47 protein-coding genes and 2 riboswitches (2 of these 49 cut by a window edge) are annotated in these 56,534 nt (G+C 71.4%); of the genes, 22 read left to right on the top strand and 25 right to left on the bottom strand.

Going from position 1 to position 56,534, the window contains the following annotated elements:
• A protein-coding gene (locus FOF48_RS15830; RefSeq protein WP_143902466.1) for a Hint domain-containing protein crosses the window boundary here: on the bottom strand, positions 1-484 show its 5' portion. Its footprint begins 353 nt before the window's first position; the window shows 484 of its 837 coding nt (coding positions 1-484); the start codon lies at positions 482-484; its stop codon lies off the left edge, out of view.
• 611 nt (positions 485-1,095) lie between these two features.
• Between FOF48_RS15830 and FOF48_RS15825 the strand changes: the two genes are divergently transcribed.
• The 4 genes from FOF48_RS15825 to FOF48_RS15810 all read left to right on the top strand — a co-directional run bounded on the left by FOF48_RS15825 (position 1,096) and on the right by FOF48_RS15810 (position 3,717).
• Positions 1,096-1,680, top strand: a complete 585-nt coding sequence (locus FOF48_RS15825) for a DNA-3-methyladenine glycosylase (protein ID WP_143902464.1) — start codon at positions 1,096-1,098, stop codon at positions 1,678-1,680.
• Between the two features lie 35 nt (positions 1,681-1,715).
• On the top strand, positions 1,716-2,345 hold the full coding sequence (locus FOF48_RS15820) for an RNA polymerase sigma factor (protein ID WP_143902462.1): 630 nt from the start codon (positions 1,716-1,718) through the stop codon (positions 2,343-2,345).
• A gap of 65 nt (positions 2,346-2,410) precedes the next feature.
• Positions 2,411-2,650: an anti-sigma factor gene (locus FOF48_RS15815; protein WP_014399836.1), complete on the top strand. Its 240-nt coding sequence runs from the start codon at positions 2,411-2,413 to the stop codon at positions 2,648-2,650.
• Positions 2,647-3,717, top strand: coding sequence for a radical SAM protein (locus FOF48_RS15810; protein WP_143902460.1), 1,071 nt, complete (start codon positions 2,647-2,649; stop codon positions 3,715-3,717). Before FOF48_RS15815 ends, FOF48_RS15810 begins: the two co-directional genes overlap by 4 nt.
• Positions 3,718-4,023: 306 nt before the next feature.
• On the opposite strand, the gene FOF48_RS15805 is transcribed toward FOF48_RS15810, so the two are convergent.
• Positions 4,024-4,614 (bottom strand): hypothetical protein, encoded by a 591-nt coding sequence (locus FOF48_RS15805; RefSeq protein ID WP_143902458.1) that lies wholly within the window; start codon positions 4,612-4,614, stop codon positions 4,024-4,026.
• A gap of 264 nt (positions 4,615-4,878) precedes the next feature.
• Between FOF48_RS15805 and FOF48_RS15800 the strand changes: the two genes are divergently transcribed.
• The 3 genes from FOF48_RS15800 (at position 4,879) to FOF48_RS15790 (ending at position 8,764) form a co-directional block, all read left to right on the top strand.
• A complete protein-coding gene (locus FOF48_RS15800; protein ID WP_143902456.1) occupies positions 4,879-5,640 on the top strand; it encodes an SDR family oxidoreductase in 762 nt (253 codons plus the stop codon).
• Between the two features lie 194 nt (positions 5,641-5,834).
• On the top strand, positions 5,835-6,458 hold the full coding sequence (locus FOF48_RS15795) for a DedA family protein (RefSeq protein WP_143902885.1): 624 nt from the start codon (positions 5,835-5,837) through the stop codon (positions 6,456-6,458).
• Positions 6,459-6,622: 164 nt separating this feature from the next.
• Positions 6,623-8,764, top strand: a complete 2,142-nt coding sequence (locus tag FOF48_RS15790) for a hypothetical protein (RefSeq protein ID WP_143902454.1) — start codon at positions 6,623-6,625, stop codon at positions 8,762-8,764.
• A 57-nt stretch (positions 8,765-8,821) separates the two neighbouring features.
• Here the strand turns inward: FOF48_RS15790 and FOF48_RS15785 are convergent, their stop codons facing one another.
• Complete coding sequence (locus FOF48_RS15785) at positions 8,822-11,971, bottom strand: ABC transporter substrate-binding protein (RefSeq protein WP_143902452.1); 3,150 nt, start codon at positions 11,969-11,971, stop codon at positions 8,822-8,824.
• 65 nt (positions 11,972-12,036) lie between these two features.
• On the opposite strand from FOF48_RS15785, the gene FOF48_RS37085 reads away from it, so the two are divergent.
• Positions 12,037-13,224 (top strand): lasso peptide biosynthesis protein, encoded by a 1,188-nt coding sequence (locus FOF48_RS37085; RefSeq protein WP_255442237.1) that lies wholly within the window; start codon positions 12,037-12,039, stop codon positions 13,222-13,224.
• On the opposite strand, the gene FOF48_RS15770 is transcribed toward FOF48_RS37085, so the two are convergent.
• Positions 13,208-14,233, bottom strand: a complete 1,026-nt coding sequence (locus FOF48_RS15770) for an arginine N-succinyltransferase (protein WP_143902450.1) — start codon at positions 14,231-14,233, stop codon at positions 13,208-13,210. The genes FOF48_RS37085 and FOF48_RS15770 overlap by 17 nt on opposite strands.
• 338 nt (positions 14,234-14,571) lie before the next feature.
• Here FOF48_RS15770 and FOF48_RS15765 point away from each other — a divergent pair, with 338 nt between their 5' ends.
• Entirely contained in the window at positions 14,572-15,639 is a 1,068-nt protein-coding gene (locus tag FOF48_RS15765; RefSeq protein WP_370456586.1) for a heparin lyase I family protein, read from the top strand.
• Positions 15,640-15,688: 49 nt separating this feature from the next.
• Here the strand turns inward: FOF48_RS15765 and FOF48_RS15760 are convergent, their stop codons facing one another.
• From FOF48_RS15760 to FOF48_RS15725, 8 genes are all read right to left on the bottom strand, one after another.
• A complete protein-coding gene (locus FOF48_RS15760; protein WP_143902448.1) occupies positions 15,689-15,979 on the bottom strand; it encodes a hypothetical protein in 291 nt (96 codons plus the stop codon).
• A 37-nt stretch (positions 15,980-16,016) separates the two neighbouring features.
• On the bottom strand, positions 16,017-17,216 hold the full coding sequence (locus tag FOF48_RS15755) for a thiolase family protein (protein WP_143902446.1): 1,200 nt from the start codon (positions 17,214-17,216) through the stop codon (positions 16,017-16,019).
• Between the two features lie 30 nt (positions 17,217-17,246).
• Positions 17,247-18,020, bottom strand: a complete 774-nt coding sequence (locus tag FOF48_RS15750) for a CoA-transferase subunit beta (protein ID WP_235686107.1) — start codon at positions 18,018-18,020, stop codon at positions 17,247-17,249.
• Positions 18,010-18,918, bottom strand: coding sequence for a CoA transferase subunit A (locus tag FOF48_RS15745; protein WP_143902444.1), 909 nt, complete (start codon positions 18,916-18,918; stop codon positions 18,010-18,012). Before FOF48_RS15745 ends, FOF48_RS15750 begins: the two co-directional genes overlap by 11 nt.
• A gap of 13 nt (positions 18,919-18,931) precedes the next feature.
• Positions 18,932-20,284 carry an acetyl ornithine aminotransferase family protein gene (locus FOF48_RS15740; RefSeq protein WP_143902442.1) on the bottom strand — a complete coding sequence of 451 codons (1,353 nt, stop codon included), beginning with the start codon at positions 20,282-20,284 and terminating at the stop codon, positions 18,932-18,934.
• Between the two features lie 13 nt (positions 20,285-20,297).
• Positions 20,298-21,857: an aldehyde dehydrogenase family protein gene (locus FOF48_RS15735; protein WP_143902440.1), complete on the bottom strand. Its 1,560-nt coding sequence runs from the start codon at positions 21,855-21,857 to the stop codon at positions 20,298-20,300.
• Complete coding sequence (locus FOF48_RS15730) at positions 21,854-23,200, bottom strand: aspartate aminotransferase family protein (RefSeq protein WP_235686106.1); 1,347 nt, start codon at positions 23,198-23,200, stop codon at positions 21,854-21,856. The genes FOF48_RS15735 and FOF48_RS15730 overlap by 4 nt, the downstream gene beginning before the upstream one ends.
• 429 nt (positions 23,201-23,629) lie before the next feature.
• Positions 23,630-23,847, bottom strand: a riboswitch (cobalamin riboswitch).
• A 35-nt stretch (positions 23,848-23,882) separates the two neighbouring features.
• Positions 23,883-24,299, bottom strand: a complete 417-nt coding sequence (locus FOF48_RS15725) for an acyl-CoA thioesterase (protein WP_143902438.1) — start codon at positions 24,297-24,299, stop codon at positions 23,883-23,885.
• Between the two features lie 161 nt (positions 24,300-24,460).
• A riboswitch (cobalamin riboswitch) is annotated at positions 24,461-24,699 on the bottom strand.
• Between the two features lie 81 nt (positions 24,700-24,780).
• Here FOF48_RS15725 and FOF48_RS15720 point away from each other — a divergent pair.
• The 5 genes from FOF48_RS15720 (at position 24,781) to FOF48_RS15700 (ending at position 28,542) form a co-directional block, all read left to right on the top strand.
• Entirely contained in the window at positions 24,781-25,590 is an 810-nt protein-coding gene (locus tag FOF48_RS15720) for a hypothetical protein (RefSeq protein ID WP_143902436.1), read from the top strand.
• Complete coding sequence (locus FOF48_RS15715) at positions 25,587-26,504, top strand: type VI immunity family protein (protein WP_143902434.1); 918 nt, start codon at positions 25,587-25,589, stop codon at positions 26,502-26,504. Before FOF48_RS15720 ends, FOF48_RS15715 begins: the two co-directional genes overlap by 4 nt.
• Positions 26,505-26,565: 61 nt before the next feature.
• Positions 26,566-27,852: a TIGR04013 family B12-binding domain/radical SAM domain-containing protein gene (locus FOF48_RS15710; RefSeq protein WP_370456585.1), complete on the top strand. Its 1,287-nt coding sequence runs from the start codon at positions 26,566-26,568 to the stop codon at positions 27,850-27,852.
• A gap of 24 nt (positions 27,853-27,876) precedes the next feature.
• Positions 27,877-28,215, top strand: a complete 339-nt coding sequence (locus FOF48_RS15705; protein ID WP_143902432.1) for a hypothetical protein — start codon at positions 27,877-27,879, stop codon at positions 28,213-28,215.
• Positions 28,216-28,296: 81 nt separating this feature from the next.
• Positions 28,297-28,542 (top strand): hypothetical protein, encoded by a 246-nt coding sequence (locus tag FOF48_RS15700; RefSeq protein WP_143902430.1) that lies wholly within the window; start codon positions 28,297-28,299, stop codon positions 28,540-28,542.
• A 48-nt stretch (positions 28,543-28,590) separates the two neighbouring features.
• On the opposite strand, the gene FOF48_RS15695 is transcribed toward FOF48_RS15700, so the two are convergent.
• The 3 genes from FOF48_RS15695 to aceB form a co-directional block, all read right to left on the bottom strand.
• On the bottom strand, positions 28,591-28,983 hold the full coding sequence (locus tag FOF48_RS15695; protein ID WP_143902428.1) for a hypothetical protein: 393 nt from the start codon (positions 28,981-28,983) through the stop codon (positions 28,591-28,593).
• A 223-nt stretch (positions 28,984-29,206) separates the two neighbouring features.
• Positions 29,207-30,493: an isocitrate lyase gene (gene aceA / locus FOF48_RS15690; protein WP_143902426.1), complete on the bottom strand. Its 1,287-nt coding sequence runs from the start codon at positions 30,491-30,493 to the stop codon at positions 29,207-29,209.
• A 59-nt stretch (positions 30,494-30,552) separates the two neighbouring features.
• Entirely contained in the window at positions 30,553-32,175 is a 1,623-nt protein-coding gene (gene aceB / locus FOF48_RS15685) for a malate synthase A (RefSeq protein ID WP_143902424.1), read from the bottom strand.
• A gap of 272 nt (positions 32,176-32,447) precedes the next feature.
• On the opposite strand from aceB, the gene FOF48_RS15680 reads away from it, so the two are divergent.
• From FOF48_RS15680 to FOF48_RS15665, 4 genes are all read left to right on the top strand, one after another.
• The gene (locus FOF48_RS15680) at positions 32,448-32,807 is read left to right on the top strand and encodes a PspC domain-containing protein (RefSeq protein WP_143902422.1); all 360 of its coding nucleotides are present in this window, start codon (positions 32,448-32,450) and stop codon (positions 32,805-32,807) included.
• A gap of 97 nt (positions 32,808-32,904) precedes the next feature.
• A complete protein-coding gene (fumC, locus tag FOF48_RS15675; protein ID WP_143902420.1) occupies positions 32,905-34,302 on the top strand; it encodes a class II fumarate hydratase in 1,398 nt (465 codons plus the stop codon).
• Positions 34,303-34,414: 112 nt separating this feature from the next.
• Positions 34,415-35,014, top strand: coding sequence for an ATP-dependent Clp endopeptidase proteolytic subunit ClpP (gene clpP, locus FOF48_RS15670; protein ID WP_143902418.1), 600 nt, complete (start codon positions 34,415-34,417; stop codon positions 35,012-35,014).
• Positions 35,015-35,142: 128 nt separating this feature from the next.
• Entirely contained in the window at positions 35,143-35,547 is a 405-nt protein-coding gene (locus tag FOF48_RS15665) for a hypothetical protein (protein ID WP_143902416.1), read from the top strand.
• Between the two features lie 12 nt (positions 35,548-35,559).
• Here the strand turns inward: FOF48_RS15665 and FOF48_RS15660 are convergent, their stop codons facing one another.
• The 6 genes from FOF48_RS15660 to FOF48_RS15635 all read right to left on the bottom strand — a co-directional run bounded on the left by FOF48_RS15660 (position 35,560) and on the right by FOF48_RS15635 (position 44,256).
• A complete protein-coding gene (locus FOF48_RS15660) occupies positions 35,560-37,464 on the bottom strand; it encodes a bifunctional UDP-sugar hydrolase/5'-nucleotidase (protein WP_143902414.1) in 1,905 nt (634 codons plus the stop codon).
• A 155-nt stretch (positions 37,465-37,619) separates the two neighbouring features.
• On the bottom strand, positions 37,620-38,069 hold the full coding sequence (locus FOF48_RS15655) for a DUF3293 domain-containing protein (protein ID WP_143902412.1): 450 nt from the start codon (positions 38,067-38,069) through the stop codon (positions 37,620-37,622).
• Between the two features lie 107 nt (positions 38,070-38,176).
• Positions 38,177-39,796: an MBL fold metallo-hydrolase gene (locus tag FOF48_RS15650; protein ID WP_304503217.1), complete on the bottom strand. Its 1,620-nt coding sequence runs from the start codon at positions 39,794-39,796 to the stop codon at positions 38,177-38,179.
• 218 nt (positions 39,797-40,014) lie between these two features.
• Positions 40,015-41,214: an FAD-dependent monooxygenase gene (locus FOF48_RS15645; protein ID WP_143902410.1), complete on the bottom strand. Its 1,200-nt coding sequence runs from the start codon at positions 41,212-41,214 to the stop codon at positions 40,015-40,017.
• Between the two features lie 9 nt (positions 41,215-41,223).
• A complete protein-coding gene (locus tag FOF48_RS15640; protein WP_186001929.1) occupies positions 41,224-41,736 on the bottom strand; it encodes a MarR family winged helix-turn-helix transcriptional regulator in 513 nt (170 codons plus the stop codon).
• A gap of 126 nt (positions 41,737-41,862) precedes the next feature.
• Positions 41,863-44,256, bottom strand: a complete 2,394-nt coding sequence (locus FOF48_RS15635) for an acyl-CoA dehydrogenase (RefSeq protein ID WP_143902408.1) — start codon at positions 44,254-44,256, stop codon at positions 41,863-41,865.
• 151 nt (positions 44,257-44,407) lie between these two features.
• Here FOF48_RS15635 and FOF48_RS15630 point away from each other — a divergent pair, with 151 nt between their 5' ends.
• Positions 44,408-45,679, top strand: coding sequence for a phosphatidylserine/phosphatidylglycerophosphate/cardiolipin synthase family protein (locus FOF48_RS15630; RefSeq protein ID WP_143902406.1), 1,272 nt, complete (start codon positions 44,408-44,410; stop codon positions 45,677-45,679).
• 3 nt (positions 45,680-45,682) lie between these two features.
• Here FOF48_RS15630 and nth read toward each other — a convergent pair whose 3' ends face one another.
• Positions 45,683-46,441: an endonuclease III gene (nth, locus tag FOF48_RS15625; protein ID WP_255442234.1), complete on the bottom strand. Its 759-nt coding sequence runs from the start codon at positions 46,439-46,441 to the stop codon at positions 45,683-45,685.
• Between the two features lie 78 nt (positions 46,442-46,519).
• Positions 46,520-47,020: a GNAT family N-acetyltransferase gene (locus tag FOF48_RS15620; protein ID WP_143902404.1), complete on the bottom strand. Its 501-nt coding sequence runs from the start codon at positions 47,018-47,020 to the stop codon at positions 46,520-46,522.
• Positions 47,021-47,354: 334 nt separating this feature from the next.
• On the opposite strand from FOF48_RS15620, the gene FOF48_RS15615 reads away from it, so the two are divergent.
• From FOF48_RS15615 to FOF48_RS15605, 3 genes are all read left to right on the top strand, one after another.
• The gene (locus tag FOF48_RS15615; RefSeq protein ID WP_143902402.1) at positions 47,355-52,931 is read left to right on the top strand and encodes a hypothetical protein; all 5,577 of its coding nucleotides are present in this window, start codon (positions 47,355-47,357) and stop codon (positions 52,929-52,931) included.
• Positions 52,932-52,964: 33 nt separating this feature from the next.
• A complete protein-coding gene (locus FOF48_RS15610; RefSeq protein WP_255442233.1) occupies positions 52,965-53,891 on the top strand; it encodes a CHAP domain-containing protein in 927 nt (308 codons plus the stop codon).
• A gap of 71 nt (positions 53,892-53,962) precedes the next feature.
• Positions 53,963-54,370 carry a hypothetical protein gene (locus FOF48_RS15605; RefSeq protein ID WP_143902400.1) on the top strand — a complete coding sequence of 136 codons (408 nt, stop codon included), beginning with the start codon at positions 53,963-53,965 and terminating at the stop codon, positions 54,368-54,370.
• A 5-nt stretch (positions 54,371-54,375) separates the two neighbouring features.
• Here FOF48_RS15605 and bla read toward each other — a convergent pair whose 3' ends face one another.
• Entirely contained in the window at positions 54,376-55,119 is a 744-nt protein-coding gene (gene bla, locus FOF48_RS15600) for a subclass B1 metallo-beta-lactamase (protein WP_143902398.1), read from the bottom strand.
• Between the two features lie 137 nt (positions 55,120-55,256).
• Positions 55,257-56,534, bottom strand: partial view of a protein kinase gene (locus FOF48_RS15595; protein ID WP_143902396.1) — the 3' portion only. It continues 1,188 nt past the right edge of the window; 1,278 of the gene's 2,466 nt are visible here — the last part of the coding sequence; its start codon lies beyond the right edge, outside the window; it ends in the stop codon at positions 55,257-55,259.

The following is a 56,534-nucleotide window of genomic DNA, read 5'->3' as shown; positions in this document are numbered from 1 at the left end:
CGACGAAGGCGCGAATCGGCTGCTCACCCGTGGCGGGCGCGTCGAGCAGCGCGTCCTTGGTGAGCGCCGTGACGGTGCGGACACCGGAGGCGTAGGCGTCGGCGATGGGCCAGTACTCGCCGCCGAAGGACACGCGCTGCTTCGCCGTGTAGCAACCCGTCACGCACGTCCCCAGCTTGACGAGGTTCGGGATGCAGGCGGCGTTCACGTCGACCGGGACATAGAAGGTACAGGTCGTGGTGGGGCCCGTGGTGGCGAACGAATAGCAGCCGCCGGAGTACACCTGGTACTCGCCCTCGGCGTTGAGGAAGTCCCGCTTGGCCTGAGAGATGTAGCCACACTTGAAGGACCAGTTGTTACGGCCCTGTGACAGCGTGGTGGTGGTGAGTTGGTCATCGGTGAAGCATCGCGTGGCGAGCTGGGCCGATGCCGTCGAGGAGAGCACTGCACAGGCAAGAACAGCCAGGCAAGAAAGTCCCTTCATGGTCTTCTCCTAGAATATTCAGCTAATGCTGTTTTTTACGGCAATGTCGACTATGCTCGTCTTCACTCAAAGTAAAGTAGAATTGCCAGTGCTGGCAAGTCAAGGCCTGAGAATTTTGCGGGTTTGGATGGATTCCGCCTGGGATTGAAATGGATGAGCCCGATCCTGCCGGGCGAGCCCTGGGGTTGACGCGCGACCCAAGGAAAGCGACGTGAATCCAGTGGTTTGTGTGGACTCAATGGCAGACGAATCCATGTCGCTGGATTCTGGAATCGCAACGCGACTTGCCGCGGTGGCCGAATGCGGCGCGTCAGTGAAGACGCGGCGCGGTACAGGAAATGCCGTGTGATGGCGTTGGTGGATGGCAAATCAACACGGACGATGAGTCCGTATGGAAATGGCGCCGCGTCCCCCGCTTCCTTGGCCGGGTGAAGCTTGACGCGTGGGCTGCTGCGTGTCGCTCATGCATGGAGTTGCTTCGGTTTCGTTGGGTCCGTTCAGCGAGGGTGGGTGCAACCCGCGGCGCAGGCCCCCCGCCTTCGGCCACCCGTCCCCCGCCAACCATGGGAAGAGGTTGACGGACCCCCACCCGAGGCGGGAAGGACCGCGCCGTGCCAAGACTGCCCCTGACCTTCTACGCGCGCCCCGCCCTGGAGGTGGCGCGCGACCTCCTGGGGACGCTGCTGGTGGTGGACGGCGTGGCGGGCCGCCGCGTGGGCCGCATCGTGGAGGTGGAGGCCTACCTGGGCGAGCATGACCTGGCGAGTCACTCCGCCAAGGGGCGCACGCCGCGCACGGAGGTGATGTTCGGGCCGGCGGGGCGGTCGTACGTCTACCTCATCTATGGGATGCACCACTGCTTCAACGTGGTCACGGATGGGGAAGGGGTGGCGTCGGCGGTGCTGGTGCGGGGCGTGGAGCCGGTGGAGGGCATCCCACCCGGCGAGCGCACGGACGGTCCCGGGAGGCTGTGTCGGGTGCTGGGGGTGAACCTGAACCACAACGGGCTCTGGCTGGACTCGGACCGGCTGCACCTGTCTCCGGGGACGCCGGTGCCGGAGGCGCGGGTGGCGCGGGGGCCGCGCATCGGGGTGGAGTACGCCGGGGCGTGGGCCGCTGAACCCTTGCGGCTGTGGGACCGGGACAGTGGACACGTCAGCCGCTTCGTGTCCCGGGGGCCTCGCCGTCGGCCTTGACGCGGAACGTTCCGGCTGGTTGGGTGGAAAGCGCCATGTCCCACGAGGTTCCCCAGGAAGATGACCGGCAGGAAGAAGACCGGCGTCTCCTGGCGCGGGCTCAGGACGGGGACGTTTCCGCCTTCGAGACGCTCGTCGGCCTGCACCAGGACCGGGTGTACGGCCTGGCGCTGCGGATGACGCGCTCGGAGGCGGACGCGGCGGAAATCACCCAGGACACCTTCCTGTCCGCCTATCAACACCTCAAGGACTTCCGGGGCGAGGCGGCCTTCGGGTCCTGGGTCCACCGCATCGCGGCCAACCACGCGCTCATGCGCCTGCGTCACCGGCGGGTGGCCCAGGCGGCGGAGGCCGAATTGCAGGCCCCGGAGTTCACCGAGCGGGGGACCCTGGCGGACTACCCCGTCACGGACTGGAGCCGGGACGCGGAGGAGAAGGCGCTGGACGCGGAGCTGGGGCAGGCCATCCAGCAGGCGGCCGACCGGCTTCCCGAGGGGTACCGGGAAGTCTTCCTCTTGAAAGATGTGGACGGCCTCAGCTACGAACAGATCTCGGAAGCGACGGGGGATTCCATCCCCGCAATCAAGAGCCGCCTGCATCGGGCGCGGCTCGCGCTGCGAGAAGCCATCGACCTGTTCTACAACCGGGACAATCGCGGGGTGTGAAACCCCCAGGGCGCCTCGGCATCTTCGAACTGGAACGAGGGGAGCCGCAGCCAGCCGAGGTTCGGATGTATACGTGCAAAGATTCCATCAACCTCCTGCTGGAATTCCTCGAGGGTGAGATGCCCGAGGAGGAGGCGCGGCACCTCCAGGAGCACCTGTCGGGCTGCAAGCCCTGCGAGGAGTTCCTCAGCACCTACCGGGCCACGCCCGGGCTGTGCAAGCGCGCCATGGCGCTGAAGATGCCCCGCGAGGTGTCGGCGAAGCTGACCGAGTTCCTGCGCTCGAAGATCAAGTCCTGCTCGTGAACCTGAAACAACTGTCGCTGCCAGAGCTGGAAGCGGCGCTCGCGCCGGCCCAGCCTTCTCCCACCGCGGTGCGCAAGGTGTTCGCGGGGGTCTTCGCCCATGCGCGGCCCACGGTGGAGGCCGTCGCGCAGGCGCCCCAGGTGCCGCGCCGCGTGGCGGACCTGCTCCGGGCCCAGGCCCAGATGCCCTCCCTGAAGGTGGTGGAGCGGCGGCAGGCGGACGACGGGTTCGTGAAGTACCTCTTCGAGTCGCCGCTGGGCGGCCGCATCGAGGCGGTGCGCATCCCCATCTTCGAGGAGAAGTACGTCGTCTGTGTGTCCAGCCAGGTGGGCTGCGCGCTGGCGTGCGACTTCTGCATGACGGGCAAGCTGGGCTTCCAGCGCAACCTTCAGACCTGGGAGATCCTGGATCAGGTGATGCAGGTGCGGGCGGAGGCGGACCGGCGCGTGGGCGGCGTGGTGTTCATGGGGATGGGCGAGCCGTTGCTCAACTACAAGGAGACGGTGCGCGCGGCGCAGATCCTCTCGCACCCGGCGGGCTTCTCCATCTCCGGCACGGCCATCACGTTCTCCACGGCGGGGCACGTGCCGGCCATCCGGCGCTACACGCGCGAGGGGCATCCGTTCCGGCTGGCGTTCTCCGTGACGAGCGCCATCCCGGAGAAGCGCGCGAAGGTGCTCCCCATCGAGAAGACGCACCCGCTGCCGGAGCTGATCCAGGCCATCCGCGAGTATAGCGAGGCGCGGCGGGAGCGGGCGATGATCGCCTACGTGGCCATCCAGGGCTTCAACCTGGGGCGCGAGGACGCGGAGGCGCTGAAGGTGGCCTTCGAGGGCATCCCCATCAAGGTGGACCTCATCGACGTGACGGACCCGACGGGGAAGTACCTGCCGCCCACGGCGGAGGAGTTGAGCGCGTTTCGCGACCACCTCCAGATTCTCAAGGCGCCCATCGCGCGGCGCTATTCGGGCGGCAAGGAGATTGGCGCCGCGTGCGGCACGCTGGCGGCCAGTCAGTACGGCGGCACGGTGTTGCCGACGCCCGCGGCGTCGCGCCCCGCCGTGTAGTTTCCCCAGGGCTGCCACCGGAGCAGCCCGTCGCGCCACGACGGCGTTCGCACCTCCCGGGCTCTTGCTCAGCGCCGCAGGCGCTTGCCCATGGCAGCCGCTGCTTGTTCAGCGCAGCCGCTGCTTGTTCAGCGCAGCCGCCGCTTGTTCAGCGCAGCCGATGCTTGCTCAGCGCAGCCGATGCTTGCTCAGCGCAGCCGATGCTTGCTCAGCGCAGCCGCTGCTTGCTCAGCGCAGCCGATGCTTGCTCAGCGCTGCGTGCGTGCTCTGCACCGGTGATGCCTGATCAGCGCTGTGGGTGCTTGCTCAGCGCCGCTGGTCCTTGCGGGCCTGGGTGCGGCGGTTGCGTGCCACTGCGTGCGCGTTGCGGCGGACCGCGGTGAAGCCCTGCTGCTTGCGCGCGCCGCCCTTGCTCCGCTGGGTGCGTGTCTCGCGGACCGAGGCCGTCGCGGTGCGTCCCGCGGCACGCACGCGGCGGACAGGCTTGCGTCCACCCGAAGCTCGCGGCGTCTTCCGGGCGGGCGTCGCCGTGCGCGTCCTCCGCGCGCCCACCACCTTGCGCGGGGGCCGGGTGAGAGTCCTCGCCGCCATGCGCTCCAACTGCGCCAGTCGCTTCTCGAAGCGCGTCAGCGCCTGCTGGAAGTAGCGCGCCTTGCGCACCGTGTTCGCGTTGCCCTCGGCGCGCCGGGAGCGGGTGGGCACGCGCTTGCGCAGGGCCTCTCGCCGCTGAATTCGCGCCAGGTCCTCGTACTTCTTCATGAGGCGCCGCGCGCGCTGGATGCGCCCGCGCAGTTCCCGGGACGACAGCTCCGTCACCTTGCCGGGAGTGCTGGACAGCACGAGCCGGACTTCGGGTTCCGACAGCAGGGACATCTTGGTCGTGAGACTCGTAGGCAAGGGCTCCTCCCAGTCAGGGTGCGCTTCGTCGCGAAACGTCCTCATGTGCTCCCTGGCGAGCAACCTGCACCCTGGGACGATGGGAGGTGACGCCTGATCAAGCAGGCCCTCTTCGCCGCATGGGGCCCGGTGCGCCCCCCTGGATTCGACCGCAACAAGCGGAGCGCGGGCTCCTCCAGCAACCGCTACTCAGGCTGTGCGCCGCTGCTTCGGCTCCGCGGGCGCGACTCTCAAGGGGGCCACGGTGTCATGGAGGAAACGCGAATGACGCAGCGCTTGAGCGGGAAGGTGGCCATCGTGACGGGGGCGGGTTCGGGAATCGGCCGGGCCACGGCCCTCGCGTTCGCGCGGGAGGGCGCGCGGGTGGTGGCGGCCGGCAGGCGTGTCCCGGAGCTGGAGGCCACCGCGCGGCTGGCTCGCGAGACGGGCGGGCAGGTGGTGGCCCACGCCGCGGACGTGACGAAGGAGGGCGAGGTCGAAGCCCTGACCCGGTTCACGCAAGCGACGTTCGGGCGCCTCGATGTGGGCGTCAACGCCGCGGGAGGCAGCTTCGGCGGCGCGCCGACCCACGCGATGGAGACGGCCTGCTTCCGGGAGTGGCTGGACGGCTACCTGGTGAGCGCGTTCATGTCGACGAAGCATGAGGTGGGCGCGATGCTGAAATCAGGCGGAGGCAGCGTCATCAACATCGGGACCTTCGTCGGATACACGAAGGCGATGCCCGGGACGTCCGGGTACGCCGCCGCCAAGACGGGGCTCATCGGGCTCACGCGCACCGTCGCCGCCGAGTACGCCCTGCAAGGAGTCCGCGCGAACGTCCTCGTCTCCGGAGGCGCGGATACGCCCATGTTCCGGCAATGGAACGAGACGGAGGCGCAGCGCACCGCCGCCGCGCGGCTCCATGCGCTCCAGCGGATCGCGAGCCCCGAGGAGATCGCCAACGCGGCCGTCTTCCTCGCGAGCGACGAGTCCTCCTTCGTCACCGGCAGCGTCTTCACCGTCGACGGTGGGCTCTCGCTCGTCTGAGTCCGGCCCGGCCCGGGCGGTCCTCGCGACCGCGCGGGCCGCCCGGGGCTGGGGGGCCTCCGAGGCGCCGCGAGGACCTGGCGCCCTGGGCGTGTTCACCGGCGGGCGGGCGGGGGCTCGCATGGGTTCCGCCTGGAGCGAACAAGGCTTATGTCTGCTCACGGAACCCTTGGGCGGGAGCAGCCGCGCGGATGATGTGGATCGAGCACGTCGACAAGCTGATTGGGGCGCTAGGGCCGTTCGGGTTCCTGGTGCTCGGCGTGGCGGCGATGCTGGAGTACGTGGTGCCGCCGTTCCCCGGGGACACCATCGTCCTCATGGGCGGCATCTACGCCGTGCGGGGTGAGAAGCCCTGGTGGCTGGTGCTGGCGGTGGTGACCGCGGGCAGCGTGGTGGGCGCGTTCATCAACTACGAAGTGGGCCAGTGGCTGGCGAAGCGCTTCGAGGCGAATCCGGGGCGCTCCTTCTTCGGGCTCACGCACGCGCGGCTGGAGTCGGTGCAGGCGCGGATGCGGCACACGGGGCCGTGGCTGCTCCTGGTGAACCGGTTCCTGCCGGGCATCCGGGGCATCATCTTCATCGCGGCGGGCGCGGCGCGGGTGCCCCGCATCAACGCGCTGCTGCTGGGCGCGGTGTCCGCGCTGGCGCACAGCGGCCTGATTCTGGCGTTGGGCATGGCGGTGGGGGGCAACCTGGAGCGCCTGACGCTGCTCGTGTCGCGCTACCAGTACGCGGTCATCGGGTTGATTGGAGTGGCGGCGCTGGGCTTCGGCGTGAGGGCGCTGACACGCCGGCGCGCGTCGCCCGTGGGGCCATAGCGACGCCAGCGCCCACTCGCCGTGCGCGGCGGAGGGCATGGACCGGGCGCGGTGGTGCCCGCGAACGCGGGATGGCCCGCCGGGGCGTGGAGACTGTGCGCGGGGCGACCCGCACGCGGAGGGCGCACGTTGCGCGGAGCCGGGTGGCGCGGTTGAGTCAGGGCATGGTCCGTGCTCGTGCTCGCTGGTGGCTCCTGATGTTGCTGCTCCTGGGTGGGTGCCAATGTGGTGATGGCCCCAACGTGGGCGGCGCGAGCGCCAGCTTCCGGCCGCAGGACACGGTGGTGGACTTCGGCCGGGTGCTGGAGGGCACCCAGGTGCGCCGCTCGCTGACGTTGGTGGCCACCGGCCGCGCGGGCGTCCAGGTGGAGGCGGTGACGGACGCGCCCTTCTTCGTCGTCGTGTCCCAGATTGTCGTGACGGGCAGCGGCACGGGCACGGTGGACATCCTGTTCTCGGCGGGCAGCGAGCCCGTGGAGGGCGAGCTGGTGCTCACCGCGGGGCGCACCACGGCGAAGGTGAAGCTCGTGGGCGTGGGCGTGCGTCCGCTGCCGTGCGTGCCACAGGGCGAGTGCCGCGAGTCGCGCTTCGACCTGGAGTCCGGCCTGTGCATCGAGTCCCCGCAGGCGGACGGCGCATCATGCATCCCCAGCAGCCGCTGCCAGGAGAATGGCACATGCCAGGCGGGCGTCTGCGTGGGGAGGCCACGCACGTGCAATGACGACAACCCGTGCACGGTGGACAGCTGCTCTCCGACGCAGGGCTGCGTGACGGAGAAGGTCGTGTGCCCGCCGCCGCGCGACCCGTGCAAGGCGGGGGTGTGCGACCGCAACGTGGGCTGCAAGGAGGTGGACGTGGCGGACTTCAGCCCGTGCGGCGCGGTGAGCTGCCAGCGGGCCGAGGTCTGCATCAGTGGCACGTGCCGGTCGGTGACGCCGCCGGACGGCTTCGTCTGCGCTCCCGCCACCCCCTGTCAGGACGAGGGCACGTGCCAGGAGGGCGCGTGCGTGCGTCCGGACGCGGGGGACCTGGAGGCCGTCTTCAGCGCGGCGCTGGGAGGCGAGCCGGTCGCGGAGGACGGTGGACCGGTGCTGCTGGCGGATGACGACACGGTCTACGCGTCGGTGTGCGGCGAGGACGCGGGCTGCTGGCTCGCCGCGTACACGGATCGCGGGCTGCTTCGCTACGAATCGCCCTACGCGGATGGAGGAGCGCGGACGTTGCTGGCGGCGTCGGGCGCGGGCGTGGTGGTGCTCGCGCCGGAGGCACTGGAGGCCTATGCGCCCCGGGGGGCGGGGGAGCTTCGCTGGCGCGCGCCGCTGGGGGCCTCCGTTGGGGCGCTGGACGCAGGGGTGCCCGCGGGTGTGCCCGGCACGGGCGCGGGCCGCGTGGCGCTCACGGCGGAAGGCGAGGTGCTGACGTATGTCACGTGGAGCGAGACACCGTTCGCGGGCGCGGAGGCGCGGCGCTCGCGGCTGGTGATGCTGAGCGCGGATGCGGGAGTGCCGCTCGCGGTGGGGCCTGACGAGCCGGGGGGCGGCGCGGCTCGGCTCGCCGTCGACGCCGCGCGCGGGGCATATCTCTATACGCCGTGGGACGGACGGCTGGCCTTCACATCCTGGGCGCCGCCTGACGCGGACGCAGGGGTCGCGCCGCTGAGCCTCGATGCGCTCGGCGCCGGTGTCCCGGGGGGCGCGGCGTCGCTGGCGCTCGCGTCCGGACGGTTGTTGGTGGGCACGCAGGCGTTCGTGGACACGGATGGGGGCGTGCTCGGGGCGCTGGACTGGGACGGCGGTGTTCGCACGCTGTCCCCCCTGGCCGAGCCCGTGCTGGTGTCCCCTGGGGGCGCGGTCGGACATGCGTTCGCGCTCGCGTGCGACCGCACGGATGGCCTCCCGTGTCCGCCCGAGGCGCTGCGCACCGTGCTGCGCGCCTTCCGCTCCGACGACGGCGGGGGCCTCTCCGAAGTGGACGTGCTGCCTTCGCCGGTGCTCCCCGGGGTCTTCCACGAAGCCGCGTTGCTCCAGCGGGACATCGTGGGCGTCCTCGCGGACGTGGAGCTGCCGGATGGTCAGCGGCAGGCGTGGTTGGAGTGGATCTCTTCTGGCAGGAAGGCCAGCCAGTGCTCACTGCCGGGCCGCGTCCATGTCGCGGGGGCTGTGTTCGCGGGCGACATGCTGCACGTGGCCTTGCGCCGCGACGGGGTCTGGCTGCTGGAGTCCTATCCGCTGGGAGGGCGCACCGAGTCCCGTGGCTGGCCCCTGCGGCACGCCAGTCCCGGAGGCTCCCGCCGGGCGGCGCCTTAGGCCGGCCGAGGTCCGCGGCGTCCGACGCAGCCGCGGGTTTCGCCCTCACCGGGCAGCTCAGGCGCCCGCGCTGGGGTCCACCCAGAGGTCCTCGAAGCGCACCTGCGGAGGTGTCTGGTGCAGCCGCAGGTTCTGCACCGACGCCACCGCCGCCGCGTGGGTGCGGTCGTGGTACAGCGGGATGAGCGGGCAGTCCTCGCGCGCCAGCAACTCCGCGCGCCGGTAGAGCTGCGAGCGCAGCTCGGGATCAATGGACACCCGCGCCTCCGCGGTGAGCCGATCCAGCTCCGGATTGCGGTAGCCCAGCGGGTAGACCGTCTGCGCGCTGGAGTTGAGCAGGAAGTGCAGGAAGGCATCCGCGTCCGGGAAGTCCGCCAGCCACAGCGTGCGGAAGGCCGGGACCTTCCCCTCGCGCAGCCGCGGCAGGTACTCCTCCGGGCTCATCTGCACGTGCCGCAGCTCCAGCAGCCCCGCTTGAATCAACGGGCGGAAGAGCACCGCGTCCTCGGCGGACGTGTCGCGCCCCACCGGATGGTGCAGGTTCAGCTGCAACCGCCGCACGCCCGCCTCGCGCAACAGCCGCTCCGCCAGCGCCAGGTCCGGCCCCGGAGCGGGACCCAGCTCGGCGGCCCCTTCCAGCAGCTCCGGGGGCGTGAAGGTGCGGGCCACCCGCGCGCCCGGATGGAACTGCTGCACCACGCCCGGGATGTCCATGCCCGCGCGCAGCGCCCGGCGCACGCGCACGTCGTTGTAGGGCGCCTCGTGCAGGTTGAGGCCCACGAACGCCGTGGAGGGCGTGGTGCTGGCCACGACCTGATGCGCCTCCAGGCCCTTGGCCTCCGTGTGCTCGACGTGCAGGTAGGACACGAGGTCCACCTGCCCGTCCAAGAGCTGCCGCACCGCCTGATCCCGTGAGTCCGACAGGAGGAACTCCAGCCGGTCCAGCAGCGGAGTCCCGCTGCGCCAGTAGCCCGGGTTGCGCTCCAGCACGATGCGGTCCGACTCCAGACCGACGACGCGGAGCGGCCCGGAGCCCACCAGCTTGCCGGAGGGGTCCATCTTCGCCACCGCCGTGGGCGTCAGCGCCATGAGCTGGAGGAAGAACGCCTTGGGCTCGCGCAGGCGGATCTCCAGCGTGCCCTCGTCCAGCACCTCGATGCCCGTCACCTCGCGCGCGAGGCCGCTGGCGTACTCCCGAGCGCCCTCCACGTCCTCCAGCAGGCTGCGGTCCGGCGAACGCAACGCCGGGTCCATCAACCGCTCCAGGTGTCGCTTCACGTCCTGGGCGGTGAGCATCGTGCCGTCGTGGAAGGTGACGCCCCGGCGCAGATAGAAGCGGTAGCGGCGCGCGGAGGGGTCCGCGTCCCAGCGCTCGGCGAGGTCGGGCACCAGCATGCCGTCCTCCAGCCGCACGAGGCAGGAGAAGAGGCACGCCGTCAGCTCCGCCATCTGGTTCTCGACGCTGTACAGCGGATCCACCGTCTGCCGGCTGCGCAAGGACCCCGACTGGTGCACCCCCACCCGCAGCGTGCCGCCCGCGCGCGCCCGAGGCAGCTGGAAGCGGAACACCTCCGCCTCCAGGCTCGCGGTCTCATGGCCCAGCTGGTCCACCGTGCGATCCAACCCGTCGCCAATGCGGATGACCCGGTGCGCGTCCTCGCGCACCTGCGCGACCTCCTCGCGGATGGACGCGTCACCCCGGGTGAGCACCTGATGGGCCTGCCGCAGCTCCTCAATGGCGGCGCTCAGGCGCATCACCGCTTCCGACAGGTCGCGGCCCGTGCGCGCCTGGGCCTCCGCCTTCTGGCCGGCGCTCTGCCCCACGCGCGACATCTCTTGAATCTGTCGCACCAGGTCCCGCGCGTTGCCGGACTGCTCGATGGCCATGCGCGTGATGTCCTCCACGCGCCGGGCCACGCGCTTGCTGGCCTCCACGACCGTGGCGCCCTGCGCCTCCAGCCGCTGCGTCTCCATCACCGTGGCTTCCACGGCCGCGAAGGTGCGCTGGGTGATGCTGCGGATCTCCCCCAGGGCCTCGGCGGCGCGGTCGCCCAGGGCCACGCCCGCGGTGGCCTGCTCGCGGCCCTCCTGCACCAGGGCCACGGCGGTCTCCACCGCGTCGCGGATGCCGGTGACCATGGTGCCAATCTCGCGCGTGGAGCGCGTGGTGCGCTCCGCGAGGCTGCGGATCTCATTGGCCACCACGCCGAAGGGGCGGCCGTGCTCGCCGGCCTGCGCGGCGATGATGGCGGCGTTGAGGGCCAGCAGGTTCGTCTGGTCGGCGATCTCCTGGATGACGTCCACGATGCGGCCAATCTCCATGGACCGCGTGCCGAGCATCTCCATCAGCTCGGCCGCCTTGCGCACCGTCTCCTCCACCCGGTACATGCCCTGCACGCTGTCGCCCACCAGGGTCTCGCCGCGCTGGGCGGTGGCGGTGACGGCCATGGCCATGCTGTTGGTGTCGGTGGCCCGCCGGCGCACGGCGTCGATGCCGCCCTCCACCAGCGCGACGAAGTCCTCCGCCTCGGACGCGAAGCGGCCCAGCTCGTCACCCGACGCCGCGATGTGCGTCAGCCGCTCCGTCATCGCCTGGGTGAGGCCGCTGGTGCGCTGGCTGAAGTCGTTGACCGTCTCCAGGCCATCCACCACCTGGTGCAGCCGCTCCGTCATCTCCAGCAGGGCGCCCGTGGTCTCATGCGCGAAGGTCTCGATGTGCAGCACGCGCTTGATGGCCACCTGGAGGCTGGTGCCGTTGCCCGCCACCGCGGTGAGCGTGCGCTCCACGGCGCCGCCCTGACGGCGCGCGGCCTCCAGCAACATGCGGGCCTGGTCGCTCACGCCGTTGCCGGTGCGGTGCAGGTTGCTCGTCACGCGCTGCACCTGGGACATGGCGCGGCGCAGGGAGAGGATGAGGCGGCGCAGGTCCTCCTGGCCCTCGAAGCCCTGGTGGATGGGCGTGGTGAGGTCGCCTTCGGCGAGGCGTGACATCAGGTCGCGCCGCTCGCGCCGCCGCATCGCCGCGAAGCGGAACCACGCGAGGTAGCTGCCCGCCAGCCAGAGGAACGGAACCCCGAGCAGCAGCACCGCCCACCCGGCCGTGTCGTCCGGCTTGCCCGTCACCCACCACAACAGCAGGCCCAGGATGAAGGCGGAGACCAGGGCCGCCGCCAGCCCGAACGAGAAGAGGTACCGTTTGGCGCCCATGGACGGGATGAACGCTATCCCGCCTTCTCGCGCCGGTCCTCAATTCGACGCATGCTCCGCGATACATGAAGGCCCTCTTCGCCATCGCGATGCTGGTGCTCCCGGGAATCCCCGCCAGCACGGGCGCCGAAGCCGGGAGGGCGGCCCGGTTCGTCTTCGCGTGGCGGGGCGTGCCGGTGGGGACGGTCTCCCTGGCGCTGGACGCGGGGCGGTTCACGTACACCAGCCGGCACCTGCACGTGCGCGAAGGCCGGGCGGGCGAGCGCGTGCGCGAGGTGACGCTCGCGGTGGATGCCACGGGGCGCGTGAAGGACGCGGACGCGGTGCCGCAGGCGTTGTGGCTGTGGAGAGGGCCGCCGCCCGAGGGCTGCGTGAAGGGCCGGGAGGAGCTGTCCGGCCAGGAGGGCCTTCACTGTGTCACGACGCGGAGCGCGACGAGCGTGGAGGGCACGATGCTCGGCGCGCGCTTCCGTGCCCGCTACGACGCGCGGGGATGGCTCCAGGCGGTGGAGGTGGGCGAATCGAGCTTCACGGCGGCGCCGCCAGGGGAGCGGCTGCGAGCGCCCCCGGAGCTCTTCGCGGACGGCGTTCCCGTGGAGGGAGGGAGCGAAGGGCCCCTGAGGCTCGTGCCGGGCAGGCAGGCAGGGCACGCGCCAGCGCCTGGCGCTGCCCCGGCCTCGGCTGGAGCGACCGTCGCATCGGGGGCCGTGGAGGGGAGGGCGCCGCGGGCCGGAGTGGGCGCTGACACGAGCGGCGGCGCCGAGCGGCGAGCCGCCGCTGACGGCGTGAACAGCGCCAGCGGCCTCGCGGTCCCCAGCCGCCTGCCGGACATGACGGAGTGGTCGCCGGACGCGGCGCGGGCCCTGTCCGCGAGGGTGCACGCGGCCTTCCCGGACAAGGGGCCCACGGCGGCGGACTGGCGGGCGGGAGGGGAGGGCGAGGCCGGCGGCTGTCTGGCCCACGCGCTGCGCTTCGCGTCCCTGGCGCGCGCCCAGGGGCGGAGGGTGGGGCTGGTGCACGGGCTGCTGGTGGTGGACGGCGGCCCCGCGCGGCCGCACGCCTGGGTTCGGGTGGCGCTGCGCGGGGGCGGGACGCTGGACCTGGACCCCACGTCGTTGGATCCCGTGCGTCCCGACACGCACCTGCCGCTGGCGCTGGTGCCCCCCGAGGGCCCCGGCCTGGAGGCCGGGGAGCGCTGGTTGTCGCTCCTGCGCGGGGACTGGCGCGTGGTGCGCGCTACTCGAACGGAATGATGGACAGCTTCGCGCCGGCCTTCACTTCCAGGATCTCCTTGGCGCGGGCCGGCAGGTAGATGACCGTGTTGTCCAGCCGCGCCTGGCACCGCACGGAGCGGAAGCGGTTGCGGCCGGAGTCGCGCTCGGCGGCGACGAGCACGTCATCGCCCTCCAGCTCGAAGTCCTCGTCCGCCAGCTTCATCGTGCGGTAGCGGCGCACCAGGCTGACGTCGGCCGTGTTCGCCTCGAAGTGCGGGCCGCCGTCGAACGGGTCGATGCGCTCCACGTACCGGAAGCCCACCCGCTCCAGCATCCGCTGCACGCCGCGCGTGGCCGGCCCCACTTCGCCCAGCACCCGCTGCACGCGATCCGGGAACAGCGACGCGTAGATGTCCGACGCGGGGAACAGCTCCTTGATGAACTCCTTGTTCTGGCGGCTGAGCCGGTCGGCCTCCAGGTAGGTGAGGCCGGTGAACTTCTTCCCGCACGCCTCCCACAGGAGGCTGCGCCCGTCCGGGAGCAGCGGCGGCAACAGCTCCGCCAGGACGCGCGGCCGGAACAGCCGCCGGTGCATGGCGATGAAGAGGAAGCGCACGAAGGACAGCTGCTTGCCGGGCTTGTCCGGCGTCGCCCGGTAGGGCGGGTCCACCACCAGGCCGCCAATCTCCGTGGGGCCTTCGTAGTTGTACGCGATGGACAGCACCTTGTGCCGCAGGTGCCGCTCCAGCGACGCGGAGTAGTGCTCCCGCTCGCTCACCTCGTAGTAGATGTGCGGCGCGTCGTAGGTGCCGTGCTGGGCGATGATCATCGACGTGCCGATGATGAGGCTGTTGCGCACGTCCTCCAGCACGAAGAGGTACTCGCGCTCGAACGGGTCCTTCACCTTGCCGGCGAAGCTCTTCACCGACTTGTCGATGATGGCCTCGAGCGTCTCCTCGTTGTTCGGCAGGTTGACCGTGTTCAGCACCGCGGCAAGACGCTTCAGGCCGGGCAAATCGGTTTTCTGGACGTCTCGCAGCACGAGCATGGGGCACACGAAGAGCGCCCCGGGAAGGGAGCGCCGGAAGGGCCTGCGACCTTACACCACGCCCCCGGGCCGTCAGCCTCCTGCATGCCTCCTTGTCAATGACGCGTTGCGTTCAGGACATCGCCCCCCTGTCCGCTCGGTGGGTGTGGGTGGCCCGGCCCCGAGGTGAAACATGTCTCAAACAGGAGGGCCCCTGGCTGGCCGCATGCCCTGTTGACAAGCATGTTGGAATGTCTTTGGGAGGGAATGAAGTGAGGCGATGAGCTGGGGTAGTGTTTGTTGAAGCTTTGCCGTCAAAGTTTCGCTCCCTCCCCTCCCCCCTCCTCAAGGATTCAGCATTGAAAGCACTGCACCTGTGGCTTGCGATGTGTCTGCTCCCGAGCCTCGCAGCGGCGGAAATCGTCTGGCGTGGGGACTTCGAGACAGGGAATCGCTCGCAATACAGCTCGGAGCAGATGGTGAGTTCGGACCGGCTCCAGGTGGTGACGAGCCCGGTGGCGGAGGGCAAGTACGCGCTGAAGGCGACGGTGAAGCAGGGGGATGACCCCATCAACTCCAGCGGCAACCGCAACGAGCTGGTCTACCTGAGCCGCGACAAGGTGGGGTCGGAGTACTGGTATCGCTGGAAGGTGATGTTCGCGAACGACTTCCCCAGCGTGGACTCGTGGCAGCTCTTCACGCAGTGGCACCACGACGGGTGCTGTGGCTCGCCGCCGGTGGAGTTCTTCGTCAAGGGCGAGCTCATCCGGCTGAACGTGAACGAGAGCGGCACGGTGTGGAGCGCGGCGCTCAAGCGCGGCGTGTGGCAGGAGTTCATCTTCCACGTGAAGTGGTCGCCGGACGCGGCGGTGGGCTTCGTGGAGCTGTGGCACAACGGCGTGCAGGTGCTGACGAAGCGCAAGGCGATGACGATGTTCGCCGGTCAGAACAACTACCTGAAGCTGGGCCTGTACCGGGACGACACCATCAAGCCGGTCGGCGTCGTCTACCACGACGGGTTCATCCAGGCGACGAGCCGCGAGGACGTGTTTCCGGTGGTGAAGCCGGATCCGGTGGTGGACGCGGGCACGCCCGCGGTGGACGCGGGCACGCCCGCGGTGGACGCGGGCACGCCTCCGGTGGATCCGGTCGTGGACGCGGGTACGCCCGTGGACCCGGTGGTGGACGCGGGTACGCCCGTGGAGCCGGTGGCGGACGCGGGTACGCCCGTGGAGCCGGTGGCGGATGCGGGCGTGGCGGATGCAGGCATGGACCTGGGGACGGGCACGGGCGTGAAGCCGTCGCCGCTGGACGAGGGCGACGTGGACTTCCGCGGCGGGTGCTCCGCGAGCGGCGGGTCGCTGGCCGCGTTCTCGCTGCTGGGGCTCCTGGGGCTGATGCAGGCCCGCCGCCGCCGCCGGAGCTGAGCGGGCGAAGGCGCTCCCCGCTCCGGCAGGTTCGGAGCGGGAGGCGGGCTCAGCCCTTCGTGCGGCGCACGAGCGTCACCGCGTCCGCGCGCTCACCGACGAGCAGCCGCGTCGGGTCCCAGCTCCACACGCCCTCCGTGCTGGAGGGCGCGGCGCCCCCGAACGTGGGCAGCTCCGTCCACGGCAGGTCGGTCAGGCCCTGTCCCCAGCGCTGGAGGACGGCCGCCAGATCCTCCAGCCCCTGGAGGGGACCGGACTCGTGGGCGCCATCGGGGAACGCCACCGTGTAGCGCCAGCCAGACCCTCTGTCGTGGAAGGTGATGCGCAGGGTCGGTGTCATGGACGGCTCCTCGGGGCTCCCCGTCGTTCGCTCGGACTCACCGCTCCACCGTCATCGCCAGTCCCTGGCCCACGCCGACGCACAGCGCGGCCAGTCCCCGTCGTGCCCCGCGGCGCTCCAGCTCGTGGACGAGCGTGGTCACGATGCGCGCGCCGCTCGCGCCCAGCGGGTGGCCCAGGGCAATGGCGCCGCCGTTCACGTTCACGCGCTCGGGCGCCAGCTCCAGGTCGCGCATGCACGCGAGCGCCTGCGCGGCGAAGGCCTCGTTCAGCTCCACCAGGTCCAGCGAGTCCGTCGTCCAGCCCGCGCGCTCCAGCGCCTTCCGCGTCGCCGGCACCGGGCCTGCGCCCATGAAGCGCGGATCCACGCCCACGCTCGCGCTGCTCACGAACCGGGCCAGGGGCGTCCTGCCGGAGGCCTTCAGCGCGCGCTCGCTCATCAGCACCACCGCGGCCGCGCCGTCGTTGAGCGTCGACGCGTTGCCCGCCGTCACGCTCCCTCCCTCGCGGAACGCGGCGCGCAGCGAGGACAGCTTCGGAAGCGACGTGTCGGCGCGCGGCCCCTCGTCCTCCGTCACGCGCAGGGGAGGCCCCTTGCGTTGGGGCACCTCCACCGGCAGCAGCTCTCGCGCGAAGTGCCCGGCTCCCCGCGCGGCCACCGCCTTCTGATGCGAGGCCAGGGCGAAGGCGTCCTGCGCCTCGCGCGAGATGCCCCACTTCTCCGCCACGTTCTCCGCGGTCTCGCCCATCTGCTCCAGCGGGAAGCGCTCCGCGAGCCGAGGGTTCGGGTAGCGCCAGCCGAGCGCGGTGTCCCACGCCTCCATCCGCCCGGAGGGGAAGCCCTCCTCGGGCTTGGGCATGGACCAGGGGGCGCGCGTCATGGACTCCACGCCGCCCGCGAGCACCATGTCCGCCTCCCCCAGGCGGATCATCCGGCACCCCTGGATGATGGCCTCCAGGCCGCTCGCGCAGAGCCGGTTGACGGTGACGCCGGGCACGCCCTGGGGCAGCCCCGCGAGCAGCAGCGCCATCCGCGCCACGTTGCGGTTGTCCTCGCCCGCCTGGTTCGCGCAGCCGAGGAACACCTCGTCCACCCGCGACGCGTCCAGCCCCTGCCGCGTCACCAGCGCACGGAGCACGTGCGCGGCCAGGTCATCCGGCCGCACGGACTGGAGCGCGCCCCGGTAACGCCCGATGGGTGTTCGCACCGCATCGACGATGAAGGCTTCGGACGACATGGGACTTGGGCTCCGGGGGACAGCGGGGACTCAGAGATACAGGCGCTTCGGATCCAGCTTCTCGCGCAGCAGGTGCAGCACCGCCGCGTCCGGTGACGCGCCCGTCTTCACCTCGGGCGCCACCTTGAGCGGCCAGCCGCAGGCGGCCTTCACCTGCTCCGGGGTGACGCCCGCGTACACCTCGGTGAGCACCGCCTCGCCCGTCTCGTCGAAGCTCAGCACGCCCAGGTCCGTGATGATGCGGGTGGGGCCGCCGCCGGGCATGCCCAGCTCCTTCCGGGAGCGCCCGTTCATGCGGTGGCCCGGGCTGGTGACGAAGTCGCAGCGCTCCACGAAGGTGCGCGGGCTCATCCGCATGATGATGAGCAGCCGCCGCGCATGGACCGCGATCTCACAGGCCCCGCCGCTGCCCGGCAGCCGGACCTTCGGGTTCGCGTAGTCGCCGATGACGGTGGTGTTGAGGTTTCCCCACCGGTCCACCTGCGCGCCGCCCAGGAAGCCCACTTCGATGTGTCCCCGCTGCAGCAGGCACTGGAAGATGTCCGCCTGCCCCACCACCGCGAGCGAGTCCGTCACCAGCGACGGGTCGCCAATGGACACCGGCAGCCGCTCCGGGATGGCGCCCACCGCGCCGGACTCGTAGATCATGAACAGGCCCGGCGCATGCGTGGCCCGCGCCAGGTTGCACGCGAGGTTCGGCAGGCCGATGCCCACGAACACCACGTCCCCGTCGTGCAGCTCGCGGGCGGCGCGGAACGCCATGCGCTCGCTGGCGCTGGCCGTCGTGGCCGCGTCAGTACCCATAGTCCACCCCCGCGCAAGGCCGGGGCTTCGCCCGCAGCTTGTCGAGCAACCCCGCCTCCAGCCGCTCCAGGTAGCCGCGCCGGTCCTTCACTCCGTGGACGAAGGCCTCCAGGTAGTCCTGGTACGTCTTCGGCTGGCGCGAGATGTCCTCCCACTTCACATAGAAGTCGTTGTCCCGGTCGTGGAAGCCCTGCACGAAGCTGGGGTGGCAGCCCCAGGGCTCATGCACCACGTGGCTGACGATGATGCCGGGCACCACGGTGCGGTTCGGATCCGCGCGGATGACCTCCGTGGGGACGATCTCCTCCGCCACGACCACGACCCGCTTCGCCGCGAAGGCCGCTTCCTTCTGGGAGCCCAGCAGCCCCCACACCTGCGCGTTGCCCTCCCGGTCCGCGCGCTGGCAGTGGAGGACGGTCACGTCCGGGTTCAGCGCGGGCACCGTGGCCAGCTCCCGCCCGGTGTACGGACAGCGCACGGTGCGGATGTTCGTGTTCACCCGCGCGATGTCGCCGCCGAAGTAGTTGTCGAGCGGCCAGAACGGCAGCCCCGCCGCCGCCGCTTGCAGGCGCGACAGCAGCCCGAAGTGCGAGTACTCCTCCAGCTCCAGCCGCTCGGCGCAGCCCGCCTCGCTGCGGCGCCGGAGCGCGTGCAGGCTGCCCACGCCCGGGTTGCCGGCCCAGCTGAACACCAGCCGCTTCACGCAGCCGGCTTCGATGAGCTGGTCGTAGACGAGGTCCGGCGTGAGCCGGATGGCGGTGAGGTTGCGCCGGCCCTGGCGGATGATTTCGTGTCCCGCCGCGAAGCAGATGAGGTGGGTGAAGCCATCGATGACGATTGAGTCGCCATCGTGCACGGAGGCCGCGATGGCCTCCTTCATCGAACAGAGCTTGTCCATGGCCGCGCTCCCCTCAGCTCCCCTTCATGCCGTGCCGGACATCCAGCTCCTGGAGGCACGCGCCCAGCACTCCCAGCATCACGTCCACCTCGTGCCGGCCCACCACCAGCGGGGGCGCGAAGCGGATGGTGGACTTGCCGCACGACAGCAGCAGCAGGCCCTTCTGGAACGCCAGCTGCTCCAGGTCCGCCACGTACGCGCTCGCGGGCTCCCGGGTGTTCGGGTGCACGAACTCGGCGCCCACCATCAGGCCCACGCCGCGTACGTCGCCGATGACGGGGTGTCCGCGCTGGAGCGCCTTGAGGCCCGATTGGAGGTGCTCGCCCGTGTCCCGCACGCTGTCCAGCAGGCCCTCCACGACGTCCAGCGTGGCGAGCGCGGCGGCGCAGCACACCGGGTTGCCGCCGTAGGTGCTGCCGTGGGAGCCGCGCGGCCAGGTCATCACCGCTTCGCGCGCGATGATGGCCCCCAGCGGCATCCCGGACGCGATGCCCTTGGCGGACAGCAGGATGTCCGGCATCACCCCGAAGTGCTCCGCCGCGAACATCCGTCCGGTGCGGCCGATGCCGGACTGCACCTCGTCGAACACCAGCAGGATGCCGTGCGCGTCGCACAGCCGGCGCAGGTCCTGGAGGAAGCCCGCGGACGGCACCACGTAGCCGCCCTCGCCCAGGATGGGCTCCACGAAGATGGCGGCCACCTCGCGCGGGTCCACGTGGTTGACGAACCAGTCCGTCTCCAGCAGGCGCACCGGGTTGCAGGCGTCGCCGCACGCGCCGGGCGCGCAGCCGTTCGCGCAGCGGTACGGGTTGGCGTAGGGGATGTGCAGCACGCCCGGCAGCAGCGGGCCGAAGAACGCGCGCTGGGCCACCTTGGAGGAGTTGAGGGAGATGGCGCCGTAGGTGCGGCCGTGGAAGCCGCCCTTGAAGGCGATGATGGTCTGCCGGCGCGTGTGGTGGCGCGCGAGCTTGAGCGCGCCCTCCACGGCCTCGGTGCCGGAGTTGGTGAGGAAGACCTTCTTGGGGCCCATCTCCGGCAGGTAGTTCGCCAGCCGCTCACAGAGGCGCGAGAAGCCGTCGTAGTAGAAGTCCGTGCCGCAGATGTGGAGGAAGCGGCCCGCGGCCTCCTGGATGGCCTTCACCACGTGCGGGTGCGCGTGCCCCGTGGCGGCCACGGCGATGCCCGCCATGAAGTCCAGGAAGCGGTTGCCGTCCACGTCGTGGACCCACGGCCCCTCGCCGCGCTCCACCACCAGGGGGTACTCCTTGATGTACGACGGCGAGGTGTAGCGCTTGTCCAGGTCGATGATGGCCCGGGCGTTGGGCCCCGGGGGCGCGACCTTCACTTCGGGATAGAGCGGGTGCATGGGGTCTTCCAGGTCAACCCATCCGGGTCTGGGACTGCTCGCGCATGAACTGCGAGACGTAATAGGGACCGCAGCCGCCCTTGCCGCTGGAGCCGCTGGCCTTCCAGCCGCAGAAGGGCTGCACGCCGGGCCACGCGCCCGTCGTCGCGCCCGTGCGGCGGTTGGCGTAGAGCACCCCGGCGTCCGCGCGGGCCATGAACGCCTCCACGGTGGCCGGGTCCTCGCTGAAGATGCCGGCGGTGAGGCCGTAGGCGCTGTCGTTGAGCCGCGCCAGCGCCTCGTCCAGCGTGCGGAAGGTCGCCACGCCGACGAAGGGCAGGAACAGCTCGTCGCGCATCAGCCGGTGGTCGTGCGGCAGCTCCACCACCGTGGGCGCGACGAAGTGGCCGTGCGAGAGCGACGCGTCCAGGGCCGGTGCGCCGCCGCCCGCGTGCACGGTGCCGTCGCGCCGCGCCTCCGCCACGGCCTCTTCGAAGCGGCGGACGGAGGCCGCGTTGATGACCGGCCCCATGAAGACGGACGCGAGCGCGGGGTCCCCCACCACCGTGTCGCGGGCCTTCCGGGCCAGCCGTTCGAGGAAGTCGCGGCGCACGTCCTCGTGCACGTAGATGCGCGACAGCGCGCTGCACTTCTGGCCGGACATCCCGAACGCCGAGCGGTGGCAGCCCTCCACCGCCGCCTCCAGGTCCGCGTCCTTGCAGACAACGGTCGCGTTCTTCCCGCCCAGCTCCAGCAGCGCGGGCCGCACGTGCTCCGCGGTGAGCTGGCGGTGGATCTCCATGCCCACCGTGCTGCTGCCGGTGAAGGCCACGCCGTCCACCGCGGGGTGGCGCACCAGCGCCGCGCCCAGGCGTTCGCCCTCGCCGTGCACCACCTGGAACACGCCGTCCGGCAGGCCCGCGTCCTTCAAGGCGTGGAAGAGGCCGTCCGCGCAACCCGGGGCCTCCTCGCTGGGCTTGAGGATGACGGCGTTGCCGCCCAGCAGCGCGCCCGCGCTCATCCCCGCCGCCAGCGCGAGCGGGAAGTTGAAGGGGGAGATGACGACGAAGACGCCGTAGGGGCGCAGCACGCTGCGCGTGTCCTCGCGGGGAGACAGGCGCGCCATGGGGAGGTGGAAGCCGCGCGCGGACTCCACCTGCCCGGCGTAGTAGCGCAGCAGGTCCGCGGCCTCCTCCACGTCGCCCAGGGCCTCCAGCCGGTTCTTGCCCACCTCCAGCGTCATCCCCGCCGCCAGCTCCCACCGGCGCTCGGAGATGAGGTCGGCGGCGCGGCGCAGGATTTGGACGCGCTCCTCCCACGCGGTGGCGCCCCACGCGCGCTGGGCGTCCTTCGCCGCGCGCACCACGCGGCCCACCTCGCCGGGCGCGGTGCGGTGGAAGCGCCCGATGATTTCGGAGGGCCGCGTGGGGTTGCGGCTGTCCAGCAGGTCCCCGCTGTGGTGCGCCTTGCCGGCGATCCACGACGGGTACTCCGCGCCCAGGCGCGCGCGCACCGTGGCGAGCGCGGCGTCGAAGCGCGCGTGCAGCTCCGTCAGGTCCGCGTCCAGCACCGAATAGGTGATGCGAAAGGTCATGGCCGCTCCAGGAAACGGGTCAGGCCCCGGGCGAGCAGGTCCACCAGCTCGTCCACCTGGGGCTCGGTGATGATCAACGGCGGGCCCACCATCACCAGGTCGCCGTTCGTCCCGTCGGCGTGGCCGGTGTTGGGCCAGAGGATGAGCCCCAGCGCGAACAGCTCCGCGAGCAGCCCCTCCACGGCCCTGCGCGCGCGAGGGAAGGGCCGCTTCGTGGCCTTGTCCTCCACCAGCTCCACGCCCGCCATCAGCCCCACGCCCTGCACGGAGCCCACGTGGGGCAGGGGCAGCAGGACCTCTCGCAGCCGGCGTTGCAGGTAGGCGCCCACGCGCTCCGCGTGCGCCACCAGGTCGTGCCGTTCGTAGTAGTCCAGCACCGCGAGCCCCGCGGCCGTCATGCACGGCGCCTGGAGGTACGTCTGCGCGTGCATGAAGCCGCCGGAGCCCCGGCGCAGCTCCTCCAGGTGGTCCTCGCGCACCAGCACCGCGCTCAGGGGCGCGTAGCCACCGCTCAGCCCCTTGCCCATCACGAGCACGTCCGGGGTGAAGTCCATGAGGTCGCTCGCGAAGAAGCGGCCGGTGCGCCCGCAGCCGCACATGACCTCGTCGGCGATCATCAGGATGCCGTGGCGCCGGCAGACGGCCGACACCGCCTCGAAGTAGCCGGGCGGCGGTACGGACGCTCCCGCCGATGAACCGATGACGGGCTCCGCCACGAACGCGGCGAGCGTGTCGGGGCCCGCGCGCTGGATGGCCTCCTCCAGGTGCCGCGCGTAGTGCGCCGCCCCGTCGCGCGCGTAGTCCTCCAGGCCGCAGCGGTAGGGGTAGGGCGCGGGCGTGGTGACGACCTGGGACAGCATGGGGCCGAAGAACGTCTGGTAGTGCGGCCGTCCGGACATGGACAGCGCGTAGAGCGTGTTGCCGTGGTAGCCGGGCACGCGCGTGATGACGCGCGAGCGCTGGGGCTGTCCGCGCTCCACCCAGAGCTGCCGGGCGAACTTCACCGCCGCCTCGATGGCCTCCGAACCGGAGCCCAGGAAGGCCGCGCGCTTGAGTCCCTGGGGCGCGTGTTCGCACAGCCGGGTGGCCAGGGCCTCCGTCACCTCGGTGGTGAAGTGGGTGCCGTTGACGTACGCGACCTGGAGGAGCTGTTCATGGACGCGGTCCGCGACCTCGCGGTTGCCATGGCCCACGCTGGCCACCAGCGCGCCCGCGGAGCCGTCCAGGTAGCGGCGGCCCTGCGCGCCGTACAGGTAGATGCCCTGGCCGTGGGTCACGACGGGGAACTCGCGCGACAGGTTGCGCAGGAGCACGTTCCCGTCCGGGTAGCGGATGGCGTTCAAAGACAGACGTCTCCCCAGGCGGCGCGCGTGGAGGGCGCGCTCGCGGTGGATGAAAGGAATTGAGAGGAGGAATGCGCGAAGAGGCGTCAGGCGCGCCGCGCCCGGGGCCTCCCGTGCCGTGTCTGGCTTCCGCGTCCTGTCACTGCTTCGCGCTGTCTTCGCCGCACTCCACGCATCGCTCGTCCTAACGGGCGACCCGCGTCGCCCGGCCAGTGACCCACGAAGGAGGAGGCGAGGTGTCCCGGTGCGACGCCGCGCACCCGGGCCATGGACGGGCCCGAAGACACCGACCCCCACCCCCGCGGGTGGCTGGAGACACGAAGGGAGAAGGGGAGTGTGCCGAGGCGAAAATCCCTGTGAAGACAGGGGCTTGCGCTCGGACCTTCCCGCCCTCCCTCGGGGCTCCAGGTCGAACCGTCCGTGGATGTCTCCCACGGGCCGGATGCGGGCAGGTCTTCGGGCTTGTGAGCGCGTCCGGCGTGAGGCGGGCCGGGGTTCCTACTGGCCGTCACTTCCCGGGGCCCACACGGGCTCCAGTGTCATGGACGGCGGTCGTTCTCACCTACCGCTGCGGGGCAGCCCCGGATTCGGACCGGGTTCCCTTTTCAGCCTGGGTAAACCCAGGCACCAGCATGGCGTCGTCTATACGCCCGGCTTGTTTCAGGTGTCAAGGCAATGTCTGTCATGTCTGGTTCTCCGGCGCGAGCGGCGGCACCGCGGTGGGACGCCGCTCCGCGTCGAGCGCGACCAGGATGAAGCGCCCGCGCGTGCACAGCAGGCGCGCGCCGGACAGCAGGTCCTCCGAGTAGAGCTCCACGTCCACGGTGAGGGAGGTGCGGCCGGTGGCGACGACGCGGCCCACCAGCTCCACCAGCTGGCCCTGGCGCACGGGGGTGTGGAAGTCCACGCGTTCGCTGGACGCGGTGACGACGGTGCGTCGCGCGTAGCGGCTGGCGGTGATGAACGCGGACATGTCCATCAGCCGCAGCGCCTGTCCGCCGAAGAGCGTGCCGTAGTGGTTGGTCTGGTCGGGGAAGACCATGTCCACCATGCGGGTCTCGGTGGCGGACGGAGGGAGGGGAGAAGAAGGGGACGTCATGGCAAGGACTCCTGGCGTGCGGTGCCGCCAGCGCCGAGCGCCGTCGGATCCGGGACACACGGCTCCCGGGCCCGGGACGCGGGCGGTGGCGGACGCACGGGACCGCGAGGGATGACCGGACCTTCCCGCGAGGGGCCGGGGTACCGCCCTGTCGGAGACGATCCTCCGCAGGGGCCGAAGGCAGGTTTTCGGACTCGTGGGCGTGCTTCCGGAGCGCTCCCCACCTGATGGGGATGCCTCCGTGGCGTCTACTGGCCGTCGCTTCCCAGTCCGACTCCGGACCAGTGCGTGTGACAGCGTTCGTTCCCACTCACCGCTGCGGGGCAGCTCCGGATTCGCACCGGATTCCCTTGCTAAACCTCGCGGACTCCCGCGAGGCACCGTCGGCGGGAGGCACGCTAGCCGCGCGGTTCACATCCGCCAAGTGTCCACGAGTGCGTTGGGTTGAAGGCGCTCGCGCTTTCGTGCGAGGAGGCACGACGTGACTCCTCTCCGAAGGATGTGGTGGCTGTGCTGCCTCCTGTGGACTGCGTGCGCGGGGCCGGAGGTGAGGGCGCCCCGGAGCTATTCACAGGCGTCGATGGACTCCGCGACGGCCGGATGTCTGCGAAGCCCGGCGTGCGCGTCGCAGGTGGGTGAGGACGCGGTGCTGCCGTGGCTGTCGCGGGCGGCCGCGCGGGCCGGCCAGGCCGCCGCGATGATGCGCCTGTGGGAAGCGGCGGAGGTGGCGCGCGTGGAGCGGGTGCTGGTGGAGTGCGCGAAGCAGGCGAACTTCGAAGTGAACGAGCGGATGCTGGGGCCGGGGAAGCGGACCTCGCCGGAGGTGTGCCGGGAGAAGGTGGTGGACGCGAATGGGCGACAGGTGACGCGGGCGATGCAACTGGGAGAGGCCAAGCACGCGGCGGCACTGGAGTGCGTGCAGCGGGCCCTGGGTGACACGGACGCGGGGCGGTTCAGCCTGGAGCCGCGCTACCTGCGGGACGCGAAGACAGGGCGGATACGGTGGTTGGACCCGGAGGAGGTGGCGCGGTGGCTCGCGGCCGGGCAGTTCCACCTGCTGGTGGGGAGCATCGCGCCCGATGTGGTGCTGCACGCGCTCGGGAACCCCCTGAAGGTCCAGGCCCTCTACGACTTCAAGTTCCCGTGCCCGGCGACCAACGATGCCAGATGGGACACCTATCCGCCGGCAAGCCCCTTCGCCGACAGGCCGCAGAATGCTGTGTACCAGGACCTCTTGGCGAGCGAACGGGCCCCTCTCCTGGTATCCCCCAACATGGGAATCACCCAATGAACGAGCAGGTGCCGACAGTTCGTGAATCGATGGAGATTGAAGGGACGACCGTGGTCCTCATGAGGGAGGGGATCAGCATCGCCTTCTATCTGCGCGCGCCTCACGAAGAGATCGCTCCTGCCCTCTGGCGTGCGCAGGAGCGCTACCGGCGGGCCGTCGAACCGCGACGGCTGCGCTGGTTCTGGGATTGCTACACCGGAGACTGGCCGGAGCTGGATGCGGAGGGAGAGGCGGAGCTCCAGAAGCGGATCCTGAGCCCCTCTTGCTTCGTTGAGGCAAACGAGCTGTCGCACTCCGCGACGGGAGTCGCATTCAGGTATCACGGGAGAGGAAGTGACTCGGCCAGCTTCCACGAGGCCTATCCGGAGAGCACTTGCACGCTGGAGTTCCGGCTGCCCACCGAGTTCCTGGCCGAGCGCGGGCCGGAGTGGATCCGTGCGCTGGCCATCGACCTGGGCCGTGCGCTGCCCTGGGACTCAGGGCATGCGGGCCTGTCGCTCGAAGTGCATGCCTGGACCCGGACCCTCACGCCGCTGCTGCGCGAAACCACCCGGCGCCATCCGGGCTTCGACCTGAACCAGTTGGACCAACTCGCGCTGCACCTGGGCACGAAGGTCCGCGCCCCCGCATGGCTCACCTTCCTGGGCCCGCCCGTGTTGCAGGAGCTGGGCGGCGCGGAGGGACTGCGCTCCCGGCTGCACGCTCCCGCGACCCAGGTCCAGTCACTCTCCCCGGACCGGGCCGTCGTCTCGTTGGGCCCCGCGCCCGAAGCAGGGGATCTGGACGCGGGTGACACACTGCCCGCGTACCGCGAGCTCGCCCGCGTGCTGGAGCCCTGGCTCTACGCACACCGGGGCTCCTGGGGGGACCTCACCGAAGCCGAGGTCCGCCAGTGGGAGCGCCGCTTCCTCTGACCGCGCACCGGCCGAGCGTGCCCCGTCGCACGCGGGCCCTGTGGCATCATCCCGGGCCGCCATGTCGCTGACGCCTCGCAAGGTCTCGCTCGTCCTGAGCTACCAGTACCCGGGCAAGTACGCCTTCACCGTGCTCGCCGGCGCCGTGGAGGCCGACCCCGCGCTCTCCGACGTGTCGCTGCACTTCCCGCGCAGCCGCGAGGCCCTGCTGGACACCGTGCGCGAGCGCGCGGACGCGGGCGACACCGTCGTCGCCGCGTGGTCCTTCTACTCCGCCAGCTTCGGCCCCTCCGTGGAGGAGCTGCACTGGGTGCGCGAACGGCTGGAGGGCCGCGACGTGCTCTGCATCGCGGGCGGCGTGCACGCCACCGCGGAGACGCTTCAGACGCTCCAGGCCGGCTTCGACCTCGTCGCCGTGGGCGAGGGCGAACACACCCTGCGCGCCCTGCTCGTCCGCGTCCTCCAGGGCGAGGACCCGCGCACGACGCACGGCACCGCGCACCTGAAGGACGGCAAGCTCGTGCAGCACGGTCACGGCGAGGGCGTGCGCCTGGACGACTTCCCCCCGTTCGCCGCGAAGCACGTGAAGTTCGGCGCCATCGAGATCACGCGCGGCTGCATCTACGCCTGCCGCTTCTGCCAGACGCCCTTCATGAGCAAGGCGCGCTTCCGGCACCGCTCCGTGCCCAACATCGCCCGGTGGGCGCGCGAGCTGCGCCTCGCGGGCCGCCGCGACCTGCGCTTCATCACCCCCACGTCCATGTCCTACGGCACCCCGGACGAGACCGTGAACCTGGCCGCGGTGGAGGACCTGCTCGCCGCCGTGACGGAGGCCATGGCCCCGGACGGGCGCATCTACTACGGCACCTTCCCGTCGGAGGTTCGCCCGGAGCACGTCACGCCAGAGGCCCTGGCGCTGCTCAAGCGCTACGTGGCCAACGACAACCTCATCATCGGCGGCCAGTCCGGCTCCGAGCGCATCCTCCAGGCCACCCGGCGCGGCCACGACGTGGAGACCGTGGTGCGCGCCGCGCGGCTCGCGGTGGAGGGCGGCTTCGTCCCCAACGTGGACTTCATCCTGGGCCTGCCCGGCGAGGAGCCCGCGGACGTGGACGCCACCCTGGACCTGATGCAGCGGCTGTCCGACCTGGGCGCGCGCGTGCACGGCCACACCTTCATGCCGCTGCCCGGCACGCCGTTCCGCGACGCGCCGCCCGGCCGGCTGGACGCGCGCACCCGGCAGCGCCTGGACTGGCTCGCGTCCCAGGGCCGCCTGTACGGCCACTGGAAGCAGCAGGGCGTGCTCGCGGAGGCCATCGCCGCCCGCAGACAGCCGCGCGCCCGGTAGCCACACCCGTTACACTGCCGCACGATGGCTGAACAGACGCCGCCCTACTGGCTCCTCATCTCCGTGCTCTTCAGCTCCCAGCCCCTCACGCCCGCGCTGGCGATGACGCTGCACGAGGCCGCCTTCGAGCTGTACTCGCGCGGGGAGGGCTCGCGGGAGGTCGCGGGTGATCTGCTCTCCGGCCGCGTCTCCAACCTGCGCAAGGACGTGTCCCTGGGCGGCATCGCCGGGCCCGCCTTCGAGGCCGAAATCGAGACCGAGCGCGGCTCCGGCGTCGTCCGCTTCGTCCTCACCCGCCAGGGCCTGGAGATGATGAAGGCCCAGGCGCCCACCGCGCAGGCGAAGCCGAAGTACCTCAACTGAGGCAGGGGCGGCCCGTCCGCCCGGCCGCTCCCGGAACGGGGCCCCGTCACCACCTTGAGGACTCAAGGGAGGAGTGACGGCATGGACCCCAAGGACGACTACCTCAAGAAGAGCGCCGGCATCCCGTTGGATCCCGCGAGGCAGAAGGACCCTGACGCGGACGGCGACGAGGTGCCCGCGGAGGGCCGCGCCGACGAGCTCAACGACGTCACCGGGCAGGACGGCGGCCAGCGCACCGACGTGGACAAGCCCTGGCGCGACCCGCGCAGCCGGCACGACGGCATCCGCGACCAGTACAGCGACGACAGCGACAAGAAGAAGCCCTGAGGTTTCCCCCAGGGCTTCGGAACCGCAGCGGCGGCCTGGGGCGCGGGACTACTCGCGCTCCAGGTCGATCTTCATCCCGCCCATGTGGAGGATGGACTGGGACATGGTCACCGCGGACATGGTGGCCAGGTCCTCCAGCGCCTGCATCTCCTCGCTCTTGGGCTCCGCGCCGGCCTGCCCCGTCGCCGAGGCCTGCTGGCCGTTGGCGGTCGTGGACGTGGCGCCCGCCGTGTACGTGCCCACCAGCGAGCCGTGCGGCGTGGTCCCCGCCTGCGCCAGCGCGGAGGACACCACCGTGCCGCCCGTCAGCTGCGCGCCCACCTTGGGCTGCGCGGCCGCGCCCGACATCAGCGAGCCGAAGCGGCTGCCCGACACGGAGGAGGCGGTGTTCGTCGTGGCCGGCTGCACCCGAGGACCGGAGAGGGACGTGATGCGGTTCATGGCGGCTCCCTTCAAAGGCCCCGGTCTGCTGGGAGGCACACCCGGGGGCGTGCCTCTGGGGCTTCAAGTTCCTCCCATTATCGCCATGGGTCCCCGGAAGTTGCTGATTCCGGCTCCGCGCCCGCTGGCCCCCCGGCCCTGGGAACGGCGAAGGCCGCGAAATCCCAGGGGAATTCCCCTAGGACCCGCGGCCTTCAGGAGAGGCTGGGATGATCCGCCGGGCCTAGAACTGGTGGGCCTCGGTGGACTCGTGCAGGGCCAGGGTGCTGGCGCTGCCGCCGGAGATGACCTCGGCGACCTGGTCGAAGTAGCCGGTGCCCACCTCGCGCTGGTGGCGCGTGGCGGTGTAGCCGTTCTTCTCCGCGCCGAACTCCGACTGCTGCATCTCGCTGTAGGCCGCCATGCCGCGGTCCTTGTACTGACGGGCCAGCTCGTACATGGAGAAGTTCAGCGCGTGGAAGCCCGCCAGGGTGACGAACTGGAACTTGTAGCCCATGGCGCCCAGCTCCCGCTGGAACTTCGCGATGGTGCTGTCGTCCAGGTTCTTCTTCCAGTTGAAGGACGGCGAGCAGTTGTACGCGAGCATCTTGTTGGGGAACTTCTTGTGGATGCCCTCGGCGAAGGCCTTCGCCTGCGCGAGGTCCGGGGTGCTGGTCTCGCACCACACCAGGTCCGCGTACGGGGCGTACGCCAGGCCGCGCGCGATGGCGCACTCCAGGCCGCCCTTGATGCGGTAGAAGCCCTCCGCCGTGCGGCCCGCCGCCTTGTCGATGAAGGCGTGGTCGTACTCGTCCGCGTCGCTCATCAGCAGCTTGGCGCTGTCCGCGTCCGTGCGAGCCACCACCAGCGTGGACACGCCCATCACGTCCGCCGCCAGGCGCGCCGCGGTCAGCGTGCGCACGAAGTGGCTGGTGGGCACCAGCACCTTGCCGCCCATGTGGCCGCACTTCTTCTCGCTGGCCAGCTGGTCCTCGAAGTGCACGCCCGCGGCGCCCGCTTCGATCATCCCCTTCATCAGCTCATAGGCGTTGAGCGGGCCGCCGAAGCCGGCCTCCGCGTCCGCGAGGATGGGCGCGAACCAGTTGCGGTCATGGCGCCCTTCGGCGTGGTCGATCTGATCCGCGCGGCGCAGGGCGTTGTTGATCTTCTTCACCACGCTGGGGACGGAGTCCACCGGGTAGAGGCTCTGGTCCGGGTACATCTGGCCGGCGGAGTTCGCGTCCGCGGCGACCTGCCAGCCGGACAGGTAGATGGCCTTGAGGCCCGCGCGCACCATCTGCACGGCCTGGTTGCCGGTGAGGGCGCCCAGCGCGTTGATGTACGCGTCCGTGTGGAGCAGCTCCCAGAGGCGGCGCGCGCCCATCTCCGCCAGCGTGTGGCTCACGCGGATGGAGCCGCGGAGCTTCTCCACGTCCTTCTCGGTGTAGTTGCGGGTGATTCCGTCGAAGCGCTGCGCGTGGAGCTTCGCATGGGGGGAGGCATCGGAAGTGGTCGGCGTCGCGTCGTACATGCCAGGACTCCTCGGGGCTGCGGTGAAGGGTTGAAGAAGAACGTCGGTGCTTCGAAACGTCAGGACTTCGCGTCCAGGGCCTCGTAGGCCGGCAGGGTGAGGAAGTCCTCGAAGGCGGGCGCGGTGGACAGCTGCTCGAAGAGCGCGCGGGACTTCTCCATGTGGGCGGGGCCGTAGCGCTCGGGGGCGCCCTCGCGCGCCATCCGCGCCATCTCCTCCGCGAGCAGCTCGCGGAACAGCTCCGGCGTCACCTTGCGGCCGTCCTCCAGCGTGGCCCCGTGGTGGATCCACTGCCACACCTGGGCGCGGGAGATCTCCGCCGTCGCCGCGTCCTCCATCAGGTTGTAGAGGGGCACGCAGCCCAGGCCGCCCAGCCACGCGGCGGTGTACTGGATGCCCACGCGGATGTTGTGGCGCAGGCCCTCCTCGGTGCGCGTGCCGGAGGGAACCTGGAGCAGGTCCGCCTCCGTGACGTGCACGTCCTCGCGCTTGTTGGCCACCTGGTTCGGGCCCTTCATCTGCGCGTCGAAGATCTCCTTCGCCACCGGGACGAGGCCGGGGTGCGCGACCCAGGTGCCGTCGTGGCCGTTCTTCGCCTCGCGCAGCTTGTCCGCGCGGACCTTGGCCATCACCGCGTCGTTGGCGACGGCGTCCCCCTTGATGGGGATGAAGGCGGCCATGCCGCCCATGGCGTGCGCGCCCCGGCGGTGACAGGTCTGGATGAGCAGCTGCGAGTAGGCGTTGAGGAAGCCCTTGTCCATGGTGACCTGACCGCGGTCGGGCAGCACCACGGACGCGTCCGACTGGAGCGTCTTGATGAAGCTGAAGATGTAGTCCCAGCGGCCGCAGTTGAGGCCGGCCGAGTGCTCGCGCAGCTCATGGAGGATTTCGTCCATCTCGAACGCGGCGGGCAGCGTCTCGATGAGGACCGTGGCCTTGATGGTGCCGCGCGGGATGTCCAGCTCGCTCTGGGCCAGGTGGAACACGTCGTTCCACAGCCGGGCCTCCAGGTGGCTCTGCATCTTGGGCAGGTAGAAGTACGGGCCGGTGCCGCGCTGGAGCTGCTCGCGGGCGTTGTGGAAGAAGAACAGGCCGAAGTCGAAGAGCGAGCCGGAGATGGGCTTGCCGTCCACGAGCACGTGGCGCTCCGGCAGGTGCCAGCCGCGCGGGCGCACGAAGAGGACGGCGTGCTGCTCGTTCAGCGCGTACCGCTTCCCGTTCTCCGCCGTGAAGGAGATGGTCTTGCGCACGGCGTCGCGCAGGTTCAGCTGGCCGCGCACCACGTTGTCCCAGGTGGGGCTGTTGGCGTCCTCGAAGTCCGCCATGAAGACGCTGGCGCCGGAGTTGAGCGCGTTGATGATCATCTTGCGGTCCACCGGACCGGTGATCTCCACCCGCCGGTCCTGCAGGTCCGCGGGCACCGGGGACACCGTCCAGTCGCCCTTGCGCACGTCCGCCGTCTCCGGGAGGAAGTGCGGGCGCTCCCCCTTGCGCCAGCCCTGCGCCACCTTCTTGCGCCGCTCCAGCAGGGCCTCGCGCCGCTCCCCGAAGGTGCGCGCCAGCTTCGCCACGAAGGCCATGGCGTCCTGCGTCAGCACCTCCGCGTAGTCCGGATGCCAGGTCCCCTGGACGCTCACGCCGGGGCCGAATGCCGGAGATTCCTGGGGGGTGCTGGCGTCCATGTCGGCTCCTGACGAGATGCGTTGTAAAGGCGGCTCAACGGGCTGAAAGATGCCCCTGCCGTCTGTGGAAGGGAAGTCGGGGTGAATTAGAAGCTGCTTGCCTGTAAGGCTGTCAACACCGTCCGCATTAAATCTGTAAATTCACTGACGCACCGGGACAGAACCCCGCGAAATCACGAGTTCTGGGGGATGCAATCACCCGGCGGCGGCCTCCGTAGGTAGGGATGGAGCCCCCCTCTCGCCAAGCGGGGGGCGGACGGAGAGGCCAGCTCATGGACGTCACGACGCGGTGCAGGGCTTGTTCGCGGGAGCTGTCCGAGGGGGCGGCGCGGTGTTCGCACTGCCGCGCGCGCACGGTGCCGCTGCACCGGGGAGAGGGGCGGGCGCTGCTGGGCGTGTGCGCGGCGTTGGCTCGGGAGCTGGACGTGGACGCCGCGCTGGTGCGGGTGGCGTTCGTGCTCCTGCTGTTCGCGTCCGGAGGGATGAGCCTGCTGCTCTATGTGCTGCTCTGGGGGTTCACCCCGGCGCGGCCCGGAGGCCGGGCCCCCTTCCAGGGGCCGTTGGATTGGATTGCCCGGGTGGGGAGCGCGCCCGTGGACGAGGACGCGCCGCGCTGGGAGCGTCGCGTCTGAGCGTCGTATGGGGGCCGCGGAGCACTTGGGCCTGACGGACAGGGGCGAGGATGTTAATCGCGCGGGACATCGTTCCTGTCCGCTGGAGGCCAGCACCGTGAGCACGAAGAACGTTCGCATCGAGAAGGACACCTTCGGTCCCATCGAAGTCCCCGCCGACCGGCTCTGGGGCGCGCAGACGCAGCGAAGCCGCCAGAACTTCGCCATCTCCACGGAGCGCATGCCTCCGGCGCTGGTGCACGCGCTGGTGCTCGTGAAGAAGGCCGCCGCGCTGGTGAACCTGGAGAACGGCACCCTGCCCAAGGACAAGGCCCAGGCCATCGTGAAGGCCGCGGATGAGGTCCTCGCCGGACAGCACGAGGAGGAGTTCCCCCTGCTGGTGTGGCAGACGGGCAGCGGCACCCAGACGAACATGAACTGCAACGAGGTGCTGGCCAACCGCGCCTCGGAGCTCATGGGCGGCGAGCGCGGCGAGGCGCGCAAGGTGCACGCCAACGACGACGTCAACAAGGGCCAGAGCTCCAACGACGTGTTCCCCACCGCGATGAGCGTGGCCGCCGTGGAGGCCGTGGTGAAGCACGTGCTTCCGGAGCTTCAGGCCCTGCGCGACGTGCTGGCCCAGAAGTCCCAGGCGTTCCAGTCCATCGTGAAGATTGGCCGCACGCACCTGCAGGACGCGACGCCGCTCACGCTGGGCCAGGAGTTCAGCGGGTACGTGGCGCAGCTGGAGCGCGCGAAGGGCCACATCGAGGCCGCGCTGCCGCACCTGTCGGAGCTGGCGCTGGGCGGCACCGCCGTGGGCACCGGCCTCAACGCGCCCCCGGGCTACGCCGAGCGCGTGGCGGTGGAGATCGCGAGGCTCACCGGCCATGGCTTCATCACCGCGCCCAACAAGTTCGAGGCGCTGGCCGCCAACGACGCGCTGGTGCAGGCGCACGGCGCGCTCAAGGGCCTGGCGGCGGTGCTGTTCAAGGTGGCCAATGACATCCGGTGGCTGTCGTCCGGGCCGCGCTCGGGCATTGGCGAAATCAACATCCCGGAGAACGAGCCGGGCAGCTCCATCATGCCGGGCAAGGTGAACCCCACGCAGAGCGAGGCGCTCACCATGCTGTGCGCCCAGGTGATGGGGAACGACGTGGCCATCTCCCTGGGCGGCGCGTCCGGCAACTTCGAGCTGAACGTCTTCAAGCCGCTGCTCATCCAGAACCTCCTCCAGAGCTGCCGGCTGCTGGCGGACGGGATGCGCAGCTTCCGGCTGAACTGCGCGGTGGGCATCGAGCCCAACCTCCCGCGCCTCCAGGAGAACCTCCAGCGCAGCCTGATGCTGGTGACGGCGCTCAACCCGCACATCGGCTACGACAACGCGGCGAGGATCGCCAAGACGGCGCACAAGCAGGGCAGGACGCTCAAGGAGGTCGCGGTGGAGCTGGGGCTCGTCACCGAAGAACAGTTCGACCAGTGGGTCCGCCCGGAGAAGATGACCGGGGGGCTGTAGGCCGCCGTCCGACCCCCGGGGGCCGCCCCGGGCCCCCCAATCGTGGGACAGCGCACGCTCGCGCAAGAAGGGGGGAGCGCGCGGGAAGGGGGACGATTAGGGTACGGGGGCCATGAACGTCCCCTTCGTCATTGAGACCACGCACCGCGGCGAGCGGGCGTACGACCTCTACAGCCGCCTGCTCAAGGACCGCATCATCCTCCTGGGCACGCCCATCAACGACGATGTGGCCAACCTCATCGTCGCCCAGCTCCTGTTCCTGGAGTCCGAGGACCCCGACAAGGGCATCAACCTCTACATCAACTCGCCGGGCGGCTCCGTCACCGCGGCGCTCGCGATGTACGACACGATGCAGTACGTCAAATGCCCCGTGTCCACCATCTGCGTGGGCCAGGCCGCCTCCGCGGGCGCGCTGCTGTTGCTGGCGGGCTCCAAGGGCAAGCGCTACGCCCTGCCCAACAGCCGCATCATGATCCACCAGCCGCTGGGTGGCGCGCAGGGGCAGGCGACGGACATCGAAATCCAGGCGAAGGAGATCCTCCGCCTGCGCGCGTACCTCAACGGCCTGTTCGTGAAGCACACGGGCCACACCATCGAGCGCATCGAGAAGGACACCGAGCGCGACTACTTCATGAGCGCCGAGGAGGCCCGGCAGTACGGCCTCATCGACGAGGTCGTGGAGCGCGCTTCGGGAGTCCCGGCGCCCAAGTAGCGCTGCGGGCCTCCAGGCGAGCGGGGGCGCGCCCCCCGCGCCGTTGCTCCGGGCGAGCATGCGACGGCAGGGGGTTCCGCAAGGTGCCCCACGGTGCGGCTTGACGGGGGCGTGCCCAAGGTTCGGGTATGGCCCCCCGCTTCCTCGTCGCCGCTCTCCTGCCTGTCCTCGTGGCGGGCGTTGGTTGTGCCACCGGCCCCACGCGCCGCACCCCCGTGCCCCCCTCGTCCCCGGACGTGCAGGCGGAGCTGGGGGAGCGCAACGTCGTCGACTCGGGCGCGGAGTATGCCCACCAGAACGGCCTCGTCCTGGCGAAGGGCTCCGAAGGGGTGCGCTTCGAGCCCAACTACTGGCGGATCCGCTTCGGGCTCCCCCAGCAGGGCTCCGGCAAGCTGCTGGATCTGCAGTTCGATGAGCTGGCCGAGCGCGTGACGGGGGGGCGGCGCCTGGAGATCAATCCGCCGCCCGTGCCCACCACCGGCATCTTCCAGCCCAGCGACTCGAGCCCCGCGACAGGCGGCTCGGGTCCCTGAGCGCGGCCGTGGCTACGGCAGCCGGGTGATGCGGTCGAGCGCCGGGGCCGGCAGCGGGTTGGCCTCCGTGCTCCGCGCGGCCAGGTAGGCCTCCAGCGCGTCGGTGTCCACCGCGCCGCCCAGGGGGGCCTTGCCCTCCGTGAGGACGCTGAAGCCGTCGCCGCCCGGAGCGAGGAAGCTGTTCACCGTGACGCGGTAGTTCGCGGCCGGATCCACCGTCGTGCCGTTCAGCCGGATGCTGGCGGGGTCCACCTTGGAGCCCGGGGGCGCGGACGCGCTGAACGCGTACGTGAAGCCCGCGGACGGGTGGAGGATGCGGGTGGTGCTGGCGTTGGGCCACTGCTGCTCCAGCAGGCGCTCAATCTGCGCGCCGGTCAGCGTCAGGGTGACCAGGCTGTTGCCGAAGGGCTGCACCGTGAAGGACTCGCCATAGGTGACGGCGCCGAGGTCGCTGGGGTTGGCCGGGTCGCGCACGAGGTCGGCGCGCACGCCGCCGGGGTTCATGAAGGCAATCTGGGCGCCGCCCAGGTTCGCGGGCCGGGTGGCCTCCAGCTGCGCGTCCGCGATGACGAAGCCCATGGTGGACTGGCCGGTGGGGTCCGTCTGGATGTTGCCGCGGACCAGGGTCTGGGCAATCCAGCCGATGACGCGGTTCTCCAGCGCCGCGGTGAGGCCCTTGTAGCGGGTGATGAGCTCGGTGGTGGCGGAGTCGGGCGTCACCGTGCGGGTGACGATGACGTTCTGGGCCTGGGCCTTCAGCACCTGCCCGGTGGCCACGTCCAGGGTCAGGTCGATGTCCGTGAGCAGCCGGCCCACCGACGCGGCGCTGGTGACCAGCTTGCCGCTCAGCGTGCAGTTGTAGGCCTGATGGGTGTGGCCGCTGAGGATGACGCTCACGGCGGGGTCCAGCTTCTGGGCGATGTCCACGATGGGGCCGGAGATGCCCTTGCACTCGTTGTAGAGCGAGTCGACCGCGGGCGTGCCGCCCTCGTGCACCACGACGACGATGGCGTTCACGCCCTGCGACTTCAGCTCCGGCACCAGCGCGTTGACGGTCTCCACCTCGTCCTTGAACTCCAGGCCGGCGACGCCCGTCGGCGTGACGATGTTCGGCGTGCCTTCCAGCGTCATGCCGATGAAGGCCACCTTCACGCCCTGGAAGGTGCGCACGTCGTAGCGCGGGAAGAGGGTGCGGCCCGGGCCGGTGGCCACGTTGGCCGCGAGGAACTTGAACTTCGCGCCGGAGAAGCCGGTGCCGTCCTGGCAGCCGTCCACGGGGTGGCAGCCACCGGACTGCATGCGCAGCAGCTCCGAGCCGCCCTCGTCGAACTCGTGGTTGCCCACGGCGCTCAGGTCCAGGCCCATCTGGTTCATGGCCTCGATGGTGGGCTCGTCATGGAAGAGCGCGGACAGCAGCGGCGTGGCGCCGATGAGGTCGCCCGCGGACACCACCACGCTGTTCGGGTTCTTCGCGCGCAGCTCCGCGACGTGGCGGGCGAAGTACACGGCGCCGCCCGCGTTCACGCGATCCGGGCCGCCGTCCGCCAGGAAGGCCTGGGCAATCTGGCCGCCGCTGCCGCTCGCGGGCTCCAACTGCCCGTGGAAGTCGTTGAACGCGATGATCTTCACGGAGACGGTGGCGGCGGTGCCCCCGTCGCCCGTGCCCGCGTCGTCCGTGCCCGCGTCGGTATTGGTGGGCGGGGGCTGGAAGGTGACGGCCCGGCAGACGTGGTCGACGCAGGTCCAGCCCTGGCCTTCCGGCGCGGGGTTCTGTTCCTGGCAGTCGAAGGCGTTCACGCACTCCTGGTCGCCGCAGCCGCCGTGCATGAAGAGCAGCAGGCCGGTGACGAAGGCGCCGGCGAGGAGGAAGACGCTGGGACGCGCGGCATCACGCGCGCGGGGGACGGAAGGCTGCATCGAGGCGGCTCCTGGAGGGAAGGAGGGGGGAGGGGCGCACCGCCGCACCCTCGGGGGCGGAGACGATGGCATCATCCCGTGTCACCGACGTGAGGGGCGGGTCGCGAATGGGTGTCGTCACCGCGGGTGTGACGTGAACGACACCCTGTCGAGGCTCAGGGACCGGCGAACGCCAGACACTCCAGCAGCTCCGCGCTTCCGTCCACGCGGCTCCAGACCACGGCCTCCTGGTCGAACAGCCGTCCGATGCGGAGGGCCTCGTCCCGGGACAGGCCGGGGACGAAGACGCTCTCCTCGAACCAGCTCCGGTCGTCCGCGACGCCGATGGCGGACACGAACGGCTGCCCCCGGGCTTCGAGCAGCGCGAAAAGGGAGCGCTGAAGGCGCTCGTTGGTGCGGAGCGGCCGTGGGTGCGCGCGGGGATTCCACGCGGTGATGAAGGCCCAGCTGGTGAAGCCGTGCGCGGTGAGCGCGGCGTCGAGCGCCGGGTGCGCGGCGTCCACGCGCAGCACGTGCTTCACGCCTCCGACGAGCGGGTGCGGGCGCACGACGTAGGCCGTGGCCCTGAAGGCCCCGTGCAACGCGGCCCGCCGCGCGTCACTCATGCCGGAGGCCGTGGCCCTGAAGGCCCCCGTGCAACGCGGCCCGCCGCGCGTCACTCATGCCGGAGGCCGTGGCCTTGAAGGCCCCGTGCAACGCGGCCCGCCGCGCGTCACTCATGCGGCGCAGCGACCGTCGTCCCCGCGCCGGGCGGGTGGGGGGTGGGAGGCGCCGCGACCTCCGTGTTCGCGACTTGCGGACGGACCGCCGTCGGGCCCGCGCTCGGAGCCGTCGCGCCGGTCGCCTTGGCTCCCTGCGGAGCCGTGCTCGGCGGATTGGCATCCTGGGGGCTCGAGGCCGTCGGACTCGCGCCCCGCGGCGTCGCTTCCGCCGCGTTCGCGCCCTGCGGAGCGGGGGACGGCGGAGCCGGCGCTGGCGGTGTCGCTTGTGGCGTCACGACCTGTGCTCCCGCGCCCTGCGATTTCGCCGAGGGCGGGCTGGCCGTCGCCGGAACCGCGAGCAGCGGCAGCGCCGGAGGCCCTTCGCGGACCTTGGGCGGAATCTGGCTGGCCACGATGGGCGCCTCCTCCGCGGTCTTCCATGGGCGGTCCGGCCACCAGCGCTCCACCGGCGGCGGTGCCCTCGCGAGGAAGTCCTGTCCGGGACGGGGCGCGGTGATGCCCACGCTGTCGTGCTTCGCGGCCACCAACGAGCGCTCGATGGGCTCCGTCCACCCATGCGACGCCAACGTCACCAGCCCCCAGTGCACCGGCAACATCAACCGGCCACGCACCAGCCGGTGCGCGAGCACCGCCTGCTCCGGCCCCAGGTGCCAGTCCGGCCAGCCCGCGCCGTACTGCCCCGTCTCGATCATCGTCAAATCGAACGGCCCCAGCTTCGCGCCAATCTCCTCCATCGCGGGGAACAGGCCGGTGTCACCCGAGTAGTAGACCCGGTGCGCCGGTCCCACGAGCGCCCAGCCCGCCCACAGCGTCTTGTCCCGTTGCAGGAACCGGCCCGACGCGTGCCGCGCCGGCGTGCACACGATGTCCAACCCCTTCACCTTCGTGCGCTCCCACCAGTCCAGCTCCACGATGCGCGACGCCGGCACGCCCCAGTATTCCAGGTGCGCCCCCACGCCCAGCGGCACCACGAACGTGGTGTCCCAATCCTTCATCGCCGTGATGGTCGCGAAGTCCAGGTGGTCGTAGTGGTCATGCGAGATGACCACCGCGTCGATGGGCGGCAGTGCGTCCAGCGCGATGGGCGCCGGGAACCAGCGCTTCGGTCCAATCCACTCCAGCGGCGACGTGCGCTCGCCCCACATGGGGTCCGTGAGCACGCGGTGCCCGTCCACCTCCACCAGCGTGGACGAGTGCCCCATCCAGGTGACGCGCAGCCCGTCCGGCGGCGGCGTGGCGAAGCGCTCCGGGTCGATGCGGTCCACCACCACCGGCATCCGCGGACTGGCGTCGGAGCTGCCGTGGAACAGGTCCGACAGCGAGCGCTCCCAGTTGTTCAGGATGGGCTGCGGGTTGACGAACCCGCCGTCCTGCCACTGCGGCGAGCGCACCATCCGCTCCAGCCGCGCCCCCTCCGCGCCCCGCCCGAACGCACGCCACCCGTCGATGACGACGACCAAGAGGAAGGCGCCCAGGATCAGCAGGCCCCACCCGAAGAGGCGCAACAGCCTGCCTCCCCAGGACGGCCGCTGGGGGCCGTAGGACGGAAAGGCCGTACGGAAGGCCTTCTGTCGGGCCTTGTCCGCGGCCCGCATGGGTCCGGCGTTCATCCTCATTCCCGGACCCTGATGGGTCCGGTGCATGGGTGTCAATGGGAAGACGGCCCGCGCGTGCCCGGTTTTCCCTGACTCCAGTGGCGTCCCGGACGACCCGTGCGGCCTTGGCTCCGAGGCCCTACTGGGGGAGCGTCAGGGCGGCGCGAAGGTCACCGTCGCGGTCCACCCCCGGTGTGAAGCCGAAGGCCCCTGGAGGACGCGGGGCCCGTGCTTCAGCTCGCGACGGGGGCGTAGTCCGGCAGGGTGATGGCGTCCGCCGAGGGTGACAGCACCTTGCCCAGGATGCGCCGGAGGCCGGGGGCGGTCGCGAGCCGGAGGACCGCATGCCCCAACGCGATGCCCGCGCGCGTCCGCGGGGAGGCGAGGCGCGGCGCGCTCTTCGGAAGCTGCTGGGCCTGATTCACGTAGGGCCGCATGAGGGCTTCGTAGGACGCGAAGGCCTGGCGGTGGTCGCCGTGGCGCATCAGCTCTCCGGCGAGGACGTAGGCGCCGACGAGCGCGAGGCTCGTGCCCATGCCGCTGATGGGGGAGGCGCAGTAGGCGGCGTCGCCCACCAGGGCCACGCGCCCCTTCGACCAGCGGGGCATCTTCACCTGTCCGATGGCCTCGAAATAGAAGTCCGGCGAGTCATCCAGGGCCGCCAGCACTCGCGGCGTCTCCCATCCGAGGCCGGCGAAGGTGCGCTTCAGGAGCGCCTTCTGCCGCGCGGGTTCCAGCCGCTCGTAGCCCTGGGGTGGCTCCTGGAAGGACAGCAGCGCGCGGGTCGTCCCCAGGTTGTCGGGGCGCAGCGTCACGTTCCGGCTGCCCGGCGCGTTGAACCAGCGGGCCTGCTGGCCGTCGGAGGGCGCGCGCGGAATCGTGAAGTAGGCGGTGTGGAGGTCGAACGCGCGGAACGTCACCTCGTCACCGAAGACGAGCTTCCGCGTCCTGGAGCCAATCCCTTCCGCCGCGATGACCAGGTCGAACGTGCGGGGCGCCCCCCGCTGGAACGTCACCCGCACCCGCTCCCCGTCGTCCTCGAGCCCGGTCACGCAGTCCCCGAAGATGTATTCGGCGTCATCGCGCGTGCGCTCCACCAGGAGCCGGGCCAGCTCGCCCCGGAGGATCTCCAGCTCCGCGATGAGCCCTTCGCCCCCGAACGCCTTCGCGTCGAAGGCGGCGCGCGTCCGGTTGTTCGCGTCGACGAAGGCGATGCCCTCCTCGTTCGTGGAGCAGGCGCGGATGGCGTCCTCCAGGCCCATGCGTTGCGCGACCGTCCTTCCCGCGCCGCGCACGTCGACCGTCTGGCCGCCGGTCCGCAGCTCCGGCGCGCGCTCGACGACCACCACGTCCATCCCGTAGCGGCGCAGCCAGTAGGCCAGGGTGGGGCCCGCCACACTGGCGCCGGTCACCAACACAGTACGTCTGCTCATGGGGGTCCTTCAGTCCAATCCGTGTGAGGAAGGTGCCGCGGCCGGATCCGCCGCCGCCCGATAGACGTCGATCACCCGGCCCAGGAACTGCTCGATGACCGCCCGGTCCGCGGCGGGAAGTCCCGCGACGAGCGCGTCCAGCCCCGTCAGCATCGGCGTCAGGTGTTGGAAGACGCGCGCCACGGACTCGGGCGCGGGCACGACCCGCACCTTGCGCCGGTCGTCCGACTGCTTCTCCCGCGCCACGTGCCCCGCGCGCTCCAGCCGGTCCACGATGTAGGTGCCGGCGGCGGTCGTGACCTTCAGCCGCGACGCCAGGTCCGTGGGGCTCATGGGCCCGCTGGTGATGAGCTGCTCCATCGCCGACAGGTCGGTGGAGTTCACCCCCAGGCTGTCACCCAGCCGCGCTTCGATCCGCCGCGTCAGCAGTGACAGCGTCTGCAACTGCTGCCCGATGCGGTCCCCGGCGAGCATCAGCCCCCGGGGATCCTCGGGAGGAAACCCGCTGGAAGAGGTCGGCATGGGAAGATAATTAAATGAATTAACTATTTTTCGCCAATGAAATCGATGCCTTCCCGCCAGGGGAGGCCGTCGCGCCACCGGCCACCCCCGACAGAAGCCCCAGCACCTCTCACCCCGCGCGAGTCCTCAGGTGGTGCGCGAGCCGTCCGCCGCCGCGTCGTCGAAGCGGTCACCGCCGGGCGCCAGCCGCCCCAGGCCGATGGGCGCGGCCAGACACGCGTCGGGAATCCCGAACGCGTCCACCAGCCCCACCGCGTCCGGCCGCAGCTCCGCGCACAGCTTCACGCGCTCCTTGCGGATGGCCTGGGCCTTGGGGGCCTCCAGGTAGCCGTGCTCCAGGAACCAGCCGCTGGCGGACTCCAGGCAGGACAGGCCGAAGAGGTCCGCGAGGAGCCCCAGCACCGGCTTGAGGGCTTCGTCCTTCACCGCCGCCACGCCGCGCAGGAACTGCTCCAGCACGATGCGCTCCACGCTCGCGTGCGCCAGCGCCAGCAGGTGCGCCTGCACCTGGTTGAAGGCCTCGAACGCCTCCACGCCCGCGGACAGCCGCTTGCGGATGCGCTTGGACACGGAGGCGAGCAGCGCCTCCTCGCGGAAGCGCAGCGCGCGCAGCTGGAAGTCGCTGTCGCGCAGGTGGTCGCTGTCCGTCCTCCGGCCCGCGATGGGGTTGCGGTCCATCACCACCGTGGCGGCCTGGTCCATGAGGAGCTTGAGCACCGCGAAGACGCGGTCGTCCTCGAAGCGCTGGCGGTAGCCCGTGAGCAGGCCCTTGGCCACCAGCTGCATGAGCACGGTGTTGTCGCCCTCGAAGGTGGTGAACACGTCCGTGTCCGCCTTCAGCGAGGACAGCCGGTTGGCGGTGAGGTAGCCCTGGCCGCCGCACGCCTCGCGGGACTCCTGCACCGTGGCGGTGGTGTTCCACGACGCGTAGGCCTTCAGGCCCGCGGCGAGCGCCTCCACCTCGCGCGCGTCGTCCTCGGTGCGGTGGACGTAGCGGTCCACCAGGTACTCCAGCGCGAAGTCCAGCGCGTACGCCTTGGCGACGAGGGGCAGGAGCCGCAGCTGGTGCGACTGATGGTCCAGCAGCCGCACCTCGCGGGCGCCGGCGGGGCCGAACTGGCGGCGCAGGTCGCCGTAGCGCACGGCGATGGTCAGCGCGCTCTTGGCCGCGCTCAGGGACGCGCACGCCACGCTCACGCGGCCGGCGACGAGCGCGCCCAGCATGGTGAAGAAGCGCTTGGAGTCGCCGGTGATGGAGCTGGTGTACTCGCCCGCTTCGGTCACCTGCCCGTAGCGGTCGAGCAGGTTCTCGCGCGGCACGCGCACCTGGTGGAACCACAGCCGTCCGTTGTCCACGCCGTTGAGGCCCATCTTCTCGCCGCAGTCCTCGATGCGGATGCCCGGCAGCACCTTGCCGTGCGCGTCGCGCAGGGGGACGAGCAGCGCGTGCACGCCCAACCGCTCGCCGTCCACCTCCAGCTGCGCGAACACCGTGGCCATGCGCGCGTGCCGGGCCGCGTTGCCAATCCACTCCTTGCGCGCGGTCTCCGACGGCGTGTCGATGACGAACTCGCCCGCGTCCGCGTCGTAGCGGGCCACCGTCTCGCAGTCGCGCACGTTGGAGCCGTGGCCCAGCTCGCTCATCGCGAAGCAGCCGGGCAGCTCCAGCGTGGCGACCTTCGGCAGGTACTGCTGGTGGTGCCGCTTCGTGCCCAGGAACAGGATGCTGGAGCCGAACAGACCGAAGTGGACGCCCGCCTTGATGACGAGGCTCAGGTCGAAGAAGGCGAGCGTCTCGAACGCGGCGATGAACGCGCCCAGGTCCGCGCCGCCCTCGCGCCCCTTGGGGAAGGCGAGCTGCCCCAGGCCGTCATCCGCCAGGTGCCGGAGCCAGTCGAAGACCTGCTCGCGGTACTCGGTGGAGGTGAGGCCTTCCTTGTAGCGGAAGTCCGCGTCCCGCAGCCACCCGCGCACCTGCTGGCGCACGCCCGCGTAGGTGCGGTCCAGCACGGCCGTCATCGCCGCCGGGTCGAAGGAGGCCGCGTGGGAGCGGGGCTCCGCGTGCGGGACGCGCGAGGCCCGAGGCACCAGCGAGCGCACCGCCTCCTTGCCATCCACGCCCAGGGTGGCCTCCAGGGTGGCCAGGGCCTTCGCCAGCTCCGCGGGGGGGACGTTCAGGGGCGCCTCCCCCGCGAGCGCCTGGGCCAGCTGCACGCCCAGCTCCGCCAGGTTCTGCTGCTGGCTGCTGGCCAGCGTCTCGGCGGTGGCGCGGATGTGTTCGCGCAGGATGGCCAGCTCGCGGGGCGGGGGCGGCCGGAGCGGATCCACCCAGAGCGCCAGCACGGTGCTGGACTTGAGGTCCAGCCAGGGCTGGGCGCGGGCGGCGGCGCCCAGGGCCTTGAGCTCCTCGCCGGTCAGCTCGCCGTCCGTCCAGGCGATGTAGAGCATGGGGACCAGCGGGGCGAGGCCGGACAGGGACAGCAGCTCCCGGGCGGAGGGACGTGAAGGGGTGTCGAGCATGCGATCTCTCCAGGCGAGGGAACTCGGGAGAGGGCAGTGTCGCCACGGTGCGAGGCTCCGGCAACGACGGAATGGGGACCTGTTCACCGGGCGGACCGGAGGGCGGGCCGCGCCTGCCAGGGACGCCGGGCGTCCCTACGTTGTGGAGGCCATGAGCGAACTCCAGGACACGGAAGTGCTTCCCCAGCCCGGGGCCCACGGGTTCGACGGTGACGGCGAGACGCGCAAGCACGAGATGCAGGGGCCGTTCGCGCTGCCGCCGGGGCCCGAGGGGTTCTCGTTCGCGCTCTACCAGTCGTCGGGCGTGGGGCTGACGCCGGGGCACCGGATGCAGCTGCTGGAGAACAGCCAGGTCTTTGGCCGGATGTTGGAGGACATCCGCGCGGCGAAGCACAGCGTGCACCTGCTCATCTACATCTGGCGGCCGTGCGCGCTGTCGGACCGGTTCGTGGAGGCGCTGCGAGAGCGCTCCCAGGCGGGCGTGCAGTGCCGCGTGGTCGTGGACGCGGTGGGCAGCGAGGAGACGGCGGGGGACAAGGACTTCGACCTCCAGGTCGAGAAGCGGCTGACCGACGCGGGCGTGGAGGTGCACTACTACCGGCTGCTCGCGGGCAAGGTGCTGGGGCGGCTGCTGGGGCGGTCGCACCAGAAGCTCGTCGTGGTGGACGGGCGCATCGCGTACACGGGCGGCTTCGGCATCTGGAAGGTGTGGGAGGGCGACGGGCTGACGCCGGACCACTGGCGCGACACGCACGTCCGTGTGGAGGGGCCGGAGGTGCGGCGCATGCAGGTGACGTTCGCCAAGCACTGGCAGGAGTCGGGCGGGAGCCTGCTGCCGCGCGAGTGCTTCCCTTCGCTGGAGGCGGACGGAGGCGGGTGCGCGGCGTTCATCGAGAGCTCCGGGCGGTTGGGCATCACCGAGGCGGAGCGGATGGTGCGGCTGGTGGTGGCGGCGGCGACGAAGCGGCTGTGGATCGCCAACGCGTACTTCACGCCACCCAATGACATCCTGGAGCAGCTGGAGGTGAAGGTCCGGCAGGGCGTGGAAGTGCGGGTGCTGGGGCCGGGGCCGCATCACGACGTGCCGGTGGTGCGGGCGTCGCAGCGGTCCACGTATGAGCGGCTGCTGGCGGCGGGGGTGCGCATCTGGGAGTACCAGCCGGCGATGCTGCACTCGAAGACGATGTTGGTGGATGACTGGCTGTGTGTCGTGGGCTCCACGAACCTGGACTCGCTGTCGCTCAACAAGTTGAGCGAGGGGTCGCTGGTGTTCGAGGACCGGGAGGTCGCGGCGAAGCTGGAGGCGTGCTGGGAGAAGGACGTGCGGCACTCGAAGGAGATCACGCTCCAGAACGGTGGCCGGACGAACCCGTGGCGGAGGTTCGCGCGGCGGGCCACGCAACTGGCGGGGCACGACCGGTAGTGCTCAGCGGTGGGAGGTGACGCCCTCCTGTCGGCAGTAGGGGAGCACGGGGCAAGTGGAGCACCTGGGCCGGGTGCCGGTGCACACGTGCTTGCCGAAGGGGACGAGGAGCCGGTTCAGCTCCACCCAGTAGGGGCGGGGGAGGACGGCTTCGAGCGCGGCGAGCGTGCGCTCCGGAGTGGAGGCCTTCACGTAGCCCCAGCGGTTGGTGACGCGGTGGACGTGGATGTCCACGCTGATGACTTCGTGGCCACACGCGATGCCGAGCGCCAGGTGCGCGCACTTGGGGCCCACGCCCTTGAAGGACTGGAGCACGTCCGCGTCGGCGGGGAGCTGGCTGTGGAAGTCATCGCGCGTGCGCACGGCGATGGCGTGGACCTGGGCGGCCTTGCCTTCGTGGAAGGTGACGGGGCGGATGAGCGCGTCGATCTCTTCTGGCGAGAGGCGCGCGAGGGCTTCCGGCGTGCGCGCGCGGCCGAGGAGCCGGAGTGACGCGGGGAGGCTGACCTCATCGAGCGTGCGGATGGAGAGGATGCACGCGATGAGCTGTTCGAAGAGGGAGCCGTGGCCTCTGGCGGCCAGCTCGAACATGGCCGCGTCCGCGAAGGAGCGCACCTCGTGGCGCACGCGGCGCAGGACCTCCTCGATGTCGAACGGGAGCTTCTCCGCGTCCGAAGCGGCGGCGTGCGCGGTGCGTGCGCTCTGGGTGCGCGGTGCGCGCCGGGGCGCGATCGTGGGTCGGGGCTGCTTGCTGTCCGCCATGCGGGCCTCCTGACCTGGGAAGTTGGGTCGGGAGGTGGCGACGGGCTTGGCGCTCTTGCAGGGCCGGTGGGCGGGCGGTCAGGCGGGCGGGGAGAGGTTCATCGCGTACCAGCGGTCACAGCCGAAGTGGCCGGTGCGGCCCATGGGGGCGCTCAGCGGTTCGAAGCCAAGCCTCCGGTAGAGCTTCTGGGCCTGCTCCATGCCCCCCAGGGTTTCGAGGTAGCACCGTTGAAAGCCCGCGCTTCGCGCGAACTCCAGACAGTGTCTCAACAGGCGCTCGCCCATGCCATGGCCTCGGGCCGCCGGCAGGAAGTACATCTTGCGCAGTTCGCAGACGTCCGGAGTGCCCCCGTCCAGCGGCGCGATGCCCGCGCCGCCCACCACCTGCCCCTCATGAACAACGACGAAATACCCGTGCCGGGGGCGGCTGTAGGCCGCGCTCATCGTGTCCACTTCCGGGTCGTGGAGGGCGAAGCCCGGACCGTCCGCTCCGAACTCCGGCATCACCGCGCGGATGACCGCGGCCATCGCCGCGTCGTCCCGGGCCTCGATGGGCCTCAACACCAGTTCCGTGCTCATGACCCGCACGGTCCCATGACTTGTCCCCACCGGCCAGCGCCGGGTGTGCACCTGTGCAGCCGTCTGCACAGCCGCCACGCGCCCGATGCACCTCGGTGGATTCGCTTGTCGTGCCCTTCCAGGGCATTGTGCGTGGCACGGTCGTTGTAGAGGGGGAAGCACCATGTACTGTCCTGCCTGCCGACAAGAGCGCCTGGGAAGCGCGCGCCAGTGCGTTGTCTGTGGCAACCGTCTTTCCGCCCGAGCCCGGTCCGACATCGAGGCCGAGCTCGCGCATGTCCACTTCCTCCTGGACGAGGTGCGACGCTGGGACGGTCACGACGTACCGCTCCTCGTGAGCCGGCGGATCGCTGAACGCTACGAGCGGCAGGCCCGCATCCTCCTCTCCGTCCTCACGGACACCCCCATCGAGGCGCTGAGTCCCGCGCCCGTCGCGCCTCGTGATGAGGCCGGGGTCCCGCCGATGGGGGAGGGGGCCGTTGCCCTCGGCCCCGTGTCCGTGGCCGCCACGCCTGAAGTCTTCGCGGCTTCCGCGAGCACCGACGCCGCCGACACCGCTCGCGCCTTCGTCGTCAACGCTCACGAGGTCGCTGTTCAGGCCTCCAGCGCTCCCGCGGTCCTCGACACCGCGGTCGACGGCGAGTCCCCTCCTGACACCGCCGCCGCTTCCGTCTCCGACGCGAACCCGGACACCGCCGCCGCTTCCGTCTCCGACGCGAACCCGGACACCGCCGCGCAAGCCCTCACCGATTCCGCGGTCGCCGATGCGGTCGCCGGAGCTTCCGAGACGCCGGGCGCCAGTGGTCCCTCCGTGGTCCACTTCTCCGTGCTCGATGCCGCGGCGGCCCTGGGGGTCGCCACCTCTGCTACTGGCATTCCCCACGGCGCGTCCGCCGAGTCCCGCGCGCAAGCCGCGAACGCGAACCGCGCGGCGGCGGCCCACCGGCTGCCCCCCAACCCGGGCGAGCCGTTCATGGATCCGCCCGCGCCTCGTGGCCGCACCGCGCGCCTCGTCGAGGAGACCTCCGCGTGGAGCCGCGTGTGGCGGCCTTTCCTCTACGAGAGCATCGCGTGGTTCATCGGCGCGTTCCTCATCCTCTCCGGCACGCTCTACTTCGTCTTCGAGTCCTGGGCCGGGATGACGTCCGTCACCCGGTCGCTCACCGTCTTCCTGATGACCGTGGGCTACTCCGTGGGCTTCTCCGTGTGGGGCGGCTTCCTCGCCCGCCGTGAGTCGCTGCGCAAGCCGGGCCACATCCTGGGCCTCATCGGATCCGCCGTGGCCCCGCTGGGCGGCGTCGCGCTGGGGCCCATGGGCTTCGGTGAGACCCTCCAGCTCGACGGAGTGCACCCCGCGCTGCTCGTGCCGCTGCTCTTCGTCTGGGCGGGCGCCGCCGCGTGGCTCGCGCGCAAGCCCTCCGAAGCCTTCGACGCGCCCTCCCGCTCGTTCGTCCAGCTGGGCCTCGTGGGCGCCACGCTCATCATGGGGCTCGCGCCCCTGGCCGCGCGCGTGGGCGCTCCGGCCGTCTGGCTCAACGCGCTGCCTTGCCTCCTGTTCTTCCTGCTGTCGAGCAAGGCCTCCGCCACCCCGCGCAAGGGCGATGCGCTCGCCTTCACGCTCGCCGCGCCCCTGTACCTGACCGCGCTGTTCGCCATCCGGTTGCACCTGGCCCTGGCCAGCGCGGGCACCCCCGTTCCTCCGGGCACCTACGCGCCCTTCGTCGCGTTCCTGCTCGCCACGTGCCTGCGCTTCCGCACGCTCGAAGCCTCGCGTCCCGCGGATCCGCTCGCGGTTGGCACCGTGGCGCTCCAGGTGGCCTGCCTCGCGAGCGCCATCACCGGCACGAATCCCGCCCTCTTCCTCACCGCCGCCATCTTCACCGGCACCCTGGTGTCGCTGTCGCGCGGCCCCGTGTCCCGCCTGCCGTGGCTCTATCCGGCGTATCTGGGCGCCTACCTCTCCTATGCGTCCAGCGTGCAGTTGGTCCCGCACGCCGCCACCGTCCTCCTCAACGCCATCAAGGCGCGCATGGGCTACCCGCCCGCGGAGGTGCTGCCCTTCCAGTACGGCGCGCTGACGGCCATCCCCTTCGTGCTGGCGGGCCTGGTGCTCGCGTTCCGCGTCCAGAAGCGCGGCGAGCGCACCGGCGACGCGCGCGACCTGGGCTTCGCGGACGTGCTGCTGCGCGCCACCACCTACGCCGCGCCCCTGTTCGCGCTCTACGGCCACCTGGGCACCGACGCGCGGCCGGCCTTCTTCGCCACGCTCGCCCTGGCCGTGCTGTCGCTGGGGGCGGGCCTGTTGTTCAAGCGCTTCCCGCTGTCCGCGGTGGGTTCGGTGCTCTTCGCCGCGCTGCCGCTCTCGGCGGTCATCGCCTTTGGCGCGGGCTCCGCGGCGGTCGTGGCCGGTGTGCTGGCCCTGGGGCTCGGGGCGCTCACGTGGGGCCTCACGGATGAGCGCACGCGGCGCTTCGTGGCCGTCGTGGCCGGGGTCATCGCGACGTGCGCGTTCTCCATGGCGCTCAGCCCCGCCCAGCCCGTCACCGCGCTCGTCGTGGGCCTGACGCTGGCCAGCGCGGGCGCGCTGGCCGCCGCGTTCCGGCTGCGGGACGACCGCTACGTGGCGTACGGCGCCTTCCTCGCGGGCGCCATCCTGCCGAAGCTGGCCGCGGTCCACTCCACGCAGGCGATGATCGCGGCGATGGTGGGCGGCGCGCTGGTGCTGGCGCTCCTGGGCGAGCGCGGCGGCCTGCTCAGGCGGGTGGGCGTGCCCGCCCTCCTGTACGCGGGGCTCGCCGTGACCTGGGGGCTCCTGGGCATGCAGGCGTTCCTGGGCCCCGTGCTGCTCACCGCCGCCGCGACGGTGGCGGTGGCCTCCCGCTCTCGGCCGGGCGTGCGGCCGTACGCGGTCGTCCTCGTGGGCCTCGCGCTCCTGCCGGACATCCCGGGCCTCTTCTCGGCGTGGACCCTGTCGCCAGGGGTGTCGCTGGGCCTGCTCATCGCGGGGTCGCTCGTGGGCTCGGTGGTCGCGGCGCGCAAGGGGCGCAGCGCGAGCACCACCACCGCGGGCAGCCTCGGGCTCATCCTGCCGCTCATCCCGGTGGCCATGGCGGACCGGGGCCAGGAGTCCGTGTTCCTACTGGGCGCGGCGCTCGCGGCGCTCTTCACCCTCCGCATGCTGCCGCCGATGCTGGGCTTGACGCTCGCCACCCTGGAGGCGACCTTCGCGCTGAATCCGATGGGCCCGCTGCCGCTGCTGGGGCTCACGACGGTCCTCAGCCTCGTGGCCCTCCTGGACGACGTGCCCGCGGTGCGGCGCTTCGCCACGGGCGGGGTGTCCTTCGCCCGGATCATCACGGTGGGCGCGATGTGGGTGCTGGCGGCCTCCGCGATGGCCTGGAACGGCCACGCGCTGTCGCAAGCACAGGGTGCCACGTGGCTCGCGCTGGTGGGGCCGGCGCTGTTGCCGCTCCTGTGGACGCGGGCGCTGCGCTACCCCTTCGTCGCGGCGCTGATGGTGCCGTACGGCCTGCTGACCCTGCAGGCCTGGAGTCCTCCCGTCGCGTGGACCGTGATGCTGCCGCTCTTCCCGCTGCTCGTGGTTCGCGTCGTGGAGCATGTGCCGTCCGTGGCCTCGTGGCTCCTGCGCTCGCGTGAGGAGGGGCCGCGCCATGCGCTCTCGCAGGGCATGCAGCTCGCGCTCGCGGTCCTGGGCATGCTGGCCCTGCTGGTCCCGGAGGTGGAGCCGAGTCAGCGCGTGGCCCTCTTCTGCGCCATCGCGCTGGTCCCGATGACGGGCCCCCAGCCGGCGGTCCGCATCGTCGCCGCGTCCGCGCTCCTGATGTTCATCCCGCAGGCGCGTCCCTGGGCGACCGGCGTCCTGCTGGTGCTGGCGCTGGCGGAGCATCATGTTCCCCAGGCCGTGGCGGCCTTCTTCCGAGCCCCCCGCGACGCGGCGCTGAAGGTCGCGGCCACGGGTTCGGCCCTGGCCGTGGCCGCGATGGCGGTCCTCCACACCCCGACGCCTGGCGCGCTGGCGGCGCTTGGCGCGGTGGTGCTGGCCTCCGCCTTCCTGCTGTCCCAGCGCTGGCTGCTCACGCTGGCGGTGGGCGCGTTCGCGCTCGCGCCGCTGGGGCGGACAGCGGACTTCGCCCTGGGGCAGTGGCGCCCCGAGGCGGGCCTGTGGGTCGCGGGCGTGGGGCTGGTGGCCGCGCTGCTGTCCGCCCTGTGCCAGTCCGGCGGTGTGCAGCGCGTGCTGACGAACCTCACCGCGCGCCTGACGCCCGGCATCGAGGGCACGTGGAGCGAGCCCCTGTGGGTCGGCGGCGCCGTCACCGTGGGGCTGCTGGTGGGCCTGCGGCTGGGCGAAGCGGGACCGGGCGCGCTGCCCCTTCCGGTGGCGCTGGTCGCGGGCGCCGCGTCCCTGGTGCTGATGGTGACGCGCGACCGCCTGATGATGAACGGGGCCACGGTGCTCCTGGGCGCGGTGCTGGTCGCCGCGGTGCCGCCGCTCTGGGCGCCCGCGGTGATGGCGGGCACGGGCCTGGTGCTGGCGCTGGTGGGCCACGCGCTGGACGCGCGAGGGGTGACGGTGGGCGCGGCCCTGCACCACGGCGGCGCGGTGCTGGCGCTGCTGTCGCTGGCGGGCCTCCGGGAGCTGAAGCACCCGGGCCTGCCGCTGTGCGTGCTCTTCGCGTGGGCCACCGCGTGGGACGTGGTGCTGCGCCGCCGCGAGCGCGAGTGGCTGGGGTGGATGGCGTCCTTCTTCGCCGTGCACGCGCTCATCCTGCACTTCGGCGCGGTGCACTCCACCGGCCGGGGCGGCGAGTTCATCCTCCCGTACTTCGGCGCGGCGACCGCGCTGCTGGCCACGCTGGTGCTGACGGTGGCGGGGGAGCAGGTGCGCGGGCGCATGGGGCGTGTCTTCGCCGGCATCGCGCTGGTGGAGACGCTGCTCGCGGTGCTGGCGGTGCACGTCCCGGGCGGCGCCGCGCGCGAGGCCTGGGTGGCGTGCGGCGGGCTCGTCTTCCTGCTCTTCGCGCTGGTGCGGCGCGCGGCGCGGGAAGAGGACGAAGCCTCCGCGTGGATGGCGCAGGCCGTGGTGGCGACGGGCTATCTCTGCGTGCGGCTGCTCGGGCTGGGCGCGAGCCCCAGCGCGGCGGACAGCCTGGCGTCCCTCATGGGCGGCGCGGTGTTCACCGGCCTGCACCTGTTCGTGCGGCGCGAGGGCGCGGGCCGAGCGGCCTTCCGCCGTCCGGTGGTGGCCGGCGCCTGGCTCTTCCCGCTGGCGGGCCTGCTGTCGCTGCCGTGGGGTCAGCCCTTCGTGGCCACGGCGCTGCTCGTGGGCTACGCGGCGCACTTCGCCGCGCTCGCGGCATGCTCGAAGGATCGCGGCGCCGCGTCGCTGATGTCCGTCGCGGCCTTCAACACGGCGCTGTACTTCGTGTGGCTGGGCACCGGCACCGGCGAGCCGCAGTTCTACGCCATCCCCGCGGGCCTCTCCCTGCTGCTGCTCCTGCGCGTCTTCCGCAAGGGCCTGTCGCAGGACGCCTACGCGCAGCTGCGCGCCCTGGCGGTGACGGCCATCTACGTGGCGGGCGCGTGGAAGCCGCTGCTCTTCAACGATGGCGAGGCGATGCTCCTGTGCGTCTTCCTCTGCCTCGTGGGCGTGGGCGCGGGCATCGCGCTGCGGATCCGCTCGTACGTGTACCTGGGCTCCGCGTTCCTGGTGACGGCGGTGGCCGCCAACCTGGTGCGCTTCGGCATGCGCGACCATCGCGTGGGCGCCGCGTTCCTGTCGCTGCTGGGCCTGCTGGTGGTGGGTTTCATGGTGGTGCTCAGCGCCCACCGCGCCACCCTGCTCCAGAAGTACGCCCGGGTGCGCGACCTGCTCGCGACCTGGGAGGGATGATCCCTGTTTGACGTAAAAGCATTCCGGGGTTGAATGCGGCCGCGTTCACCCCTGGAGGACTTGTTGCTGCTGCGTCGTTCATCGCTCGTCATCCTGATGTCGCTGGGCTGCCTGGTGGGTTGCGCGCATGTGCCGGACGCCGCGCCCCGGATGGCGGTGGAACTTCCGGCCTCCGTGGCGCCCCCTGCCTCCTCCCTTGAAGCACCAAGGGTCGCGGCGATGGGCGCGGAGGGCGCACTGGGAGTGAAGGCGGAAGCCCCGCCTCCGCTGGCGTTCGTGACGCCCGAGGGCAGCGAGGGGCTGGCGGCGCTGCTGGACGCGGAGCTCCCGGCGGCGCCGGAGGAGGCGGGCGTCATCGCGGCGGCGCTGGAGGCCGCGGCGCTCTTCACCGGGCCGGCGCAGGGGCCGGGAGGATTCTGGGATGAGCTGTTGCCGCCGCCGTCGAAGCTGGCGCGCGGCATCGTGGCCCGCGCGGCGCAGTTGGTGGGCGCGCGGCGTCTGGACCGCTCGGTGCCCAATGACTGTTCGGGGCTGGTGCGGCTGGCGTACCTGCAGGCGGGCATCGACCTGGTGGCGCACGGCTTCCTCGCGGGGGAGAACGCGGTGACGGGCATCTTCCGGCGCGCGCAGGCGGCGGGCGCGGTGCACCGGCTGAACCCGCGTCCCGGCGACCTGGCGTTCTTCAAGGAGACGTACGACCGCAACCGCGACGGCAAGCGCAACGACGGGATGACGCACATCGCGGTGGTGGAGAGCGTGGCGCCCGACGGCACCGTGACGTTCATCCACCGGGGCGGCAAGGGCGTGGCGCGCAGCCGCATGAACCTGGCGTTCCCGACGGTGCACCGCAAGAACTCGGGGGCGCTGCTCAACGACTTCATCCGGCCCGCGAGCAAGGGCCTGCGCGCGTACCTCGCCGGCGAGCTGTTCGTCGCGTTCGCTTCGCCTGGAGCTTTGTAGTCTCACGGCAGTCGCAGGGACATACCGTGCGCCCGTTTGAATCCGGGCGCGGGTATGGCGTCATCCCGCGCATGCGATTGTCCCTGCTCTTGGGAAGCCTGCTGTTGTCTTCCGGATGCATCGTGGCGGAGACGCGTCCTTCGCGTCCGCCTCCCCGGCCACCGCCGCCGCGTCCCGTCGCGATGAGCTACGACGAAGCGGTGCGGCGCGGGTTCGACCAGTGCCGTTCGCGTGGGTACCGGTGTGAGTTGCAGGAGGCGCACCTCACCGGCAACAACGTGTGGAAGGTGAAGTTGCGAGCCTTCGCCCAGGGAGCGAAGGGGCACCTGCACCTGGACTTCGACGCGTACTCGCGCAACCTGCTCAAGGTGGACGAGAAGGTGAAGGGCCGGGGCGGTCGCGACTGGGACGACGACGACGATGACTGGGGCGGCCCGGGGCGTGGCAAGAAGAAGGGCCACGCGCACCGGGACGACTGAGGCGGTCAGCGCGAGGCGGCGCGCAGCAGGGCCTCGGTGTGGTCGAGCAGCTCCGGCCCGCCGGGGCTTTCGTGTCCGGGCACGACGATGCGCACGTCAGGGAAGTGCGCGCGCTCGCGCTGGAGGCTCGCGGGCCAGGCGGCGAGGTCCGCGTCCTCCAGGTTGCCCATGCCCTTCCCGGTGGCGTCCCGGATGAAGCAGCCGCCGAAGAGGGTGCGCGTGGCCGGGTGGAGGACGACGAGGTTGTCGGCCGTGTGGCCCGCGCCGGGGAAGAACACCGACAGCGGCCCGAAGTCCTGCGCATCCGACAGGCGCTGTTGGGGGACGGGGTTGCCCTGCGAGGCGGCGCGGCGGGCGGTGTCCTCGCGCGAGTGGACCGGGATGCCCTGGGCGTCCAGCGTGGGGATGCCGCCGGTCCGGTCGACGTGGAAGTGCGTCACCAGCGCGGCGCGCACCGGGTGGTGGAGCGTGTCGCGGGCCCAGGCGAGCAGGAGCTTGGACTGACGGGGAGTCCAGCCCGTGTCGACGAGGATGGAGGCGTCGCCGTCCTCCACGAGGAGCCCGTTCGCGGCGGTGCCGCCCCACTTCTTGTCGGCCTTCGTGACGTGCAGCCACACGCCGGGCGCGATGCGTCGCACGCGAACGTCCTTCGCGAGCACGAACTCTTCAGGGGAGGCGGTGGGGGCGGAGTGGGAGGTGGCGCTGGCCGTGAGGAGGAGCAGGAGGGCGCAGGTTCGAAGTGAGGTCATGGGGCTCGGGGAAAGGGGGGCACTGAGAGCCCCGGCGCGTCTGCAAGGCGTGTGCGCGGGGATCCGCCGCGTCCTGTGAAGGAGGCCCGCGCGAAGGCGTGGCCCGGGTGACACACGGGTGCGTCCCTCGGGCCACGTCAGGGCGCGGACTTCTTCTTCAGCTCTTCGATGGCGCGGGTGAGCGCCTGGGCGTTGCAGGCCTTGGCGCCGGGCTGCTTCTCGCGCGGGGCCTCCGCCGCGCGCGTGAGGGCGGGCAGGGCGGCGGGGTCGCCCAGGGCCATCAGCCGCTGGGCCGCCTTGGTGCGGATGCCGCAGTCACCGGAGGCCAGCGCCGCCGCGTAGAGGCCCACGAGGTCCAGGCCCGCGTTGTCCTTGGGCGAGTCCAGGTAGCGCAGCGCGCCCCACTGCTTCGACGAGGGCTCTCCCCGCGTCAGGGACTCAAGGTGCGAGCGCACCGTGGCGGAGGGCAGGGCCTCCAGGGCCCTGCGCGCGGAGAGGTCCTTCTCGTTCTCCCCGAAGTCCTCCGCCAGCCCGTCGAGCAGCTCCATCTCCGGAGCCTCCCGGCCCGCCTTGTCCAGGCTCAGGAGCAGGCCGTGCTCCTCGTTGTGCGCACCCACCGCGTGCTTCGCCGTCGCGCGCAGCCGCGTCGTCACGGCGCTCTTGGGCACGTCCGGTTCGCTCAACCGCTGGAGCGCTTCGGCGGCCTTGCCTTGCTTCAGCAGGGCCCGCGCCCGCACCAGCGGATCATTCGCGTGCACCGTCCAGGCGATCCCCGCTACCAACAGCGCCGTCGCCGCCGCGATGCCACCCAGCAGCCGCGGGCGCCGTCGCAGCGTCCCCAGCCCCTCGCGTGCCTTCGCGACCAGGCCGGCCAGCGGTGAGGCGCCCTTCGCCCCGGGCTCCGACTGCCCCAGCCGCGCCCCGAACGGCGAACCCTCCGCCGCGCGCGTCACCCGGTAGAGCTGCACCTGCTCCTCGCGGCCGGGCAGGGGAATGGCGCCGCACGGTTCGGCCGGGGCCTCGGCGCGGTTGCGCACCATGTTCACGGCTTCGGTGAACGTCACCTCGCCCGCGGCGGCCACGTGCTCCACCGCCTTCACGACCTCCATCGGCTCGCCAAACACCGCGTCGTTCGTCACCACCACCTCGCCCGCGTGCAGACACACGCGGACGTGGAGCTGGTGCTCGGGCGGCACCGTCTGGTTGTAGCGCCACAGCGCCTGCTGCATCGCCATGCCGCAGCGGATGGAGGCGGAGGGGGCCCGGAAGACGGCCAACAACGCGTCGCCGCGCTTCTGCACCAGGCGCCCGTCGTGCTCGCGCACCAGCGGCATCAGCAGCCGGTCGTGCGTGTCCAGCATCCGCGCGTTCTCCTCGTGCGTCTGCCGGCTCATGCGCTCGGTGAAGCCCTGGAT

The organism is Corallococcus sp. Z5C101001, assembly GCF_007352635.1.
Lineage (GTDB): Bacteria > Myxococcota > Myxococcia > Myxococcales > Myxococcaceae > Corallococcus > Corallococcus silvisoli.
This window is presented reverse-complemented; position numbering and strand designations above follow the sequence as displayed.

Excerpts from the sequence above, each read along its gene's own strand:
- FOF48_RS15820 (WP_143902462.1), top strand. The coding sequence starts at position 1,716 with ATGTCCCACGAGGTTCCCCAGGAAGATGACCGGCAGGAAGAAGACCGG.
- FOF48_RS15815 (WP_014399836.1), top strand. The coding sequence starts at position 2,411 with ATGTATACGTGCAAAGATTCCATCAACCTCCTGCTGGAATTCCTCGAG.
- FOF48_RS15800 (WP_143902456.1), top strand. The coding sequence starts at position 4,879 with ATGACGCAGCGCTTGAGCGGGAAGGTGGCCATCGTGACGGGGGCGGGT.
- FOF48_RS15795 (WP_143902885.1), top strand. The coding sequence starts at position 5,835 with ATGTGGATCGAGCACGTCGACAAGCTGATTGGGGCGCTAGGGCCGTTC.
- FOF48_RS15790 (WP_143902454.1), top strand. The coding sequence starts at position 6,623 with ATGGTCCGTGCTCGTGCTCGCTGGTGGCTCCTGATGTTGCTGCTCCTG.
- FOF48_RS15785 (WP_143902452.1), bottom strand. The coding sequence starts at position 11,971 with ATGGGCGCCAAACGGTACCTCTTCTCGTTCGGGCTGGCGGCGGCCCTG.
- FOF48_RS37085 (WP_255442237.1), top strand. The coding sequence starts at position 12,037 with ATGAAGGCCCTCTTCGCCATCGCGATGCTGGTGCTCCCGGGAATCCCC.
- FOF48_RS15770 (WP_143902450.1), bottom strand. The coding sequence starts at position 14,233 with ATGCTCGTGCTGCGAGACGTCCAGAAAACCGATTTGCCCGGCCTGAAG.
- FOF48_RS15760 (WP_143902448.1), bottom strand. The coding sequence starts at position 15,979 with ATGACACCGACCCTGCGCATCACCTTCCACGACAGAGGGTCTGGCTGG.
- FOF48_RS15755 (WP_143902446.1), bottom strand. The coding sequence starts at position 17,216 with ATGTCGTCCGAAGCCTTCATCGTCGATGCGGTGCGAACACCCATCGGG.
- FOF48_RS15750 (WP_235686107.1), bottom strand. The coding sequence starts at position 18,020 with ATGGGTACTGACGCGGCCACGACGGCCAGCGCCAGCGAGCGCATGGCG.
- FOF48_RS15745 (WP_143902444.1), bottom strand. The coding sequence starts at position 18,918 with ATGGACAAGCTCTGTTCGATGAAGGAGGCCATCGCGGCCTCCGTGCAC.
- FOF48_RS15740 (WP_143902442.1), bottom strand. The coding sequence starts at position 20,284 with ATGCACCCGCTCTATCCCGAAGTGAAGGTCGCGCCCCCGGGGCCCAAC.
- FOF48_RS15735 (WP_143902440.1), bottom strand. The coding sequence starts at position 21,857 with ATGACCTTTCGCATCACCTATTCGGTGCTGGACGCGGACCTGACGGAG.
- FOF48_RS15725 (WP_143902438.1), bottom strand. The coding sequence starts at position 24,299 with ATGACGTCCCCTTCTTCTCCCCTCCCTCCGTCCGCCACCGAGACCCGC.
- FOF48_RS15715 (WP_143902434.1), top strand. The coding sequence starts at position 25,587 with ATGAACGAGCAGGTGCCGACAGTTCGTGAATCGATGGAGATTGAAGGG.
- FOF48_RS15710 (WP_370456585.1), top strand. The coding sequence starts at position 26,566 with ATGTCGCTGACGCCTCGCAAGGTCTCGCTCGTCCTGAGCTACCAGTAC.
- FOF48_RS15705 (WP_143902432.1), top strand. The coding sequence starts at position 27,877 with ATGGCTGAACAGACGCCGCCCTACTGGCTCCTCATCTCCGTGCTCTTC.
- FOF48_RS15700 (WP_143902430.1), top strand. The coding sequence starts at position 28,297 with ATGGACCCCAAGGACGACTACCTCAAGAAGAGCGCCGGCATCCCGTTG.
- FOF48_RS15695 (WP_143902428.1), bottom strand. The coding sequence starts at position 28,983 with ATGAACCGCATCACGTCCCTCTCCGGTCCTCGGGTGCAGCCGGCCACG.
- aceA (WP_143902426.1), bottom strand. The coding sequence starts at position 30,493 with ATGTACGACGCGACGCCGACCACTTCCGATGCCTCCCCCCATGCGAAG.
- aceB (WP_143902424.1), bottom strand. The coding sequence starts at position 32,175 with ATGGACGCCAGCACCCCCCAGGAATCTCCGGCATTCGGCCCCGGCGTG.
- FOF48_RS15680 (WP_143902422.1), top strand. The coding sequence starts at position 32,448 with ATGGACGTCACGACGCGGTGCAGGGCTTGTTCGCGGGAGCTGTCCGAG.
- clpP (WP_143902418.1), top strand. The coding sequence starts at position 34,415 with ATGAACGTCCCCTTCGTCATTGAGACCACGCACCGCGGCGAGCGGGCG.
- FOF48_RS15665 (WP_143902416.1), top strand. The coding sequence starts at position 35,143 with ATGGCCCCCCGCTTCCTCGTCGCCGCTCTCCTGCCTGTCCTCGTGGCG.
- FOF48_RS15660 (WP_143902414.1), bottom strand. The coding sequence starts at position 37,464 with ATGCAGCCTTCCGTCCCCCGCGCGCGTGATGCCGCGCGTCCCAGCGTC.
- FOF48_RS15655 (WP_143902412.1), bottom strand. The coding sequence starts at position 38,069 with ATGAGTGACGCGCGGCGGGCCGCGTTGCACGGGGCCTTCAGGGCCACG.
- FOF48_RS15650 (WP_304503217.1), bottom strand. The coding sequence starts at position 39,796 with ATGAACGCCGGACCCATGCGGGCCGCGGACAAGGCCCGACAGAAGGCC.
- FOF48_RS15645 (WP_143902410.1), bottom strand. The coding sequence starts at position 41,214 with ATGAGCAGACGTACTGTGTTGGTGACCGGCGCCAGTGTGGCGGGCCCC.
- FOF48_RS15640 (WP_186001929.1), bottom strand. The coding sequence starts at position 41,736 with ATGCCGACCTCTTCCAGCGGGTTTCCTCCCGAGGATCCCCGGGGGCTG.
- FOF48_RS15635 (WP_143902408.1), bottom strand. The coding sequence starts at position 44,256 with ATGCTCGACACCCCTTCACGTCCCTCCGCCCGGGAGCTGCTGTCCCTG.
- FOF48_RS15630 (WP_143902406.1), top strand. The coding sequence starts at position 44,408 with ATGAGCGAACTCCAGGACACGGAAGTGCTTCCCCAGCCCGGGGCCCAC.
- nth (WP_255442234.1), bottom strand. The coding sequence starts at position 46,441 with ATGGCGGACAGCAAGCAGCCCCGACCCACGATCGCGCCCCGGCGCGCA.
- FOF48_RS15620 (WP_143902404.1), bottom strand. The coding sequence starts at position 47,020 with ATGAGCACGGAACTGGTGTTGAGGCCCATCGAGGCCCGGGACGACGCG.
- FOF48_RS15610 (WP_255442233.1), top strand. The coding sequence starts at position 52,965 with ATGCGGCCGCGTTCACCCCTGGAGGACTTGTTGCTGCTGCGTCGTTCA.
- FOF48_RS15605 (WP_143902400.1), top strand. The coding sequence starts at position 53,963 with ATGCGATTGTCCCTGCTCTTGGGAAGCCTGCTGTTGTCTTCCGGATGC.
- bla (WP_143902398.1), bottom strand. The coding sequence starts at position 55,119 with ATGACCTCACTTCGAACCTGCGCCCTCCTGCTCCTCCTCACGGCCAGC.